This window comes from Leptospira wolffii serovar Khorat str. Khorat-H2, assembly GCF_000306115.2.
GTDB classification, from domain to species: domain Bacteria; phylum Spirochaetota; class Leptospiria; order Leptospirales; family Leptospiraceae; genus Leptospira_B; species Leptospira_B wolffii.
The window spans coordinates 288,358-345,629 of sequence record NZ_AKWX02000023.1 but is presented as its reverse complement, the minus strand read 5'-3'; the positions used below and the strand labels follow the sequence as shown (position 1 = coordinate 345,629).

The following is a 57,272-nucleotide window of genomic DNA, read 5'->3' as shown; positions in this document are numbered from 1 at the left end:
AATCTTTCCTGTATCACCTCGTGTTTCATGAGATTCACGACCATATTATTGATCTGGCGCGCTCCCTGGGAGCCTCCCATAACCAAAACGTTAAATTGTTTTTTCTTTTTGGGATCCCATTTATCGCTGAATTTCAACGCAAGCTTAGGAACCGTTTTACTTCTAAGCGGATTTCCCAATATCTCCCATTGGGCGGAAACTTTCGGGTCCTTGGGAGGAAAGCTGAAAGCCACCTTATCGGCGAACTTAAAAAAGATCCGATTCACCTTTCCCGGAATGCAATTCTGCTCGCAAAGATATAGTTTCTTCCGGAAGAATACGGCGTAGAGGATCGCGGGCACGCTGGAGTATCCTCCCATTCCGATCACCGCATCCACGTTCAATCTCGAAAATGACATCCAGGAGCGTATCAGCTGAAATACATAACGAAAAGGTAATAAAATAAGGTTCCCGGATAAAGGCGGGATATTATGCCAAACCACTTCGCAGGGAGCCTGCTTTAAATCCGGATTATCCTTATTTCGGATCAGCGAATGCAGGACTACCTTATCTACGCCCAAAGAGTCCAATCTTCCTACAAGATTCTCCGCGAGGGCCACTCCCGGGGAGATATGCCCTCCGGTCCCTCCCGCTGCGATTAAAACGGATTTCATACGCCTATATTTTCTTTTCTCGTTATATTGACAAGAATTCCAAATGAGGCCAAGACCACGAGTAAGGAGGACCCTCCGTAACTCATGAAAGGTAGACTGATCCCGGTAATCGGAAACAAACCGGTCACTACATAGCTATTGATTACGAACTGAGTCCCGGTGATAAAGAGAAGCCCCGCCCCCAAATAGAAACCGAAAGGATCCTGGACCTTCTTGAGTAAGAAATAGGCTCTAGATAATAAAAGTAGGACCAAAACGAAGAAGAATAGAAACCCCACGAATCCGAAATCCTCCACGAACGTAGCAAGAACGAAGTCCGTGTGGCTATAGGTGAGATATCTGTGAGCGTAACCGCTAGCTAATTTATTTCCGAACCATCCGCCGTCCAGAAAGGCTCGAAAAGAGGTGACCAATTGGTGTCCCTCATCGTAACGAAACCGATAAGGATCCAACCAAACCTCCATCCTTTTCCTTCTATAGCCGACCTGGCTGACCAATAGATAAGCGAGAGGCAAGGATACCAATCCTACGAGGAGAAGATTGCGAATCGGAAAGCCGAATAGAAAGACGAAACCAAGGACTACGAAAAGAATCTCCATAGTGGTTCCGAAAGCGGGCTCCGCCAGAATCAAAACGAGAACGGAGAGTAAGATCACTCCGGGAACGATGAATTTCTTCGGCTCCCGATTTTCCTTGGATTTAAGCTTAGTGACTAACGCGGAAAGATAAATTACGACCGCCAATTTGGCGATCTCGGATGGTTGTAATTGATAAGGGCCGATACCGATCCAACGATGAAAGTTCCTACCGTAATACGTCCCCACTGACTTTCCGATTCCGGGAATAAAGACCAAAATCAGAAGTAGAATACTGATGATGATTCCGGCTAACGCGAATCTTTCCAATTTTCCGTAAGGAAAGTTGGCAAAAATAAGAAATACTACAAGGCCTATGGAGGCCCAAATCAATTGCTTCTTTAGGAAGTATTCAGAGTCCTCGAAGTCCCTCCATGCGGTAATGGAGGAACTGGAATACATCACGCAAATCCCGAATAACAGTAGAAAGAAAATCGCGGATATGAGGGGTAAATCGAACGGATAGTTCTTAGATTCCCAAAAATCCCTTATCCTTCTACCGAGGGCCTTCATTGAATTTTCAAACTAGAAAGCGAAACGATCGCGAGAATGATTGCGGCGATCCAAAAACGGATTACCACCTTTGTCTCGGGAACTCCGCCCAATTCGAAATGGTGATGTAACGGCGCCATACGGAAAATTCTTTTCTGGGTCAGCTTAAAGGATCCCACTTGCAAAATCACGGAAAGGGACTCCGCGACGAAAATTCCCCCCAAAATCACTAGGAGGATCTCTTTCTTCAACATTACGCAAGTCAGACCGATCGTAGCCCCTAAAAATAAGGATCCTGTGTCGCCCATGAAAATCTGAGCGGGATGGCTATTGAACCAGAGGAACCCGATCAGAGCTCCGGTAAGAGCCGAAAGAAAAACGCTGTATTCGTGCGCGTGAGGAAGATAAGGGATATTCAGATAATTAGCGGCAACCGGAGTTCCGGAAACGTATGCGATCAGACTCAAGGTCCCAACCACTATCCCGGCCGTGCCTCCGGCCAATCCGTCGAGACCGTCGGTTAAGTTGACTCCATGAGAAGAGCCTAATATTACAATAATAGAAAACGGAATGGCGAACAAACCCAGAGCGAGAACCGGGCCTTTGACGAAAGGCAGGAAGAGATCCGTCAGATGAAATAGGATCTTGCCGGAGGACTCCGCGGGTGCCTCTCCCGTATAGAATAGGAATATGCAGCAGAATAAGGCGGCCAATACTACGGAAGCCACGAATTTCGTTCTAGCCCGCATACCGCCCTTGATCTTCTTTACGGATTTCATATAATCGTCTATGAAACCCAGAACGGAAAAAGAAACGGCGCATGCCAAAAGAAGGAGAATATTCAGGTTCTTTAAATTTCCCCAAAGGGCCACCGAAATAATCAGTGATCCGACGATCATTAATCCGCCCATGGTCGGAGTTCCCGACTTAGCGCTATGAGATTTAGGCCCGTCGTCTCTTACGCTTTCCCGAAATTTCAGCCCGTGTAGGAAGGAGATTACCCTCTCTCCCAACCAAAACGTCAGAAACATGGAGGTCAAACCCGCCATCAAGGCGCGGACGGTTACATAGCTGAAGATTCGTAGAGAATCCAATTCTTGGAAAAAATGCTCGTAGATGAAATAGAACATATCGAAAAGTCTGAAGTCAAATTGGCCCGGTTCCGGTTTCCGTAAACGGAAAAAAACCGAATCCCAACCGGACGTCCATAACATCTATCGGTGAAAGAAAGGAGTTCCCACATCCTTTTTCGGGCGAGGATTCAACCCGAGTAAAAGAGCCTAAAAGCCTTTTCTATTTCCTCTCCATCGTCGAAATGGCGTTTTTCTTTTCCGATGATCTGGTAATCCTCGTGTCCCTTTCCCGCCACGAGTAGACAGCCACCCGCAGGTAAATTCGAAATTCCGTAACGAATCGCCTCTGCCCGATCCGCGTCCCTATACATAGGATTGTAATCGTTCGTGAAGCCTCTTTGGATATCGTCCAAAATGGATTCCGGCTCTTCCGTTCTAGGATTATCGGAAGTAAGAATGACTTTATCCGCAAGATCCTGGGCGATCCTTCCCATTTTAGGACGCTTGGTCTTATCCCTATCCCCTCCACATCCGAAAAGAGCGATGAGCTCCTTTGGTCGGGATTCTCGGATACTCTTAAGAATATTCTCCAACGCGTCGGGAGTATGAGCATAATCTACGACAGCCATCCGGGAACGATCCGGGCTATAATGAATCTGGAATCTCCCGGGAATCTGAGGCACATGCTGCAAGGCGGCGAGTAGATTTTCCTTCTTCCATCCCAATCCCAAACCGGTCACAAAAGCAAGAGCCGTGTTTCTAACATTAAAGCCTCCCAAAAGGTTGGTTCGAACTTTAACGACTCCTCCCCAATTTTCTGGAAGATGAATATCATACTCTGTACTTTCCAAAGTGAAAACGGGATTCTCTATGCGGATCCGATCCGGCCCCAATTCGAAGACGGGGAGATTTTTTCCGAAAGAATGGACTAGTTCCGACATCTCTTTTCCCCCGGGCGCTTCGGAATCCAAGACTCCGAAATTTCCGGAACTCCCTTGCAATGCTTTAAACAAAAGACCCTTGCTTCGAAGGTAATCCTGCATATCGGGATGAAAATCAAGATGGTCTTGGGTAAGATTGGAAAATATGCCTGCCCGGAAACGGATTCCGTTGGTTCTTCCCAATTTCAATCCGTGGGAACTCGCTTCCATAAAGACGTATTCAATCCCGGAATCCGCCATTTCCTTCAGAATTTCCTGGAGGCTGCTCGGATCCGGAGTGGTATATCCGGTGTCGACTAACTTACTTCCGAACTTCACGCCTATTGTGCCGATGAGACCGCAGGATTTTCCCTGCTTCTCTCCTAGAAAAGAAAGAATATGAGTCAGGGAAGTCTTGCCGTTCGTACCGGTCACACCTATCACTTTCAATCTTTCCGAAGGATCTCCCAGTAAGAAGGAAGCGATGGGTCCGGCGAGAGTTTCCGGATCCGAATCGGATTTAAGAATGATTTTGTTTCGGATACTTCCCGGATTATGAACGGAAGCGAATAGAAGGAATCCCGCTTCGGAACTCTCCGCGTATGCGAGGCTTTTTTCCCCTAACGAATTAGGAATGCAGAATATATCCCTGAGACCCGTCTTACGGGAATCGGTCCTAACGAACTCCACTTCCTGATCTAGGGCTTCTTTTCCGGACTCTAATCGAATCTCCGGAAAGCGCTCAAGGAGCTTGGACAGTTTCAAATTCTGCCTCGTTTCTTTCCGGAGGAAGTGTGACGGTAATGATTCTGTCTCCGACGGTTATAGGAAGATAATGATACGTTTTTCTATACAAGGCTTCGATGCGACGTGCGGAAGTATAAGTGGCCATTCCGATTTTCAAGTCGTCGTTCTTCTTTAGAAGCTTTTCCTTCTCCTGGGAAGTTATGGAGATTTCACGATTCAGTCTAGCGATTTGAACATTCTGCCAAACGAAAAGAAGGGCCAAACAGAAAGGAAGAAGTATCCAGCCGAATGTATTCAATTGGAATCTCAGATCGGACCAAACGCGAAGCTCTAAAAAAGCAGAGAACTTGCTCATTCTTCTTCCTCCTCCTCTTCTTCATTATTAGTATCGGAGGGACTTCCCTTTAATATAACTCTCAATTTTGCGGACCGAGAGGCGGGATTTTCTTTCGTTTCCTCTTCTCCGGGAAGTACCGGCTTTTTAGTAAGAAGTTTCGCCTGACCGCTACGTGCATAGTCTCGGAAGAGATTCTTTACAATCCGATCTTCTAAAGAATGAAAGGAAATCACTTGGAATAAACCGCCGGGTGCCAGTGACTCCAAAAGTTTTTTCACTCCTACTTCGATATGTAGGAGCTCCTGGTTCACTTCGATTCTAAGCGCCTGGAAAACTCGGGTAGCCGGATGACGGCCCGGCGGCCAAAACTTTCTGGGAATCACCCGTGAAACCAATTGCGCCAGATCGCCTGAGTATCCGATACGAGAATGCCTTCTTCGTTCCAAGATCGCTTCCACGATTTTCTTGGTCCAACGCTCCTCTCCGTATTCGTAAAAGATTTTGCTTAAAGCCTTTTCCGGATAAGTGTTCACCACGTCTTCCGCGGAAATTCCTCCGGACGAAGAGAGCCTCATATCTAAGGGCTCGTTTTCTCGAAAGCTGAATCCTCTCCCGGCATGCAAGAGATGAAAAGTAGAGATGCCTAAATCGAGTAGAATACCGTTCGGAGGCGAATCTATCCCGTGCTCGCGTAGGAACTCAGGATCCACATCCGAAAAATTAGCTTCTATGGGAATAACTCTGGAAGAATATTTCGAGATTCTCGCCTTGGCCCGAGAAAGCATGACCGAGTCCCTATCCAGAAGAATCAGGTTCGAATTCGGAAACTGTTCCAAAAGAAGAAGGCTATGTCCTCCTTCTCCTGCCGTGCCGTCCAGAAAAAGCCACTCTTGATCTTTATCCAAAGCGGAGAGGAAGAAGGATAAGATCTCTCTATATAATACGGAATAATGGACAGGTTCCAACTCGTCTTCCAAGATCTAGCTTAGCGCCCAGAAGGCAAACAGGAAACGAAGACGTATAGGAAACCGACACCGTTTCGCCTCATATTTTATAAGTCGGGAAAAAGATTCGAATCGAATCTTAATCTCTCCGAATCCGAACGAACGCCCCGTCGCAACCTATACCGAAAGTCGTATCCTATTTTGTCGGAGTTCCCACATAATGCGTTGTACTGCCTTGGCGGGGAAAGATCTTGACTCAAGGGAGAATTCGGCTAAAATGACCGCCTCGATACGAAGATGGCCGTTTCCATATTCTTCGTTCAAAATAAATTTCCGTTAGTGAGCAGAATCATTTTCGACCGATTTCGATTTCGACGAGAATGTGGTTTGCTTAGTTTGTTCAAAAATACTCGTCGAAAAGGACGTAAGGCACTCGGTTTCGAGCCTTAATTGGAACGTTATGCAAAAAAGCAGCCTTAAGTTCATACTCTTAGCATCCGGAGTCGCTATACTCGCCACTCTGACTCTGTTGATCTCGGGAACGGCATATTATTTCGGCCAACAGCGAATAACCGAGAATTATCTATCCCAAATGAGGAATGTTTCGGCGGTGGTGGCCCAGGAGGTCGACTCTTTCCTGGAATCGCACGCTAACGTGGCAAAGACGATCGCCGAGGATGAGCGCGTCTTACAAACCGTACGCACACGAAGACCGATAGCGAACGATTACCTAAAAGAGATGTTTATCCGTTACGGAATCTATGAGAACGTTTTCATTCTGCCGCTGGAAGGCGAAATGCAGATTCTAGCGGATAGTCTGGACGGAAAATCCTTGGGTTACAAAGTGGAAGACGATCGTCTCAAGGAAAATATCGACGCCGTCCGGGAAGGAAAGATCTTACTCGGCACTCCCCAAAAATCCCCGATCACGGGCTTGCCTGTGGCTGTATTATCCGTTCCGATCAAGGACGGGAATCGAATCGTCGGAGCATTGAATATAGCCCTCTCTTTCGATATAGTCTCGGAGAAAATCACCAATAAGATAAAAGTAGGAGAGCAAGGCTATATTTCCTTAATGAGTCAAAACGGAGTAGTCATCGCACATCCTAAAAAGGAAATGATTTTGAACCTGGACGTAGCGAAGGAACCCTATGGCCAAAAAATGATGCAGCTCCAAACCGGAGAGATCTTCGAGTTCACCTTTCATGGAGCCGACCGTTTTTCGACCGTCGCCCGCTTGGATAATTGGAAAATGACGGTCATAGTCATACAACCAAGGTCCGAAATCCGCAGCACATTATTCGAGCTACTCCTATTCATCGGACTTACCGGTTTGATAACCGTAGCGCTTTCCGTCTTCGCACTTTACATTCTTCTCAAGAAGAGATTAGGCCCTTTGGAAAACGCAAGTCGCCTGTTCCAATCGATGGCGGAAGGAGATCTGAGATCCGATATCCAGGTCGTTTACCGGGACGAAATCGGATCCATGAGCGCGGACTTGAATCTATTCATAGGAAGCTTAAGAACCTCCCTGAAGGACATCCAGAGGATCGCGTTCGAATTGGCCTCGGCGGCGGAGGAGCTCACCTCCTCCTCCCAAGGATTCGCCACAGGAGCCCAGTCCACAGCGGCTTCCTCGGAAGAGATGTCCGCGACGGTGGAAGAAATGTCGGCCGGAATGGAAAGCATTTCCGCTACGACGGATAACCAATATTCGAATATTACGGAATTCCATACAAGAATCAAGGAACTCTCCGCGGGCGTAAGAAAGATCGGTGCGGAAATACAGAATACCCTAGGCATCGCGAAATCCATATCTTTCGAGGCAAAAAAGGGAGAAGAATCCTTGAACGGAATGAGCGGGATGATAGAAAATATCCTAACCTCATCCGGAGAGATGAAGTCCATCATCGGAATCATCAACGATATCTCGGATCAGACCCAACTACTCGCCCTGAACGCCGCGATAGAAGCCGCTCGCGCCGGAGAGGCGGGAAAAGGATTTGCAGTGGTCGCCGAAGAGATATCCAAACTCTCAGTAAAGACCGCGTCCTCCATTAAATCGATCGGAGAGATGATCAACAAGAACAACTCGGAATTGGATGTGGGAGCGAAAGGAATACGTTCCTCCGTAGAGATCCTACACAATATCATCAAGAACGTGGATTCGGTGGGCGAGGCGATGAATCATCTTTACGAAATCACTTCGGCTCAGGAATCCGTAAACCGGGATGTGGACGAACAATCGGACCGAGTCGGCAAAGAGGCAGAGTCCGTGAAACTCGCAACCGACGAGCAGAAAAGGGCAGTCAGAGAAATCGCGCAAGTCATCACTCAGATCAACGAGCATACGCTGAATACCGCTTCCGGATCCGAAGAAATGTCTTCCTCCGCCCAAAACCTCGCTTCGACCGCGGAAGTTCTCAGAAGTATAACGGAAAAATTTAAAATATAGATCGCCATCCATCATAAGCGGCGAATCTCGTTTTAAAAAGGAATATATGCAAAGAAACAGTTTGAAACTCGTCTTATTAGCGGTCATCAGCGCGACCATAGCAATTCTGACCATAGGAATCACCACATTCGCGTATTTCACCGCCAAGAGATACGTGGAAGACGCATATATAGACGAAATGAAGAAGATCTCGCGGATCGGAGGAAAATACGTTAAGTATTTCTTCGATAACCAATTCGCGATCGCCACGCATACCGCGGAAAATCCCCAGGTTGTGCAGGCTTCGATCACAAGAAATAAGGAAATACTCAATCCTCTTCTGGCTGGTTTGGTAAAATCGATCGGAGTCTACGAAAACGTGTTTCTTTCCACTCCCGAATCGAACCCTTTGATCTTCGCGGACGCCACCGGAAAAGCGAATAACTTCCGCTGGGGAGGGACAGGTTTCGATGACAATATCAAAGCGGCTCTAGAAGGAAAGAATTTCAAGAGTAAAGTCGGGGCCTCCCCCGTAACCGGAGAGCCGGTGACTCTACTTACAATTCCTATTAAACAAGGAACCGCCGTCATCGCTATCCTGGGAGTATCCATTTCGTTGAACTCGCTAACGGAACAGATCGTTTCCGGAATAACGATAGGACACGACGGTTATATCGCCGTAGTGGACTCCAACGGAGTAGTGGTGGGTCACCCTGATAAATCCCTGATCTTAAAATTGGATCTTACCAAATTCGAATGGGGAAAGGAGCTCATGAACCTCAAGACCGAGGAACACATGGAGTATTTCTTCAAAAAGGACAAGATCGCCACCATCTACAATATCGACGAGTATGATCTGAAAGTCTCCGCGATCGCCTCAAAGGACGAATTGGCCGAGATAGTGCATCAAATGCTTTATAGAATCTTAATAATAGGTCTCGTCTTCCTTCTAATTTCAGTATTCGCAATCTATAAATTGATCGATGTAAGACTCCATCCGCTACAAGAAGCAAGGGAGATCTTCCGCTCCATGTCTTCCGGGGATCTGAGAGCGGACCTGAAGATTTACCATGAAGACGAGATAGGCGATCTGAGTAAGGACACAAATTCCTTTTTGGAAAGTCTTAGAGCTTCCGTTAGCGAAATCCAAAGGATCGCCTACGAATTGGCGTCCTCTTCCGAAGAATTGTCCGGCAGTTCCGAGAATTTCTCAAACGGCGCGCAATCCACGGCGGCATCCACCGAGCAGATGTCCGCCACCATAGAAGAGATGGCCGCCGGAATGGATAATATATCCGGATCCACGGACAACCAGTATAGAAATATCTCCGAATTCCAAGGAAGAATATCCGAATTATCCTTAAGCGTAAAGCAGATCGGAGAAGAGATACAGAACACCCTGAATATGGCCAAATCCATTTCCCAGCAGGCCAAAAAAGGGGAAGAATCTCTTTCCGGAATGAACGCGATGATTTCCAATATTCTGAAATCCTCGGGAGAGATGACTGCGATCATCGGTATCATCAACGACATCTCTGATCAAACGCAATTACTCGCCTTAAATGCGGCGATAGAAGCGGCACGCGCGGGAGAAGCGGGGAAAGGATTCGCGGTTGTAGCCGAAGAGATTTCCAAACTATCGGAAAAAACCGCATCCTCCATCAAGTCCATCTCTGCAATGATCTCCAAGAATACGGGAGAATTGGATAGCGGTGCCAAGGGAATCCAATCCTCTACGGAGATCATTCACGCGATCATCCGAAACGTGGATAACGTATCCGAGGCAATGGATAGGCTATACGCTATCACGGGTTCCCAAACCGATATCAACCGGATCGTAACGGAAAACGCCACTAGAGTGGGCTCGGAAGCCGAATCCGTGAAATTGGCCACGGACGAGCAGAAGAAGGCGGTGAGCGAAATCTCCCAGGTCATCACTCAGATCAACGAGCACACGATTAATACCGCCTCCGGAGCGGAAGAAATGTCCGCGTCCGCAAGGAACCTGTCCAACACGGCCGAGATATTGAGAAGTATCGCGGAAAAATTCAAACTATAAAGAAATCGTCAGGGGCAGGTTCGGACAAACCGCCCTCGGCACATTATATTAAATAAATTTAATTCTTGGAAGCCGAATCGAAAAGATTCCGGATTCCGCCGGCGTCTTTTACACCGGTAAATCCCTCTTTCTCAAGAATCGATGCAGCACGGGCGCTCCTTCCTCCGGACCGACAATACAGAACTATTTTTCTATCTTTGCCGCCGAACTCGTCCAAACGGGAAGAAACGCTATCGATAGGAATATTCACCGCACCCGGAAAATGTTCTTGGGCATATTCCTCCGGAGAACGAACGTCCACGACGAGAGCCCCGTCTTTCACCCAATCCGCTATTTCCTGTTGAGCCTTAGGCTTTCCGCAAAATAGGAACAAAGGCGATACGACAAGAAGAATCGCGAGTAAAATACGATAAGATTTCATCAAAAACTCCTAGTCAACCCGACGAGTATCGTTCGAGTCAGATTTTCGGCTTCTTTTGATAAACCGTATGCCCCAGAAACTTATAAGCCTCGGAAATTCCGAAAAGAGTCTCGGAGTGGCCGATCACCAAGAGTCCTCTGTCCTTCAGGACCTCTTCGAAATTCTCGAAAATCTTTTTCTGGGTCTGTTTATCGAAATAAATGATCACGTTTCTACAGAAGATACAATCCATCTTCTCGCGGATCGGATACGGGGTTTCGAGAAGATTTGCCTTTTTGAATTCGATCATGGACCTGATTTCGGGACGAACCTGATACAAATCCTCCGCCTTTCCGCTTTGGCCATTCACTTTTAGGAAATATTTTTTCTTTAAGGAATCGTCCACAGGCTCCAAACGATCCGCCTTATAGATTCCCTCCTGCGCCGTCTTAACTACGTTCGTGTCGATATCGGACGCGTATATCTTAATGTCCCAACCAGGCTTGAGGGCGAAATATTCGGCACAGGTAATGGCGATAGTATAAGGCTCCTCGCCCGTAGAACAGGCGCTCGACCAGATTCGCAGACTTTTCTTACCCGATTTCGCCGCCCTTTCCTCGACGGAAGGAAAGAAGGTGGACTTCATAAACTCGAAATGATGATTCTCCCGAAAGAAATCGGTTTTATTCGTGGTAATTCTATTGATAAGTTCGGTCAGTTCGCTTTCGAAAAATTTACGATCCGCCTGGAGAGCTTTTATGTATTCGGATACGTTCGTCATTTTGAACATTCTCGCCCGAGAATTCAAACGGGATTGGACCATGATCTTTTTATGATCCGCAAGAAATATTCCGGTCTCCTTATACATTAAATCCTTAATGAACTTAAACTCCTCATCGGAGATCTGGGAAAGTTGGGAAAAGATTTCTTCCATCGATTAGCGGATTCCTAAGGCCTGGTCCAGCGCAACCAGTTTGATGATTTCCAAGAGCTTGTCGCCGACGTTGATCGTTTCCAGAGAAATACCTTGGCCCTTAAGTCTGTTTGCAAAGGCGACCAAAGAACCCAAGGCCACCGAAGTGAGAACTTGGATGTCGCTTAGATCCAGAATCACAGACGAGGGATTTCCCTCCAAATGAGAATTCAGAAAGGCGCGCAAATCCTCATGATCTCCGTTAAGGATATCATAGTTTACCTGGATCAGAATCGGTTCCGGCTGACTCATTCTCAATATTGGACGAATTCGTCCCCGCTTCGGAATACAGTCGGGAAACTCCCGGGAAAAAGAAAGGAAAAAGTAATTTTTCTGGCTTAGCGAGAAGGGATCGGGTTTTTGGTAATTGGAAGGGAAAATCGGCTTTTTTTTGGAAAAACCCTCAGTGAGAATAGGAATCGTTAAACATCTGAACGCTCGACCGCTATCCTGGGGATTCGAGGAAGACTCCCGATTTAAAGTCGTCCCCGAGAACCCTTCTCTTCTTAAGGACTATCTTTTACGAGGTTTGGTCGACGTAGGATTGATCTCCTCCATAGAATGCCTTAGAAACGCGGACGTATTAAACGTATCCATGAAAGTGGGCGTATGCGCCTCCCGCCAAGTTCGGTCCATAAAATTCTTCAAAAACAAAAAAGAACCCTATCCCCCCTATCGTATCCTAACGGATAATGGATCTAGAACCAGTATGGCATTGGTCCGGGTATTGGTGCATAACGATTCCGGACACCTTCCGGAAGTTGCACCTACCGATCCTAAGATCATCAAGGAAGAAATTTCCATCGGCCGGGGTTCTCATATGCTATTTGGCGACAACGCGTTATTTGCGGAATGGGACCCGGAAATCTACGAAGTGAAAGATCTGGCGGAATGGTGGTATGAAACGACGGGAACATCCTTCATATTCGCGTTATGGGCCTCCAAGAAACCCCTGGAATTGCCGGATAGTTTTTTCGAAGAATCCCTTGCTTACGGAAAAGCGCATATAGAAGAGATCATCCAAAGGGAGACTCGACTTCCTTCCGATTTGGTGAGAAAATATCTCACGGAAGAATTACATTATGAAATTTCAGACTCCGATCGTCGCGGATTCGAGCTATTCGGAAAATACTGCGAAGAGTTGGGAATACTGTAATCTGCCTATCCCAAACAAGGCAGGCCCCAAATTCCCTGCGATAAGCTTATGGGAAAGATCGAACTTATGATAGCTAGCTACCTGCAATAAACGTTCGATCCAATTCTCTGCGACGGCATTTATCCGAGAAAAGAAATAATAAAAACTTCGGGAGTATGAGCGAATAGAAACGCCATTTGGTAACTCCCTTTCTGAATTTCGCTCTTTTCCTTACTTGCCGCCGAACACGAAAACTGAGAAGAAGACTAACTGAATGGGAAATGAAAGTATATCGCCTACGAGAGTGAGAGGCAGGAGTAAAACCTTTTCGGGCTTCATTCTACCTTTGTATTCCTCGATGCTTGCTTCCAATTTTGCCGATAGAAATCGATTCTCGAATGGAAGATCCTTTCTCTTGAATAGAAAGGCGGAGCGAAATATACTCTTACTCTTAGTATCCTGAAACGTATCTTCCTCGGAATAGATAGAAAGAATCCCCTCGTCCACGCCTAAAAATGAGGATTCGGTGGCGTTTGTTTGGGAATAATAATAAGCGCTAGCACGATACGGAATTTTATCGAACAGATTGCAATTTACATAATCGCAAAACCGGGAACTGAGATAACTTTCCAAATCTGCTTTAGATACGGATCCGACGGATTTATGGTAAAGATCCCTGGAAATCCCGAATGCGGATCCATCCTCGAAAACGATCAGAAAATGATCGCCTACCTGAGTGATTTCAGGAGCGCTCGTATACAATATATAACGAATCTTTTTCTCTTTAGGAAAATCTTTACAAACACAATGATATGAAATCTTCAAGCCGGGAATATCGAATACGTGAGAATCGCCTATGCTTAAAACTGCCTGTGTGTCATCCAATTCTTGAAATCGATTACTCGCCTTAAGTGCATCGCAATCCCGGCCGAAAAGAATGGGAATCTTAATCGGAGCATCAGTGGAACGGTCTAAAACTTTCGCGCAGCCTTTTTCTACATATTCCGAATGCAAAAAACTATCCGATTCCGTCTTCCGATAATCGAATTGGATGAAGAACTTCCCGTCCTTTTCCGCCAAGCTTATCGGTCTTTTCACGATCCGTTTTCTTTTTTCTCTACCAGAAGGAATTTCGGATAAAGTCACCAGTGTCAAAGCACAATCCATTAGGAGACCGTAGATAAAAATCGAAACTATTAGCGCGAAAAAACGACCTTGAGATTTCATATAGTTTCCGCCTTCGACCGAAAGAATCGGCGAGAAAAAGGATCATTTTAAGAGCTCAAAACGGGTCCAACTTAGACTAAAGCAAACCGGACACACCCTATAACAAAACTATGGCGCAAAAATTCCTAACCTACCGAAGACAATGTCAACGGGTTACATCCGATCCAAAGCCAATCACTAAAATATCATCGTGATACGATAGTCCCAGGACTTGTTCCCGGACTTTTCGATCGTATCCGCCAATGGCAGCCTATACGTCAATTTTCCCAGGCTTTGCTCTCCCCGGTTCGTATAGCAAACGGAAGTAATCGGAAAGTTCACCTTAAAGAGCATAGCGCTTCCTCTTAAGAGTCGTAGGGTCTCGCTTAATAATTTCTTTTCTCCGTCCATCAGCAAGGATTCCGGAGATTTGGTAATGGAAGGAAATTCGCGTTTGATATAGATCGTATTTGCCTTCTCTTTTTTGATCTGCACGTTCCCGACGAGAATGCTCTCCAGTTGGGAAATATCCGTGAATTCCAATTTGTAGCTAACCTTGGCCTTTTCCCGAAATGCGCCGGGTTCCGCTTCGGAACTTTCCAACTTCTGAAAAGTGTAATCTTTTAATGTTAGACTTTTGTAAAAGAATCCCTTATTCAAACGGTTCAAGATCTCCTCCTTACGTGTAGGAAGAAATTTGATCAGAGACTCATCCGATTTCCTTTTTGTGGGAACCACATAGGTAACCTCTAAGGTCCCGCTCAGGTTCGGATTTATACTTAGGGTCTCCTCGTATTCGAAACAACCTATAAAAGTGAAGAATATGGAGAGTAGTAGGAATCTGGGAATAAGACGAAAGAAACCCGGAAGCATCTCTCTATTCGAGGGGAAGCCGGGTTTCCGTCAACGGTAAAAGAAAACCCCCGTAGGGCAAATACGGAGGTTTTCCAGGACTTTATTTGGAGATTGGATATGCTTCGTTTCCGTGCTCCAGAATATCCAAACCTTGGATTTCTTCGTCTTCGGAAACTCTAAGACCGATGGTATATTTCAGAGCCAGGAAGATGATCAAACTTGCGCCGAAAGCCCAAGCGAAACCAATTCCGACTCCGGTCAATTGGACCCAAAGTTGGCTAATACCGCCTCCGAAAAAGAGACCGTTCACACCGCCGAAAGCTTCCTCGGCAAAAAGTCCCGCAGCAATGGTTCCCCAAGCTCCGCAGACTCCGTGAACGGAAACCGCACCGACCGGATCGTCCACCTTGATCTTATCGAAGAACAGTACGCTGAATACTACCAAAACCCCACCGATTGCACCGATGATGATCGCGGAAGAGATGCTAACGTTGGCACAAGGTGCTGTAATCGCAACCAGACCCGCAAGAGCACCGTTCAGAGTAAGACCGATATCCGGTTTCTTGAATAGAATCCAAGTCGCAATCATCGCAGCCGCGGCACCTGCTGCCGCTGCAAAGTTAGTGGTCACAGCGATAATAGCGAAGGTTCCTCCGCCTACGGAAGTAGTGGATCCGGGGTTGAATCCGAACCATCCCAACCAAAGAATGAATACACCGAGCGCGGCAATAGTCATGTTATGGCCGAGAATCGGAACCACCTTACCGTCTTGGTATTTTCCTAGACGGGGCCCGAGAACAACCGCTCCGGCAAGACCGGCCCATCCTCCTACGGAGTGAACCACGGTTGAACCTGCGAAATCGATAAACCCTAATTCTTCCAGATATCCTTTATTGATGCCGAAAAGATTCGCCCAAGCTAAGGACCCGAAAACGGGATACACAAACGCGGTGATTAAGATGGAGAAGACGATATAAGAGACGAACTTCGTTCTTTCCGCCATGGCTCCGGATACGATCGTTGCTGCGGTTCCCGCGAACACCAATTGAAAGATGAAGAAGGTGAACTTACCCGCATCCGGTTTTCCGTCCACTAACAGAAAGCTATCCGCTAGAGAAGGGCCTCCGAAACCGAAACCGGAAATCAATTGCGGTCCGAAAAGAATGGAGAAACCGATCAGCCAATACGCCAAGGACCCGAGAGCGAAGTCCATGAAGTTCTTCATCAAAATGTTTACGGTATTCTTAGCACGGGTAAATCCGGCTTCCACAAGGGAGAAGCCCGCCTGCATGAAAAAGACCAAGAACCCTGCGATGCAGGTCCATAACCAATTCGTTTCATCTCTAAGAACGCCGACGGCGCTCAGGGCGGCTTCCGCGGTCACCGGCGCGGCCGCTTCGTCCCCCCAAATCGTGCTCGAAGCAAACGCGAGCATGAGTAGTGCTAGTATGCGCATATTTATTCTAAGTCTCCTTTCTATTTGATTCACAATTCCTGACTTCGCTTAGTAGGTACTAAACCGCCTCTTTCCTCTGTTCCGAGCCCAGCTCGGAAGATTTTCTCTTAACGAGTTCCTCCAATTTCTTGAGGGAGATTTTTAGGTACTCGTTAGTAGGTGCGCTCTTGATCCCCTGCTGCAGAACTTTGATCGCTTTCGGGGTCTCGTTATCTTTGAGATAGCATCTCGCCAATCTCAAACTGGATTTTGCGTAAGTGTGATCGATTGCCAAAGAACGCTTCAAAGCTCGTTTGGCCTCGGGAACGTTTCCTAACTCGTAATAGGCTCTTCCGAGAAGATAATGGATATGTTCCGATTCTTCACCGCTGGTCTTGATGTATTTTTCCAGAAACTGTACGCTCTTTTCGAAGTTCCTATCTCGATAATACATCTTACCCAAAAGAACCAGACTGTCCTTGAGGGATTCGTCCATGGAGAATACTTCCAACGCCTTATCGTAGGCGAGTTGGTCCTTCTTAGCCTTGGCCGCGGATTTGGCGACGGATAGCATGGACTTCGCCTTTCCAAGTTCCGGATTGCATTGAAGAGCGAGAAGAGAAACGTCGTCTCCGTTACGCACATCTCCTTTGAATCTTTTGAACCTACCGATCAAAGAACCCACAAGATCCGAAACGTAGATTTTATCCCTTTGTTCCTCGATGGTCGCTTTTTCCTGGCGGATCCATTCTATGAATCTTTGGTTTCCTAATTCTTGGCGTAGGTCGTTCTTTTGTTCCGTAATTCCGTCCGTAGGCAGGAATAATATATCCCCCGGAAGAATGCGACCGTGCTTCTCTTCAAAATTGCTTCTCTCGACTTCGAAGATACCGAGAGGAACACCCTGCGTATCCAATTCTTCTATGCGGCCGTGTCCATTATGATAATGTAACATCTTTTGGTGAGCGGCGTTCACATAAGAATAGGTGTAATCGCTATAAACTTTCAGAATGAAAGCGGTGAAATAGGTTCCATCCGGAAGTTGCGGGCGAACGGATTCTCCCAATTCCGCCATAGTCTCGGAGAGTCCCATACCCAAGGAAGTACAACGCTGGAATTGGTAGTGTATGGACATGGTAACCAGAGCCGCCGGGATACCGTGACCGGAAACGTCCACAATAATGGCGGTGATGGAATTGCCTTGGCGAACCACGTTGAAGTAATCTCCGGAGACTTCCGTCATAGGCTCGTAATAGGTCCCGAAATGGAGTCCGTTCCAAGGAGCGATGTTCGTTTCGACGATCTGACTCTGAACGTTACGCCCCATTCTCATATCCCATTCCAATTGCTTCAGGATCTGGGCTTCTCTCTCGTTCGCATGGACCAAGCCTTGGATCAAACGAACGCTTGTGATCGCGAGTGCGAGCTGAGATCCGAGCGCCTCGAGGATCTCCAGGTCGTCTTCTCTATAGAAAAATTCGGTATCGCATTCCACTGCGATGGTCCCGAGGCAATCTTCCTTATACATGATGGGAACGCACATGACCGCACGGGTTGTCTCTCCCTCGTCGATGTATTCGGAATGGTGACTTAAATCCTGGATGAGGAGAGGCATTCTGGTCTTATAAGTAAAACCGGAATATCCTTCGTCCTGATTCAGATTCCTTCTGGGAGGAATCGTCTCCTTGAGAAACTTGACCGGGACCAGAGTCCCTTCCTTCCACATTCTCAAGGTGGTGTTATCGCATTCGAAAATATCCTTACAAAGACTGAGTACGATATCGTACAGTTCCTCTTCCCTATCAGCGTTTGCGAATTCCTTGCTGATATACAAAAGGATATCGATCTTATTCTTCTCGGTTAATCCTCCGACGACCTTTCTCGCCCCGCGGAAGTTAACTACCTTTCTCTGTCCAAACTTGAGCTCTATCATGACCAAGCACCTCTACGAATCTTTTTTTCTTGGGACCCGTTTCGCTCTGCAGAACTATATGCAAATAGCGTACCAGTCTTACAGAGACGAGATTTATGCCTATTTTGTAAGTTTGGATAAATAATATGCTTATTTTATAGGCATATTATAAGAGGACATAGCTCTACAATTGGTGATATATAGGGAAGATTGCTACTCTTTTGAGGAAGAAAGATCTATTAAGATCGGAGGGAGGAGACTTTTTTTCGTATTTTTCTCTCCAATTTTCCGAACCAACTCAATTTCTTAGCGGTTCCGAATTCTCGGAGGAACGATTCTACTTTCGGAAATACATCGTCTTCTGCTCTTTCTCCTAGGATCAGGCATCCATGACCATAGTCTTCCGAGGCTCCCGATTCCTTGGAAATGACCAGAAACTTTTTCTGCTTCGCGCCTGCGCGATCGAAAACGAATTTTACCGTCTCCGGAGTGGCGATCGCATCCTTGGCGCCCGCGATGAAAAGACTAGGGACCGTGATCTCCTTTTGCAGCTCTATATAATCGTGGAATCCGTTTAAGGAACTCATCTTCTTGGTTTCGATCCAAGCCATGAATTGCTCTATAAGACCCTCGCTAATATTCTCGATAGCGTTCTTCATGACCTTCTTAACCGTTCTAGGTCGGGTCACTTTCGGATTATAAAGAATCTCATCGATAGGAGTATAAATTTCTCCTGCAATGGGAGCTAGCATGGAAGCTCCGAATTTCAGATCCAAAACCTTTCTCGCCCTGGGAAAACGAGAAAGGAGCCCGATCAGACTCAAGCCCAGATGGTTCAAATTACCGGGACCGCCCAAGGATGCAAAAGCGGCCACCTTCTCTTTATCTTCTTTGGAGGAGATTCCTAAGTAAGAATATAAAATCATGGCGCCCATGGAATGTCCGATCCAACTCGCCCTCTTCTTACCCGTTAAAGAAAGGACTTTATGCAGAATGGCCTCCACATCGTATTTTACCAGATCGTCGAAAGTGAAATCCTGATAGCCTCTGTTTTCATGATAAGAAACCCCCGCGCCTCTTAAGGAAACCGCGAAGACCTCGAAACCTCTTAGCTTCAGATAATAAGGAAGCGAATGTCTTTTGTCCAAATCGATTACGAACTTATTGGTGGCGATCCCATGTACGACAATGACCGGCGCCAATTCCGGATTCGGGATGGGGGGAATATGACGATGCAGAGCGAGATTCCAACCGTCCCTGGTTCTAGCGAAATGAACCTCGTCCGCGATATCCTCCTGACCGTAGAGTCTGGAAATCCAATCCAGCAAAATCGGATAAGAGAGTAAAATAGCGATTAAAAATAGGGAGAATAGAATGGCGAGAGAGGAAGCGAAAACGGCGAAGAAGACTATGGCCAAAAAAGTGGTAATTAGATAGAAGGGCCCTCTTCTGTTTTTCAGAATCGCGATCACTGACCGAGAAGAATGCGCCTTATTGCGGAGATGTCAAGTCTTCCCAAACATGCTTGCCGGTATTTTTCGGTGGAGTAAGATGACGGAACGGGTCTAGAAATTCCATGGATCGCAAAATCGATTATAAAATCTACAAATCGCCTTCCGGCTGGTACACGATGGTCGTGCCGGGCCATTGGCAACATATGGTCATAGAAGGTATCCCCGCATTCTTCGAAGAAAACGGAGCCGGAGCGATGCAGGTGTACGCCTTCGAAAACAAGGACGGGACCTTCGACGCGGAAAAAGAATTGGAAAGATATTTAGGGACCCACGGAATTCCCTACGAGTCGGACAAGGCGGCATTCTTCGATAATAACCTGGGAGCGAGAATCATCGCCTGCGAATTCCTGAAAGAGGACGGAAGGCACTGGATGGTTTATCTGATCTCCGCAAAGAAAAGGATGGTACTCGTCACATACAACGGAGACGAGAGTCCTACGGACGAACTCGCCGAGCAGCTGACCACGATGGTCAGCTCCATTCGGATTTCGGAATAAGCTTAGCCGATACTCAAGGTGGCCTGCACTGCTTTATGCCAGCGGTCCAACTTTTCCTTTCTGGCTTTCTCGTCTATTTTAGGCTTAAATACCTTATAGCCTCTCTCCAATTTGGATAGGGTTTCCATATTCTTCCAATAACCGGAACCTAAACCGGCGAGATAAGCGGCGCCGGTAGCGGTCATATCCGGTTCTGCGGAACGTTTCACCTCCACTTGGCAATAATCCGCCAAACATTGGAGTAGAATATCCGACTGGGATACTCCTCCGTCCACCATGATCGAAGTCACCGGAACGTTCGTATCCTTCTTGATCCCTTCTAATATATCATATAAAGATAATGCGATTCCTTCCAACACCGCCCTCGCGACATGTCTCCTATGAGTCGCAAGGGAAAGCCCGAAAACGGAAGCCTTGGCGTTCGGATTGAAATAAGGGAATCTCATTCCGGAAGCGGTCGGAACAAAAATCACTCCCTCCGTATCCTTGGTCTGGGAAGCCAATTCGTTCAGAACCTTGGGAGTATCGGAAAGACCTATCCCTTTTCCCAACCAGTCTATAAGAGTTCCTACGGTTCCGGTAAAGCCTTCCAGCATGTAGGTAGGCTTACCTTCCAATCTCCAGGCCACCAAAGGAAATAAACCTCTTTTGGATATCTTGGGTTTTTCGCCCATATTCATATCCACGAACGCACCCGAGCCTTGGGAGATTTTCACACCTCCCTTCTCGAAACAACCGTGACCGAATAGGGCGGCCATCTGGTCTCCCACTACCGCGCGGATCGGAATAGCCGCTCCTCCAAAAAGCGAAGGATCCGCGGAACCGAAATCGGATGCGGTATCTTTCACGCTCGGAAAGACTTTCAAAGGAATTCCGAAGATTCCGCAAAGAGGAGCGTTCCATTGCAGTTGGAAAGGATTGAACATACCCGTAACAGTTGCGTTGGAAGGATCCGTTACGTGTTCTTTTCCTTTGGTGAGTTTATAGACGAACCAAGTATCCAAGGTCCCGAATAGTATCTCCCCTTTCTTCGCTCTTTTTCTAAGTTCCGGATTTTTATCCAAAACCCATTTCAAACGTACCGAAGCGTGATCCGTAGTGAACTTCAATAAATAGGTCGCGATAAGCATAGGATGGCCGGTAAGCGTTCCTAAAATCCGTGAGAAGAATTGGATGAGCTTCCAAACTTTATGGGAGTTCATCTCCTCGGAAGTCTTGCCCGCTCTCACGTCGGCCCAACTGATCAGTCGGGTCAGTGGTTTTCCAGTAGCCTTGTCCCAAAGCAAAAAGGAACCTCTTTGGTTGCAGATTCCTAACGCCTCGATATTCGAAGGATGAAACTTTTTGTTGCGAACCGTCTTCTTGACCACGGAAACCAAGGCTTGCCAGAGTTTTTCCGGATCGTGTTCCAAGGCGCCCGGCTCGCTTATAATAGGAGGAGTTTTTTCGTATTGGCGGGAAACGATTTGTCCCTTTTTGTCGAATGCAATGGCCCGGATTCCGCTCCCTCCGCTATCGATAGAGAGAATATATTTTTCCTTTGCAGCCATTCCGGATCCCCTTTTTTTCCAGGGTAGAATCAAGGATTCTTCTTTAGCGTCAAGTGAATATAAACCGGATTTCTGAGCAAAACCGCGTTCGTTATACTCGAATAAAAATCGGACCTACTCTTCCTATATTAGTCAAGGAGGAGAAGATCCGATCGGAATAGTAACTTTTCTGAATATACTTCGGGAAATTACGAAAGCTTAGGCCATCAAAACGCTTTTAAGATGTGCCATCAGGTCGGATTCCTTTTCGTTTACTATATCCTTAGGCATCTTATGGTAAATCCTCTCCCGGGATTTATCGTCCAGTTTTCCAAGAATCATTCCCATGAATCCGGGCTCGGAAACTAGGATAAAATTGGAGAATGAATCCTTCTTTCTCTCCATATTTACGAAATCGCTGAGTCTGCCTGCAAATGCGGCAGCCACTTTCTTTTTAGGCTCGTGAAAAAAATCGAAATCGGATCGGGAAGCCTGGCCTCCCCCCGTAACTAGATCGGAATTTCTTAATCTTCCGTCCGGATTCTCCATAGACTGTAATAATTTTAAACCGTGATTCGGCCCTTGGTATTCGAAAATCTTAGCTTCGCTTCGGTTCGCAACCACCACCCACTTCTTCTTCATTTTCAACCTCCTACTACGAACTCTTTTCCCTCCTTTCGGAGAGAAAATCGGCGGCCTATTTTTATCCCAAGAATAGGAGAGGATCAATTACTTTTCCCGTTCTAATCTCATTCCTCAAACTGATAAATATCCGGATTCATAATAAACCACCGTTTGTGATATTTCGGCAGGGAAGAGAGAAGAATCTTACCGGCTCTAAAGTTAGACGCCCTTTTGGCAGTTAGCTTTTCCGGGACTCGATTCTCTCCCTCCGAACAGAATATTCTACTCGAACTCTTCTCTTTTCCATGAACCGACCGGGTGACAATTTGTCCGGTTTTTTTGAAGCCAAATTCTAAATTATGAGAATCACTCTCATTTTGGTTTGACTAAATGCAGCTATTTCTGATTTTGAGTCCTAGACTCATTTTTAAATAAAGATAAAAACCCGGCTAATGAGAAATGGGTATCATCAGGAGAAATGTAAAAACAATGAAACGGTTTATCACTCGAATTAGCCTCCCCTTACTTCTTACCCTCGGCCTCGCAGGTTGCGATGGTAAAAGTGATCCAGATCTAACTGCCCTCGCCCTTTCTGGAGTAGGTGCAACTTCAGACCCTACGAGCTGCGCTACCAACATAACGGCTGCGAACAATACCTACCAATTGGCTTGCACACCTAGCGCCGGTGCGGTTCGACACATTCGCGTAGAAGGAGTTCTCACCCAAGCCGCGAGCGGACACGGCGCGGTATATATTTCCTCCGGATACACTGATGGAATCGCAGGAACCACGACTTCTCCCAGCTTAGCAGCGAATGACGGAAGATTCATTCTCACTCTATACCAAGGCGGACCGGTAGCGTATGCTAGATACGGAACCGAAACCGCTTATGCAACAGATAACGGAAACCCACCTTCTGCATTGGGCGGAGATGGAACGAGTACCTTTTCGGCTTTTGCAACTAGTGCATCGACCGTTTGCTACGACATTTCAGGAGATTCAGTTCCCAAAGTCACAGTATGGGCCACCGGTGTGAATAGCGCCGACTGCACCGATTGGAATACTTTAAATTCGGGTAATGCGATTATTTCCAAAGCTAACTGGACGAGCAACGTAGGAATCGGTTCCACAAGTAGTACTAGTCATTACTTCAAAGCTAGCTCGGCTTCGGGAGTTTCGGCGACGAAAGTCGTACTATTCTCCACCTCGGTTCTATAATTTGATTATCCGTCGATCGGGGCCTCATTGAGATCCCCGATCGATTGCCGCACTAAAGTTAGGAGAAGATTGAGATGAAAAGAATCTTAAATATTACAGCGTTACTATTGCTTCCGATATTCGTACGATGCGGAGGACCCGATAGCGGTGGGGATGACGCGTTAGCGCTTCTTGCAGCTTCCACGGAATCGGTAGGCGGTTGCGAGGTATTCTCCGGAGAAGTCACGACCACCGGAAGCGGTACGAAAACGACGGAAGTCAACGCCTCTTCTTCCTCTTGCTGGACCTATGTGGATCTCAAGGCGGGCGGAGTAAAAACCACCGTCGACGGAACTTGGGATATGAGATTCAAACGATTCGTAATCGGGACCAATAGCGGCACGAGCGGATCCGGCTCCGGCGGGTCCTGCGATTCCGGAAGAAATGCGGCAGGTCTGTCCTCCGTAGTAGTCACCGATTGCACGGGTACGATCGTGGTCGATTCTCCCCAAAGCCAAACAGGCGGCGGCGGTTTCGGGGGAGCTACGGAAAGCGCAAGCCCAGCTCTTTTCGAATGGTATATTTACGGAGCCAGCGGCGACCAGAACGATCATTCTTTGACTCCGAAAGATAAGTCTTATTTAATCAAAGGTTCCGACGGAACTTCTTACTTTGCCCTCACTATGACGGGCTATTACGCAAGCGTAGGCGGGACCAGCGGCTATCCTAGATTCCAATGGAGAACCGTTCCGTGATAGGGAAGAACCCGGATTCTTCTCTTTTTAAAATCCAGAATCTTCTCTTATTTCTCTCCTTATGCGCGACGGGTCTTCCAGTATTCGCGCAAGGGGATCTGACCCCGGAAACGAATAAGGAAGAAAAACAGGACCAGGATAAAAGTAAAACTTCTTCCGATCCTAATAAAGACCAATCAAACGGTGCAAACGATAAAGGATCGATCATTACCGTTACAGGAACCAGAAGGAAAGGTTTCCTCAAAGATTCCACGATCACCACGGAAGTCATCACGCGCAAAGACATCGACGCTATGGGCGCTAGGGACATTTCCCAAACCCTGGGTAACGTTCCCGGTATAGAAGTGCGTCCCGCCCAAGCGGGAGAAAGAGGATCCACCGTTCGTCTCCAAGGTCTTTCCGGACAAAACGTACTGATTCTAGTTGATGGACAAAGAACCACAGGACGATTCAGCGGATCGATAGACCTGACCCGTTTCAAAGCCGAAGACATAGAAAGAATCGAGATCGTCAAAGGCGCCTCTTCCGCTCTATACGGTTCCGACGCGATCGCCGGTGTCATCAATATCATTACCAAGGAACAGAAGGACCCTTATTCTGCGAACTTCAGAACTTTTGCAGGAGGAGGAAATCCTCTTTATTACGGAACAGGCTTGGAATTCCGTAACTATGCCTCGGTGGGAGTTCGCAAAGGAATCGTATCAACGAATTTCACGGCAGGTTGGCATAGAGGAGACGGCTACGACCTGACTCCTGACGCCACCTTGGGACCGAAGAACGGAAGAATAGAAAGTCTTTCTCCGAACTATTCCCCTTTTCCTACGAATATGCCTTTAGCGGCCCGAGTATATATCACTCGAAGAAATCTTCCTTACACCCCTCCTTTGGAATCCACTTCGGGTAGCGCATTCGAGGATTTAAACGTATCCAATAAGACCACCTTCGACATCTCCGAAACCTTCAAATTAGGATTCCAATTCTATTATAGATATCTAAATCAAAACGCGGTGGATGCATCTCCTCCCAATACTGTGTATGATAGAAGCAATAAGACCCACGACTTCATGGGCGCTATCAACGCGGACTGGGAACTTACCAAGAATTTAAACTTAAACCTGAACGCCAACTACGCCAGATTCTACGACACTTACACTTTGGATCAAAGAAAGTCGGACGCTTTGGACAAAAGAGAAAAGTTGGACAATGCGGTCACTGAATTCCGCTCCAGATTGGATCATAAAATCTCCGAAGGACATGTGATCTCCTACGGTGCGGAGACTCTCATCGATCAATTTTCCTCGGCCAGGATCGCTCCGGATTGTAGAAGAAACTTCCCGAATATCTGCGTCGAAGACCTATTGGGCTTCACCGACACCTACCAGGTGAAAAACGGATACGCGGAAAGGCAAAGAAACGCGTTCTATGTTCAAGACGAGTGGAGAATTTCCAACGCTCCCAGAATCCAGATCGTTCCGGGAATCCGCTCCGACCACGACTCCATCTACGGTGGTCAGACGCTTCCAAAATTGGCCGTGCGATACGACATTACCGACAAGTTCAGGATTCGGGCAGCAAACGGCCTAGGATACAGAGCCCCCAGCTTCCAGGATTTATATTATAATTTCCTAAACCCAGGAGTCGGTTATCGTGTAGCCGGAAATCCGAATCTAAAACCGGAACTTTCCAGGAGCTATAATCTAGGAGGAGAATGGGAGCCGAACAAATATTTCTGGTTCAGTTTCAACTTCTTCTATAATAATGTGGATAACCTGATCGGTTTCAGAACGAATCCGAATAGGGACGCCTCCGGGCTTCTGGTATATAATACCTCCAACTACCAGAAAGCATTAACCAAAGGTTTCGAGTCCTCCGTTACGGTCCGGGTCCATCAAAACGTTTCCTTGGGAGGAGGATACACCTACACGGACACCCGGGACGAGCTGACGAATCTTCCCTTAGAAGGAAGAGGATATCATAGATGGAACGCAAATATTCGCGTAGACCATAAGAGTGGGTTTAGTCTCTCCGTTTTCGCCGTGATCTTCGGAAAACAACCCTACTACTGCATTAAGAATCCTTTATGGTGTGACCCGCAGCTGCCTACGGAATATTCGGCGATCTCGGGAATGTTGCAGGCAAATGCAACAAATACCATACAGCAATTATTCTCTTCGATTCCTCAAGGAATACAGGACTATTGCACGGAAAGAAACCTATCCTATTGCACTACAGCGACAACTTACGGAATCCGTATGGTAAATCCGCACACGAATTTAAACGTAAGAATCTCTCAGAAGATTTTGGGCACTTTCGAATTCTTCGCGGGAGTGGACAACATTCTGGATGCATTCGATCTCACTTATAATCCGCAAAAACCTAGGTTCTATTACGTAGGAATCGACGGTAAATTCAGCGCGGGGGAATCGCCTTCTGAACGATAGCGGAAATCTTTTAAAATTCGGAGAAAAAATATTATGAGATTCTTATTTAGTTTCTTTATCGCTTCGGCTCTTTTCTTTTCTTCTTTGTCTGCGGAAGAGAAAAGCCTAAGAATCGTAACCCTGAACGGTACGGTGACGGAAATCGTCTTTGCGCTCGGCAAAGGGAAATCGGTCGTAGGGAACGACACGTCTTCCTTATATCCGCCAGAAGCGTTCGCTCTTCCTAAAGTGGGCTACCAAAGAGCCCTATCCGCCGAAGGAATCCTTTCCTTAAAGCCGAATCTGATTTTAGGATTAGAATATGCCGGTCCCCCAGAAGTGATTGAACAGCTAAAAGCCGCCGGACAAAAGATCATCATTTATCCCGGACTCCCCGGATTGGAGCCTGCATTGAATAATATTCTTGCGATAGGTAAGGAAATCGGCGCGGAGCCGGAAGCGAAAAAAATCGTGCAGGAGATGCGCAAGAAAGCGAATAAGATCACGGAGAAAGTCTCCAAACTTAAATCCAAACCAAAAGTATTATTTATTTATCATAGAGGCACGAGTCTAGCCCAGGTCTCCGGCACGGATACCCCTGCGGACGAAATGATCAAGCTTTCGGGAGGAGTGAATGCGGTCTCGGGATTCAAAGGATTCAAACCCATAACTCCGGAAGGAGTGATTTCCGCACAACCCGATGTGATCCTGATTCCTTCCAGAGGATTGGAAGGAATGGGAGGAAAAGAAGGAGTTCTGGCACTACCTGGAGTGAAGGAAACCCCCGCGGGTAAGAATTTGAGAATCGCCTCCGTGGACGATTTGGTTCTCCTAGGGTTCGGCCCTAGACTTGCCCAAGGAATGGAGGAACTATTTTCCCAATTACATCCTACGACAGCCGGAGCCAAGAAACCTTGATCACTTCCTTCGAACCTAGTTCGATTCTTTCGAAGGAATCCAAATCGGGAAAACGACCCGAAGACTCCTCGAAAAGAAAGAGAGGGAGAAAGATACCACCTTCTCTAGTATTTCTATTCTTATCGATCGGCCTAATCGGAATCGGATTCCTATCCTTGAAATTCGGATCCGTTTCCATTTCTTTTGAAGAAATCGCAAGGCTTCTATTCCTAGACAAGAGCTCTCTTTCCGAGTCGGAACTTCCTCATTCTCTCTTGGTATGGGATTTGCGTTTGCCTAGATTCTTACTCTCTTTGGCAGTAGGAGCTTGTCTCGCGTCCGCAGGTGTATGTATCCAAGGTTTATTTCGCAATCCTTTAGTTGAACCGGGATTTATAGGAGTGGGACCGGGCGCGGCACTCGCCGCTTCCGCATGGATCGTCTACTCCGAGTCGTTATTCTCCTTTTTACCTAAGGAAATGACTGGTCAGGGAAGTTTCTTCCTACAAATATTCGCTTTCGGCGGAGCCTTAATAGTTTCTTTCCTTTTACATCTCATTTCCCGAAAAGAAGGAGGAGGATTCTCTCTAGTACTCGTGCTTACCGGGATCGCGGTAAATGCGACCGTGATTTCCCTCTTGGGCTTTCTTTCCTATGCGGCCGACGATAACCAACTTCGCAATCTAACGTTTTGGAGTCTGGGTAGCATGGCAGGTGCCACCTGGCATAAGGTGACTCTTCTCGCCTTAGTTCTGGGATTCGTAAGTCTGTTCTTCCCCGTTTTGAGCAGAGGACTCGACGCATTAGCCTTGGGAGAAGCGGACGCTTTTCATACCGGCTTTAAGGTGAAGAAGATACGAAATCTTACGATACTTCTCTCCAGTCTTTTGGTGGGAATTAGCATATCATTAACCGGTAATATAGGCTTCGTAGGTTTGATCGTTCCTCATATTCTCCGCATGCTTTTGGGGCCGGGTCATAGAGTCCTACTACCGGCGTCGCTACTCGGAGGAGGATTGCTAGTGGCGATCGCGGATCTGACGGCAAGAACCATCGTGTTTCCCTCCGAACTTCCGATAGGAATCATCGCCTGCGGCCTAGGCGGGACATTCTTCCTGGTATTGATCCTAAGATCGAAGCGTAAGGAAGGACAATTCAGATGAGTATCGTACTCTCTCATGTTTTCGTAAGGAGAGGAAGCAGAAATCTTCTTACCGATGTGAATCTATCCTTGGATCCGGGAGAAGTACTGGTGCTACTCGGTCCCAACGGAGCCGGGAAATCCACTTTACTGAAAATTCTCTCCGGAGAAATACGGCCCGATGTGGGTACGGTTCTCTTAGACGGTATCCCGATCTCCGAATACGATACGGAAGATTTGGCGCTGAAACGCTCGGTGCTATCCCAGGAGTCCGAGATCCATTTTCCGTTTCTGGCCGATGAAATCGTTCGTATGGGAAGGTCCTCTTCCAAATTGAGACTCGAAAGGAATCACGAAGATGAAATCGTAGATCGTGCATTCAAAAAAGTGAATTTAGGAGAGAGGGAGCGATACCAGATCTTTTCCAATCTTTCGGGCGGAGAAAAGCAGCGATGCCAGATGGCAAGAGTTCTAGTCCAGGACGAGGCCCCGCCGGTCCGGGAAAGCTATGTGTTACTGGACGAGCCGGGCGCCTCCCTGGATCCGAACCGGATTCATAAACTTTTGGATCTAGCTAGAGAGTTGAGCCGGCAGGGACGAGGAGTACTTTGTATTCTCCACGATCTAAACCTGGCGATGAGATACGCGGATCGGATCGTAGTCCTGAAAGGAGGAGAGGTGATTGCGGAAGGCAATCCTCAATCCGTCTTAGAAGAGGACTTCGTCTTTCAACATTTCGAACTCCGGACCAAAAAAGTATCTTTCCCCGAAGGGGGATTCTACCTCATTCCGCTGGGGTCCGCGGAAGAAGCATTAAAAAAGATTGAATTATAAACAAATGAAATAGGAGCAAAATCATGTCCATTGCAGAATCTTTAGAAGTAGAAAGCGTCCTAAAAGACTGGAAGCATTTAAGGGAAACCCAGCCTAGATTAAGAATCCGCGATATCGCGACGAAATTGCAATTATCGGAGGCGGGACTACTCGCTGCAGCCTACGTGGTAAAGGCGGGAGGATTTCCCCAAGTAAGAGCCCTAAAAGAAACCTGGGGAGAATTATTCTCCAAACTGGGAGAATTAGGACACGTGATGGTACTGACCCGCAACGAGGCCTGCGTACACGAGAGAAAAGGTAAATTCGAAGAAGTCAGTTCCGGCCCGGGACATATCCTAGTAGTCGGTCCGGATATCGATCTGAGACTCTTTCCAGGCGGTTGGAAGTTTGGATTCTCGGTGGAGGAAAACAAAGGGGATTCCGTCCAACGCTCCTTTCAATTTTTCGACGGAAACGGAGACGCGGTCCATAAGATATTTCTAACGGACAAATCCGATGTTTCCGCATGGGAAAATCTGAGAACCGAATTCGAAAAGGAAGGGCCAGATTATTCCCCCCTATTCCAGATTAAGGAGAAAAAAGAAAAACCTGCGACCTCCGCATCCGGCAGGATTTCCGACAAATCCAAACAGGAATTTCTGACAGAATGGGGGAATCTGGAGGATACTCACGATTTTTTCGGATTATTAAAGAAGCATAATGTTTCCAGAATTCAATCCATGGGACTTGCGGAGGGAAAATTCACCCGCAAACTGGAAAATCGTTTGGTGCTCAGAATGTTAGAAAGAGCCTCCCTGGATAGAATCCCTATCATGGTCTTCGTAGGAAACCCGGGAGCCATCCAGATCCATACGGGAGAAGTCACTAATATCAAGGTATTGGAAACTTGGTGGAATGTGCTCGATCCGGAATTCAATCTGCACTTAAAATCCGACCTGATCGCCGAGACTTGGATCGTGGACAAACCCTCCAAAGACGGAGTCATCCACTCCATCGAAGTCTACGACGAAGCGGGAGAAATGATCGTCCAATTTTTCGGGAAAAGAAAACCGGGACAGCCGGAAAGAACCGATTGGGCAGGTCTTTTGAACGCGATTACAAACGACTAAACGAAACCTCCTCCCTTTCCGATATCCTTCGGAAAGGGAGATCCTAATCCTAATCCTTCCTCATTTTCCGCGATCGCCTATCGACGGATCGCATTCTTCTCTTAAACGCTACGATGAGTGTCTATATAGAAATCGGCCGAGATTCTTCCCGAACCGTATAAAGAAAAATGCAATAAGAGAAGTAGAATCATCGAAGCGTAAGGCAAATTAGATCCCGGCGCCACGAAACCTTCTTTGGAATGGATGAAAATCACCGCTCCTATGAGGACAGGCAATTGCAACATAGCCGAGAACCTAGTCAATAGTCCGACCATGAGAAGAATTCCTCCGCATATATGCGCGACCACGATGTAATGAGCGAGCAACGTGGAAGCGTAAGGCGCATTATTCCATTCCATCAATCGGATCAGGGCGTCCGTATCCGCAAGAAACTGCAATCCTTTGTATAGCAGCACTCCTCCCAAATACACACGCACCATATCGATCCACCAATCTTTATGCGTTTGCAACCAATCATGCCATCTTTCCATAAGGACCTCCGTCCGACAGTTGGTATTCTATCCATGTTTAATAGAAATGCAAGATCGGAGCGTAAAAAGATCAGCACTTAATCGAACAAACGTTTATTAATAAGGAAGAAAGTGGCGTAGAACGATTCTATTAGGAGAATAGAATCCATGGAAAGATAAACGAATGATCGGCAAATAACGAAGATATGATGAGAATCGTCCTCCCTCGCGAATCACTTACATAGAATCTTACGATTCTCCAATCTGCATTTATGGGACCTACCGGCTTTTACGTACGTGCCGTTTCCGTTCCCTTCTCCCGTGAACGTCCCATTGAAACTGGATCCATCCCGAAAGACATAACGGCCCGCTCCGGATTTTCTATCTTGGGCCCAATTGCCTTCATAACGATCTCCGTCCGAATATGCGAGAGTACCCCAACCTTCTCTCAGTTCCCCTACGAATCTTCCCGAATACACGTCCCTTGTGTCGTATACGTAAACGCCTTCTCCCGTTTTGCAATTTCCCTTCTTGCAACCCGGACCGGAACTAGCGTAAGATCTTAGATTGGGAGAAGAAGAAGGAGGATCCGGCTTTCTCTCTATCGGTTTTCCATCCGCATCTTCGTCGAAATACTCCCTTTTGGAAATATCCGGATCCTGGTCCCGATCGTCCGCTTTCTTCTTAGGTTTAAGTCTTTCGATTTCCGGATTGGACTTGGGCTTAGGTTTCGAACAATCCAAAACGAATGCGGAAAAAGATATTATAAAAATGAGAAGAATGAGTCGGGAAAGTAAAGAGTGCGCTCTGTGTGAGCTCGATAGTATGATCTTGGAAAAGAAGCTACGAAACCGGTCTTTCATCCTGACTCCTTGTATTTCTAAAGAGAAGGAACAAGATAGGATGTCAATTCCAATTAACTCGGGACAATGGGCTGCGACTTAACCCTTATCCCGAATTTTTGAAGGAGTCGCTCCTTAAGCCTTTTCCAAGACCAGAAGAGTGATTTCGGAAGGAGCTCCAATCCGTAAAGGCGGTCCCCAATATCCTGTCCCCCGACTCACATACAACTGGGTCCCTTCCCATTCGCTTAAGCCCGCTACGAATTTCTGGAACAAATAGATGAATACGTTCCCCGGGAAATATTGGCCTCCATGAGTGTGGCCGGAAAGCTGTAAATGAAACCCCGCCTTGGCCGCCTCGAAAACGGAATTGGGCTGGTGAGCGAGTAACATCTTGTAATGCGCCTCCTCCGTCCCGATCGCCGCTTGATGAGGATCCGTCCTATGCCCTGGAATCACCGTATGCGCCTTATAATCCGTGACCCCCGCTACGGCGAGAACCGCACCGTTGTGACGGATGAGAGAATTCTGATTTAAAAGAACGTTCAGCCCCAAAGCCTCCAATTCTCGGATCCAGGCCAAGGCTCCGGAATAATATTCGTGATTTCCCGTTACGAAGAATGTTCCGTACTGAGAATTCAATTTTCCTAATGGACTCACGTGATCTCGGAGCATATTCACGGTTCCGTCCACTAAGTCTCCCGTAATCGCCACTAGATGGGGCTCGAGAGCATTGGTCCGGCCCACCACTTCTTCCAGGAAGCCCCCCTTTATGGTGGGTCCTATATGGATATCGGAAAGTTGGGCGATCTTAAAGCCGTGTAACCCTTCTGGCAGATCCTTGACCTTGATCCTCACATGTTTAACGGAAGGAGTCTTTTTTGCCTGGTAAACTCCGAATGCCGTCAGACCTCCTGCAATTCCGAGTAACGCAAAAGAGGAGAATCTGGAAAAGAAATCCTTACGGGAAAATTCCTCCCTTACCGGTCCGACGCTTGCCAGATCCCCGGATGGAGCCTGTTGAAACCTATCCGAAACATACAGGCTTCCTTTCCAAACCAAATGCCCGATATCCCGGACCAAAACGAAGGAAACTAAAATGGTAGCGAATCCTAGAGTGATAAAGGCGGCGTAGGACCAAAATTTTTGCCAAGGAGTCTCTCGTAGAAAAAGACTCAATAAATAAGCTCCGGGGGTGAGAAGAACCAGGACGGAGACTCCGATTCCGAGTAAAATCCATTCTCCCTGGCTGAGCTGAAAGGGAGCAGTCAGGCGACTCGCCGCATACCAATATCCGGAAAAAAGAACCAGAGTGAAAACACCCAGAAAAATATAAAACCTTTGCAAATCGAATTCCATCCTCGATTGTTCTAATTATCCGACCGAAAAAATAGCGAGTAGTTCCGGGAAAAAGGGAACTTCTTTTCTGGATTCGGAGTTTTTGTACCGAGAAGAAACGACAATCCGTTGACTTCGATCCCATTCCGTGAGAGTCTTGCCCCATCTATGTCCAACGCAGAAGCGGAAGCTAGCAAATACAGAAGCTTATTGAACACCAGTACGATCCTAAACGCAAATTTGGATCTCTACCAACTTCTGCCCTTGATTATGCTGTATTCGAAAGATCTACTGGAGGCGGAGGCAAGTTCCCTTTTCTTACTGGAAGAAAAGGACGGATTCCTCTACTGCGAGGTGGCTCTGGGAGAAAAGGGCGAAATCATCCAGAAATACGCAAGGCTGGAACCCGGACAGGGAATCGCAGGCTGGGTAGCCCGCGAGAAAAAATCCATCGTATTAGAGGACGCTTACACGGACCCTCGTTTCAATCCCGCACTGGATCAAAAAACCGGATTCAGAACACGTTCCCTCGCCTGCGTTCCTTTATTCATCCAGGACAAAGTGATCGGAACTCTGGAAATTCTGAACAAATCCCAGAATCGTAGCTTTGATCATTCGGATGTGGAAGTGCTTTCTTCCCTTTCTGAGATTGCTGCTATCGCGATCAAGAACGCCCAAACCCACGAAGCCCTAAAAAAAAGGGTGTTGGAACTCCGACTACTGTACGAATTCGAGAAACTCACCGTAGCGGAAAAGAGTATCCATGAATTGGGCAACTGGCTTTTGGATAAGGTGTTGGAGTTCTTAGAAGCTAAGGCAGGCACGATCTATCTCTCGGATCCCACCATGGAAGTTCTCAGGGTACTAGCGGCCCGAGGAATTCCGGAAGAGGCCATTCATAATATACAGGTTCCGTTCGGAGAAGGCGTTTCCGGCTGGGTTGCCAAAGAAAAACAAAGTCTTCTCATCCAAAATCTGGACGACGATCCCAGATATGATAAAAGCGCTAAATACAAATTCGAGGCCAACTCTCTCATTTCCGCCCCTCTCCTTTACCGAGGCGAGCTATTGGGAGTGATCAGCGTAAACAATAAATATTCCGGCTTCGCATTCACTCATGCAGATCTAGAAATGCTAGGGGCCATCGCAAATCGCCTGAGCGTCACTATCAAGAATGCGAATCTATTCCACAAGGTCATGGATAACGATCGGGAACTGAAGCGAGCAAGAGAAGTGATGCACAAGATTCTTCCTTCCAGCCTTCCTTATATTCCGGGTCTGGAATTCGGAGTGCAACATCTCCCTTTCGACAATGTGGGAGGTGACTTTTATAATGTCATCAAATTGGACGAAAATCGGACCGCGGTTCTAATTGCCGACGTATCCGGACACGGTCTATCCGCTTCCGTGGTGGCCGCCGTGATTCATACGGTCATGGAGACCTTCGAACACGACACTCTCACGAGCCCTTCCAAATTCTTTACGGCTCTCAATTACGCACTCTATAACAAACTCGCCGGAAATTTTCTAACGGCGTTCTACGGAGTGATCCACACCGGAACCAATACATTATCTTATTCTAATGCAGGGCATAACCCTCCTATTCTTTATCGAAAATCGGAAGGGACCTCTCTGCATTTGGAAACGAAAGGAAAATTAGTGGGCGTTATCCCGGATCTATTCTTCGAAGAATACGTGACGGCGTTCCAACCGCAGGATAGACTCGTGCTTTATACGGACGGACTCACGGAGCATTCTAACGAGGATAGAACGAGAAGATACAGCGAGGACTTACTGACTCTCGCCGTCCGCTCCCAATCCCAATCACCCGTTTCGGAAGCTGCTGCGGGGCTAATCAAAGAATGTAGGACCTATTGCCATAGATCCGAATTCGAAGACGATGTGACGCTTCTACTCGTGGACAGAACCTAGTTCTCAGAGGCGAGAGGTGACCCAAATTCGGCGCAAGCCGGCGAATCAGATTTTGGAAAACCGAGTGATCGCTTCCGGAAGAATTCCGAATACCTGATCCATGGCTGCGAGTCTCCAATCTTCCCGGCTGGGATAGAACATTTCCTTGAACTCTTCGCGAACTCGAGCGGAAGAAGATTCGGATTTGGCTCCTTGGAAGCGGATACGATTTTCGCTGATCATGAGAAAGCTCCCTTTTAAGCCTCCCCTTAGATTCAAATTTCCGAATGTCCCCAACTCCACCGTTATGGGAAAGAACTCCTTGCCTTCTTCGAATAACTTTCCGAAAAAATCAGTGAAGTCCCCGGAGGTGCGATAAAAATCCTCCTCTCCTTCGTTCAAGAGTAGGCCGAAATCTCCGAATACCTTTCTGAGATTCTTATCCTCTTTAGAGCCGGGAGCCGCATTCTGCATTAGGCTCAAACCGTTTCGAGCGCCGTATCCGGTATGGAAATCCAATATCAGGATTTGGTCGTAGGATTTCAGGGTCTTACGGAAGAATTTTCTAAGCCTTCGTACTACGGGTTCGGGCTTTCTGCCTCCGTAATAGATTCCCTTAGGAAATTCGTATTGTCCGTTTACCGCCGCGTCCAGAACGTATTTCGCTCCGAAACGGGCGACGACACCGATGAACCGGATCACGAAAAATACGTATTCCCAGAAATAATTCGTAAAAGGGACTCCGGGATTCAAAAAGGATTCTATTTTACGATAGCGCTTATTCTTGAATTTCTTATGAAGCTTCTCCCTTTTAAGAGCGAAGTTCCGGTTCAGGTCCACATTTCTTTCGTTCACCCGTAGTAGATTCTTAAAACCGTATGCGTTGATTCCGTGCAAAAGGATGAAATCCACATTCTGAGGAGCCTTATACGGCCCCTTATCGTCCAGTAGGAACTCTTCCAACCATCTTCTTTGGAATGCGGAACCCGCAAATCCTTCTATGCCGTGGATTCCGGAACTCATCACGACAGCTTTCCTAGCCGGCTTCTTCTTATGTCCGAACAGAAAAGCGTCGATCTCTCCTCCGCCCTTAGGAACTTCTATGACCTCGTGTCGGAAACGGCGGAATTTTCCCTTGATTTGTCTTTTATAAGAAACGAAGGCCTTGCGGCAGGCCTCGTAGGTTTCCAGATAATATAGTAGAACGTCCACAATTAAGACCTATTTCCGATCCGATTCTGTAGTCCAAAGAATTTTCTTTCATCCTGATTACGATTTCGTGAATGTTAGAAGAAGACCTCTTTAATCCGGCCTTACGATCCGCCAAAAACGCCGGAATCGGCCTGTAATCCGAGAGAATATCGATCCCCAAAATCGGATCTCTCCCATCGAAAGCAAAAACAAAGGGATCAGCGACAAGAATATCCGATTAAAACCTGGAACGTCGGCAGAATCGCATCCGAAATCACGAGCGCGTCTATCCGAATCGGATAGTAAATTAACATTTCATAATATAATTAAGCCTTTTCTTTCAGACTTATCCCTTCCGGGATAAACCGATGGAGCCCGTTCTTATAATCCTAAGTATATATACCGCTTATTCCTTTATAAATCGCTCGTTATATTACATGCATTTTTTTTAAAATAATTTTTATCCGAATCTGAAAGATGTGATACCTCTCATCGGTCTAACCTAGTACCTTAAGGAGGTATGAACATGGATACAGTGACCATCTTCGCATTAGCGCTTTTGGCTGTTCCTGTGTTTGCCCGGTTTGCCCGAGTATCAAAGGATGCGATGAACCGCTATCACCTGATCGGATTGGGAGGTCTTTTCCTAATTCTTGGTGAAGCCACGAAGATCACGGCCGTCAAGGTAACCCCTATCGCCGCCGTTCTTCCTATGATAGACATCGCAACCGCGATCCTAGCTTACGCGGGGGTACTTTTCGGGGTAGTATGGCTATCGCTCTACTACGTCAAACACCCGAACGAAATCTAAAAGGATCCTCCTAAACGAAAAAAGGAATGGAAGGCGGGACATTGTCCCGCCTTTTTTAGTTTCAAAACAATCCCACCCGTTTTATCCATGTAATCGTGGATTTGGAAATCAAAAGACCCGAAGGAAAACACTCCATCGTATACGTTGCGGATCCGATTTGCGCCTGGTGCTACGGCTTCGCCCCTATCTTCTCTAAGATTCGAGAAAAATACTCGGATCGGATCGAATTCACTCTAGTATTAGGGGGGCTTCGATTCGGACCGGAAGCGGAACCGTTTACGGAAGAATTTGCGGAAAAGCAAAAATACCATTGGAAGGACGTGGAAAGAGTCTCCGGAAGAAGTTTCGATTATGAGATTCTAAAAAATAAAAATCTAGTCTACGATTCCGAGCCCGGAGCAAGAGCGATTATCACGGCCCAAAGATTGGATCCGAATCTTTCCTTCGAATATATGGACCGACTTTCCGAAATGTTCCACGCCCAAGGAAAAGACCCCAACGAACCCGAAATCCATTTGGAAATCGCGGAGCAATTGTCCCTTAACCCGAAAGATTTCCGAGAGCTCTACGAAAGAGAAGAGACCAGATTGGAAGTTAGAAACGATTTCAACTACGGCTATATCCTAGGCGTTACCGCTTTCCCTTGCTTAGTCTTCTCCGATGGAATCGATCGGGGAATCCTGACCAGAGGCTATCTTCCTTTTGCGGAAGTCGACGAGATACTCTCCGACTATTTTAGATCCATAGGAAGAATGTGATCTCCGCTTAAGATCCCCTACTTCGGAGGCTGAGATGTGAATCTGTCTACGACCAACTGGACGTCCTTTTCGACTCCGATCTGCAATATCGCAAGAATATAATATTTCGCGCTCGCCTTATTCGCTTGGCCGGAAACCAAAAGCTTTAGCAAGGCCTGACTCGCCATAGCCGATCTCATAATCGCGAAATATTTGCATAGAATCTCATCGATTTGAGAGTCCTTGTTTAGCAGTAAAATACTCTCGGATACGTTCTCGTCGTTGTACTGACGTTTAAACCGATAGTTAAATTCACGAACAAAGTTCCTTCTTTTCTCCGCATTCTTGGAATTCAAACTCAATAGTTCCAGGATGGGTTTCGATTTCCCCACGGCAATGACCGTACCGGTATATAACTCTTCCGAATGTGAGGCAACCTTACGAGAAAGAAGAATGGAGACCAGGGCATTCGCTCCTGCCTCCGAGCGAATCGATTCGAAATATCTGCAAATCGCGGAATCTATATCCTCATTTCGACCCAAGAATCGGATCAGATACGAATCATATCGAGGATCGATCTTCTTAGACTTCTTACCGGTTTCTGCGAGTCGAATCACGGCAAGACCGACAATCTCCTGATCTTCCGAAAACCTTTCGATAACCTTCACGGTTAGTTCAGGGGGCCAATTATGAACCGGTAATTTTAGTAACGCGATGATTGTTTCTTTATCGCCCGATTCCAGCGCTTCTTCGACCGTTTTCTTGGGTATGGAATTTTGCTCGATTCTCGTCCGATCCACGTTACCATTCACATCGAAAGAACTTCGAATGAGAAGGTCTCCGGTAAAGAAGAAAGGAGTAAGTGCGGTGACTATCGGAAGGAAGGCCATTCTGGTAACGTAGCCGTTTTCCGGATGGGGAGTCCAAAGAACCTGAATCGTATCCCTATACGCATCCGGAATCCGAATGATCGGGTGAACGATAAAAAGATCCAATATGCCGGCGACTAATCCAAGAGGAATGTAAATCGGAGCCGCAAGGATCCTAGGTCCGGTGTCTTCCGGAATTAGATGTTCCTCCACCTTTACTACGAGCGGAGTATTCTTGCGATTGAATATAGCGCAATTGGAAAATAGGATAAAAACGAGAACTAAGCAAAATACGAGTCGGATCCGATCTTTCATGATATTTCTCAAAAGTCGATCCCGCTTCTGCCCAGGAAATCTACGAGAAAGAAAATAGGCGTTATCGCTAACTTAGGAAAGAATACCACGGTTTGAAACACTACCCCACCCGAAGGATCCTTCCAAATTACCTTGTAAGTATCTTCGACGGCGTCGGGAATCACGGAAATCGGATGGACCACCAATGCGTCCAAAACTAGGGAAACAAGTCCGACGGGAATAAACAAAGGAGCGAGAGCAATTTGAGCGGGAGCTGACTTAGGATCCACCTTTTCGTCCAAGTAATTGGTGATCGTTCGATTTTTCTTTTGCAAGATTGCGCAGTCGGCCAAGATAAAAAAAGACAAGCAAAGAGCGACGAATATTCTAACCTTCATATATACCTGAGAAGGCAAGATACTAAGCCGGCTTCATTGCTTGTCGAGCAATTTCCGCTACATATACTTCGCTTCCACTCTATCGCACTACGATTAGTTTCGTTTCCTCCTCCAAAAACGCATCTGCCGCTTCCGACCAGGAAGCCTTTTTTGTGGTGACTTTAGAAGGATCGAAACCCTCCTCTTCCACTAGTTTCAGAATTTCAGGAATCCATTCTCTCGATCGAACTCTTCCTAATTGGATCTTCGCACCGTTATTATAGAGTTCCAAATAAGGAATGGGAACGTTATTGGTCCAAAAAATGGAGGCGGAACTAAAATCGCCTTCTATCCCTAGGGAACGTAATCCACAATCCCAACCTTCCGGAGTTCCGCTAGCGTCCGCAACTATATCATATTTTCCGAAAGCCTTAGGATAAGAGGAAACCTCTTCCGTTTTTACTCCGTAGGATTCGGCAATCTCCAAACGCTTTCTATCCGTATCCAGATAAGTCACCTCAGCGGCGCCCATATGCCGTGCCAAAGCCGCAGTATACAATCCTATGCTGGAGGCAAAACCGCCGATTACCAAAACGCTCCGATTCCGATTCTCCCGTAAATGGATCCCCGCTAATTTCCAAGCCTCTACGATATTATCGCTGATACTTGCGATCGCCGCCGGATCCGTGCTGTTGGAAAAAGGGATGAGCATCTCGGACGCGTAAGGCACTAAGATAGAATCGGATAAGGCTCCTCCGAATTCCTTCGCTCCTCTTCCCATCCCATACGCGCTCGTATGAGGAACGGTCGAGCAACTCTTAGTCAGCCCCGCTTCGCAATGAGGACAATGTCCGCAGGAAATCTGGAAAGGAACCGCGACTCTCTGTCCTTTTCGGAACTTGGAAGACAATTCTTCGCTCGTTTCCAGGATCTCTCCTACGAATTCATGGCCCACAGGAAAAGGGGGACGAAACAAAGTCTGACCCCTGAGTATAGGCAGATCCAAATCGCACCGAGCCACCGCCAAGGGTCTGACGAGCGCCTGATTCTTATCGGTGATTTTCGGTTCGGGAACTTCTACCCATTCCAAGCGATTTCTCTTCAAAAACTGCAATTGTTGCATAATAGAATCGAATAGACCGCATGGTCTATCGCCTCGAAACCAGACTGATTTAGAATAGACCGGATAGTCTATTCTTTTATTTTTGGCCTATGAAAAAAAAATCCGCAGAATTACCGAAAGACGGACCTTATAAAAGATTATCCGATACTGCGGTGCGCTTGATTTACGAGCAGGGCTATTCGGGAACTTCCGTAAATCAAGTGATAGAAGAATCGGAGTCCCATAAGGCCAGCTTTTACAGATATTTTCAAACCAAGGACGATCTGGGAAAAGAATATCTAGAAAGACAGGGCAAGGACTTTCAAAACGGTTGGGAAAGACTGATGGAGAAATCGGAATCTCCACAAGAGTTTATCCACCGATGGATGGCGCTTCTGAAAAAGCAGGTCAAGACGGGAAGATATTTCGGATGCCCCTTGGCTAGATTCATGGGCAGTCTGGACCAACCGGACGAGGACTGGGCGGATCGGAGTGCGAACGTATTAGAATCCTGGATCTTCTGTTTAGAGACTTATTTCGATCGAAACAAATCGGAACATATCTTGCCGGAAGATTTTCCAAGCAGGAAAAAAGCGGAATTGATCATGAAATTATTCCAAGGCAATTCGCAATTGTATATGATGACCCATAATCCTAAATACTTCGACGATATGCAGGAAGAAATGTTGTCTACGATAGGGAATATTTGAATCCTATCGTAGCTCGGTTCGTTTCAGAGTTTTTCGCACCTTTTTACCGTTTAGTCTGACGATTTTTCCGGGGGCGCCCACAACAGTGCAATTGTTCGGGATATCGTGATCGATGACCACGGCCTCTGCACCTATCTTCACATTGTTTCCTACATAAACGGGACCGAGAATCGTGGCTCTTGCGCCGATCAGTACGTTATTTCCGATCGTAGGATGTCTCTTGCCTTGTACGTTTCCGGTTCCACCCAAAGTGACTCCGTGAAATAGCACACAATCGTCGCCTATCTCGGCAGTGCCCCCGATTACGATTCCCATACCGTGATCTATAAAGAGCCCTTTGCCTATCTTGGCTCCCGGATGGATTTCGATGCCCGTAATGAACCGGGAAAATTGGGAAACAAATCTCGCCAAAAACTTTAGATTTATATTATATAAAGGATGTGCGACGACTTTGTGCAAAAATATGGCATGGAGCCCCGGGTAAAGAATGAACTCCAATCCCCGTGCAGCGGGGTCGTTCTTTCGTATCGCTTTAATTTCTTCTAGCATTCTTCGCGAATCGGATTTATACTTTCTTGTTCTTTTTTTCTTCGGAATCGGATTTGGAAACGTAGTTGGCTAAAGCCAGAATCGCACCACCCCAAAAGGCGGGCCAAAATCCGGGAACGTAGATCTTACCAGGAAAGATATCTCCGATCCATAAAAGAACCCAAGCGTTTACCACCAATCCGGCTAATCCCAAGGTTATGATATAGAATAGATATCCGATGCCTAAGGTAGCGATCACCAAGAACACGCGAAGTATGAAATTCAGAATCCCGAAGAATATGACAATGACGAATGCGTCCCAAAGACTCGCGCTCACCCTGAACTCGGAATCGATCAGAGGAAATACGAAAATCACTACGAGGGATTGGAGTAGAACGGAAATTAAAAACCTAAGCATAAGCAATCCTTAAACTGTTGCGTCTAAGAATTGCCCTAAATAAGGAGGAAGACCGCCGGGAGGGACCACCACAGTTTGCGGTTGTACCACGGCATTATCGGCTACCGCCGCGATCTCTCTCGGTTGCTCTCCCGTCATAGCGGGAGCGCTGGAATCGGAATATAGGATCTGTCTAGATCCGACAGCCATGTAGGGCATAGACTACAACCTTAGTGATAGGTTCTGTAGATTGGACGATTCCGCAAAGCAAAATACGGATTAAAAAGAACTAAGGGGACTATTCTTCCAAAGTCGAAACCAGATCGTCCACGGCCCTCACGCAATCCTCCAGACTCCTACGGGAAGTATCCAAGACCAAAGAAGGATGATCGGGAGGCTCGTAATTAGAATGGATTTCCGTAATATCCTTCAGTTCCCCCAAACGAAGCTTACGATAAAGACCGTTGGGATCCCGAGACTCGCAAACCTCCAAAGGAGTGTTCAGATATACTTCCACAAAATGACTTTCCCGTATCGTCAATCGGGCCAAGTCCCTTTCCAAACCGAAAGGAGAAATCAATGCGGCTATTACGATTACGCCTGCGTCGTTCATCATTCTTGCGACCTCGGCCACTCTTCGTGTATTTTCCGCACGATCCGCATCCGAAAAACCGAGATCGGAACAAAGGCCTTTTCTTACAGAATCTCCGTCCAGGACGTAGCTAGCTCTTCCCGTTCTCAGGAAATTTTCCTTCAAAGCGTTCGCTAGAGTGGTCTTACCTGAACCGCTCAGTCCTGTCAGCCAGACGGTCAAGGACATAGATATCTTCCGAACGGATTCGATGAGAGGAGGGCTTGATTCGCATATTGCATTTTTGAAATATTCTATCCTTCCAGGACCAACCCGCATTCCATCTTTTCCACATAGAATCCGGTTGCGATCAAGGGGTATAAGAAATAGGTAACGAGTCCCAAGGCCCAGGAAACTCCGGTTCTAGGAACGTCCTTATCTCCCGTTCCTCGAAAAAGAATCTTAACGGATCGAAAAGCCTTTTGTCCGCTTTTGGAAGAAGAGAATGAATCCAGAACCCCCAATCCGCAATTATGTGAAAGAGTGCTTCCGTTGATATGGATATAGACTTCTTTGACCTCGGATCTCATCGCAGATTCCCGTTTAGTCACTGTGCCTTCCAGTTCGAGTTCCTTGGATCTCGCTCCCGTTCCGACTAATATCGGAAATTTTGCATATTCTCGGTCTACCCTTTGTTCTTTCCCTTCCTGTCCAGTAAAGAAAGTCGCCATCAGACTCCTTGCGTTATATTCCTGCTCCTCTTCGAATTGGATCAAAATAGGAAGGTCCGCTCGTTTTTCGCCCAAGAAGGGAATTTGCACCTCCTTCTTTTCGATGCTGGAGCAATTCGAAGAAAGGAAGGTAAGAGTAATTAAGAAGAATACGATACGTATCTGCATGGGAATCATTTGTAATATCGCCTTTCCTAGAATTATCCGAAATCCGGCTTCTGTCCAGCAAAAAGCAGCCCGAGCGCTCAGGCCCTTTTCTTCCTTACATAAGTAGAAGAAGCTTCCGATCGCGAAACATGGAATGGGAAACCGAATCGGTAAAAAGATAGTCGAATTCCTAAACGGAAGGGAAATGGAAAAATGGATCCTCGCTTGCATACAGCCTTAGATAGATTGAAGAAGAATGATCCCGAAGGAGCTAAGTCTATCCTGGCTTCCTGGACGGAATCCGAGCCGGCAAACCCTAACGCATACTTCCATTACGGAATGTGCCTCTCTCAGCTAGGCGAACTCGGCCCTGCGGAGGCTCAATTGCAGGAATGTATCCGCCTGGAACCCTCCCATGTGCAGGCCTGGGTGGGACTAGGAGTTCTCTTCGCGAGAAAAAAAGACAAACCCAAGGCTGAGTTCCACTTATCCAAAGCGCTGGAGTTGGACGATACGGATACCTATGCCAGAAAAAATTTGGCCGCGGTCTATACGGGAGCCTCCAAATTCGATCAGGCACTTGCCTTACTGAAGGACATACCGGAATCCGAATTAAACGACGCCCCCACTCTCTATGCATTAGCGATTTGTTATGTTAGAACGAATCGTTTTCCGCAAGCACGGGAAATATTCTCCAAATTGGAAATCGTAGGAGTTCCGGAATCCGTTAAAAAGGAATACGTGCAGCTCAAACAACTTCTGGAAGAAAAGCAGTTCGAGCAAGGAGGGATCTGGACCTTCTTGGAAAGAAAGGAGGAATAATTCTCGGTATTCTTCCCCGATTCTCGGAATATCAGCGATCGACCCTATTGTAAACCGCCTCCCCATTATCCGGCCATACGTTAAAAAGTAGCCTGCCTACGGCATGAGTATATTCTATTTTCTGAATAGAAATCGGATTTCTCTCGTTTCGTCCGTAGAAGTATAACTTCTGCGTATGAAGAATTCCATTCCTCCCATATCGAATGTATACCGTGCCGTCGGGAAAAATTTTGGAAACTCTCCCGACTTCCGTCCATCTTCCCTTCGAGACGAGATACGATCTCTCTTCCCAAGTCCCGGAATCGAATGCCGATCTAACGGAGTCGGCAATCACGTAATCTCTCCAAAAAGGTCCCGAAATCTCGCCTATATTAAGGAGGAGTAGCCAATCGAATGTAACTTTAGAATAGCTTTTGGAAAAAATTTTAGAAGCATATTCCCGGCCTATGAATCGAATCTTCACTTGAGAAGTATAGGTCTCTATTATCGGTAATATACCTAAGCTTATTACCGATCCGATTTGATAGAGAGCCGATCCAAAACCGAAGGGATTCGGATCTTTAGTATCTATGTAAAAGAGAATAAGGTCCGTATTCGGGTCCAAACTACGATTCGACTTTTCTAAAATCCGCATTACGCGGGCATGATATCTTTCGGTAAATTCTCCGAGTAGAATTTCCGCATCCGATACATTTTCCAAAACGATATAGTCCAGAAAATCGTATCCTCCTTGAGATCGGAGATTTTCAAGGAGATCCGCTTGAAGAATTTTTTCCCTCGTCCAATTGGACCTGGAAAATAGAAAATGATTCTCTCCCGCACATAGAAGAATAACCGCGTTCTTTTTCCCGGTATGGCTTTCCTTCGGTATGGAAAGTTGGCTCTTTGTTAAAACGGAGCAGGAAAGCAGAATCGGAATTGCACAAAGAATCCAAAATGACCTATCGTTCAGAACTCGCATCTTAGCTTATCATCCTCGTACGGACAGTTTGACCCTTCTTAGTTTCCTTTCCGATTTTTTCTTTTCTACTTGACTACTTTCCCGAAGTTACCGAGTCTAAAAGTATAACTATGGCGCAAATGTCCTTCCAAGCAAATCTGCTCGGACTCCTCCTCCTTCTTAGGAGCTGAGAGGAGTAACTCGGATATTGCGTTAGCAAAAACCCGCTCCTCTCGAGCGGGTTTTTTTGTGACCGGGCCCTCGTCCGAGCAAAAATCCTCGCTCTCGGACGGAAACAAAGAGAGTGCCCATGGAACAGAATACGATCACAAACCCATCTTCCAATTATCCTAGTATCCAGGATATGATCCTACCGGGGCAAGGCCTGAGGACTCCTGCGTCTTCTCCTTTCTTTATGGACGTAACCTTGAGGGACGGAAACCAGGCCTTACGTAAACCCTGGAATCTGGAGGAAAAAGAAATCATCTTCCGCCAACTGCTGAAACTCGGTGTCCAAGGGATCGAGGTAGGATTCGCTTCGGCGAGTAAACAGGACTTCGATGCTTGCGCGCATTTGGCCTCTTTAGCTCCGGAGAATGTGGCAATCTCCAGTCTCTCCCGGGCCGTGGAAAAAGAGATCGATCTTTCTTGGGAAGCGATACGTAGGGCCCCGCGTCCTCGCATTCACATCGTTTATCCTGTGAGCGATTTTACCATCCGTAACGTTTTGGGAATCTCGGAAGCTCAAGTAAAAGAGAATATAGTACGAGCAGTATCCTATGCGAGAAAGCTTGCGGGCAATTTCGGCGAAGTGCAATTCTCCGGAGAACATTTCGGAGACGCATTGGAGAATATGGAGTTTGCGATCGAAGCCTTTCGGGCAGCTCTGGATGCAGGGGCCGACGTGGTAAATCTTCCCAATACGGTGGAGCGATATAGACCGTATCTGTTCGTAGCAATGGTAAGAAAAGTCGCCGAAACCCTTCCCCAAGGCACGAATCTTTCGGTTCACACACATAACGATTTGGGAATGGCTACGGCGACTACCGTGGAAAGTTTCTTTGCGGGTGCCACCCAATTGGAAACGGCATTGAACGGCCTGGGAGAAAGGGCCGGCAATACGAATACCTACGAAGTGGCGATCGCATTGCATAATTGCGGAGTCAAAGTGAATTTGAACCTACAGGCGATTTACGAGACTTCGCGGATCGTCTCCCGGATGTCCGGAGTTCCTATACACGAAAAAGCTCCTTTAATTGGAGAAGATGTGGTCGCACATAGGAGCGGAATCCATCAGGACGGAGTCTCCAAGACCAAGGAATTGAAAAAAGGCGCATACCGCGCATTCGATGCGAATCTGATAGGAAGACCGGAGGGGGATAGGATCGCCTTCACCAGCCAGTCCGGAAAATCTGCGGTTTATGAAATCCTAATACAATCGGGAATAGAAGTTACGAAGGAAGAAGCGGCCTTATTGCAGCCTGCGCTCAAAAACAGATCGGAGGAAATCGGAGGCGGAGAACTCTCGATAGAAGAGATTCGGGAAGAATTGGGAAAACTTAGAAGCGTAGAGGCACGGAAAGAACAAGGATTGGTCGGATAAGGTTTAATGAATATAGTTTCCTATTAAGCTTTATCGGAATCGGCTTTTCGATCGGCAGGTACCACGATCGATCCGTCTTTAGAAAAACATTTCATCTTGGGATTGAAGAGAAAATGCTTCTGGCTGGAAAAGACTAGTTTTGGGTCCGTGTAAATCGGTTCCGATTTTAGATTCTCTCCTGTAGAAACGATCGTATTTCTGATTTCGTTATACAAACCGCTTAGGCTCTCGGGTAGTCCCTTCGCACGCAATCGCAAAGACTGATCTTCGGTTACTAATTCGAAATAGTAATCCGAATCCAATTCCTCTTCGAACCAGAATTGCTCTTCAATTTCTCGAAACGCATATTCTGAAGCTCGCGAAAGTAGATTATGAATCGTATCGGGTTCCGCTTTCCAATGCAAGGTTCTCAATTTGGAATCCAGTCGTTGATCCGAATGCAAATCGAGAAAGAACGGTAATTTTAACCTTGCCCAATACAGAACACTCAACCTTCCGTTGGCATTACATTGAAAGGTATCGTAACAGTAAGCAGCCTTCTGAAAAGAATGCTCCCTTTCCCAAAGCATGGGCCGTTCCGCGAATATGAACCCCGAGACTTTCCTCTCCATAAAATCCAGGAAACGGGTTTATACGAACGCGACCGACCCGTAAATCAAATTGTATGCGAAATCAATTGCCGCTACAGTATTTTTTACCGAAAGAGCCGGAGACGCATTTTCCGGATCCGATACAATCGCCGTCGTTATTGCACTGTTTTCCGGATTTTCCGCTACCTCCGAAATCGAATTCGGACTTTTTAGTGCAGACTCCGCCTGTGCATTGCAATCCGAAACCGCATTGGATATCGCTGTTACAGGACTCACCCTTCTCTTTGTCTCCGGCCAAAACCGGAAAAGAGAAGAGGATCACTAATAGGATTGAAAGAAAAAACTTCATTTGAACCTTCTTTTAGATAAATTTCGAATTTTCATATTCGTTGAAAATAATATACCGCCGGGAGTAAGATTCGGACTCGTATTTCCTATTTCTTAAGAATATTCTTCACGGAAATTCTTTCCACTTTTACTTCCGATTTCCCTTCTACAAAAGCCCTGAATTCCAAATCGTCGATGATAGAATCCTTTACTTCGAAATATAAAGTCATAGAATCCGACTCCGTTCCCTTTTGCCTTTCCGCCAGAAGAAGATTACCTTTTCCGTAAGCCACATCAAACTCGGCGTTCTGAAGATTTCTTCCTAAAATCCGTAACTCATATTTTCCCCGAGGCAATGTCAGCCAAGGTCCATAGACAAGGGGACCTCGGTGTCGAGTCGCCGTAATCGTCCCGTCTTTTTCGATTTCTCCCGTCCGAGAAATAAATCCGCCTTCGGCAGGCACCCATTCCATCTCGATCGGCTTCGGAGGATAAGAGCCGAAAGCTGCTTCGACCCGATACAATTGCAAATTCAGATTTTTATGATAAAGGAATTCCGGATATTTCTGGATGGATTCTGCCGGAAAATGGCCTCTCAAATTCAAATCGGAAATTTTTTCGAATTTCAAACCCGGATCCGATCCTGCGAACTCACCGTTTTGAATGAGATAAACTTTCCTTCCCGATTTCAGCAATTGCGGAACTTTTTCCAAAAACTTTACGGAATCGTTTAGTAGAAAAATTTTTTTCCCGTAGATATATCTAAGAGGAAGGGCTATCTCATGCTTCGTAGTGAAATAGTAACCTTCGTCCGTGGGCGTGACTCGTGCAAAATCCTCGTAACCCTTCCGATAGAACTCCATCATTGGCTGGAACAGAAGAATTTTCGATCTCCAGAGCGTATACCCCAATCCGCACACAAATCCGATTAGCAATAGAGCAGATCGAACCTTGCGAGAGATAAAAGGAATTTCCCGAATTCCTATAAACGAACCCAAGATTGCGAACGGAACCGAAAATATCATCCATCTCCGTGTAGCCCAAAAATGATCCGAGGCTATATTAGGTTTTAAAAGATAGAGCAGCAGAATAAAAGAACCTATGAAGAAAAGAAATGCCGATCGAAAATGTCTCCCTCGGAACAGGAAAGAATCGAAAGCGAAAACTAAAAAGAAAGTCAACCAAACGGGCACATACCAGGAAAACACCGTAAAAGCGTTATTCTCTATATATTCATGATTTGAAGGATCATTTACGATACCGAATGCGGGGCGAACGAAGTATCCGAATATTGCCAAAGCGACGAGGCAGGATAAAAACAGAATACGGACGTAGAACTTATATTTTTTTAATCCATCTCGGATTCTTACCAATAGTCGGCTTTCGCGACTCCAAAGTATTGCTTCGAAAAGAATCCCCCCGGAAGAAAGAATGAAGCCGATTAAAAGAAGTTTCACGAACTTCCAATGCTCCATGATATAATACCTATAATGGAAATAGCCGATCACCATCGAAAGAAGATTCACTAGGACAAAGGAGGAAAAGAAGAATAAGAATTTTCTAAAATATCTCGGCTTAACTAAAAGTATGTAAGCGGAAAACAAGGCCAGCGCCGGGAAATAGGCATAACCGTCCACGCGGACAAAGGAACTCAGACCGAAAACTGCGCCTATGCAAAGCATAGGAAGATCGCTTTTCTTTCTGAAACACGAATAAACCAAGTATCCGGATAATAGAATTAGAAACTGAGAAATCGGTTCCGATAAGGTCGAGCGAACGTTCCATAGCTGCGACGAATTGAATACGTATAATACGGACACCATACCCGCGCCCACTCGACCGATCATCTTTCTAGATATCAGATAAAAAAGGAAAAACGAAAGAAATCCGAAAAAGGCCGGGACGCGTAGCAATCCCTCCATATTAAATAAGTCATAGCCGATCGCCAAGTAAGCGGGTAATAAATAAAAAAAAGCCGGGAAGCGACGATCGCCTTCGCCTAGTCCGACCGATCTAAATTCCATAGAAACGGAATCTCCGAAGATATCCCGAATCAATTTGGAATCGGGCATGTCCAAATTCAAGGCGCCCGTCTTCGCGATCACGTATCCGAAAACGGCGTATTGCCCTTGGTCCCTTCCACCATCTATATTCTGGGTAGGGAAACCGGCATACAGATAGAGAGTAAAGATCGAAAAGAAAACTACGAATAGCAGTTCGAATTTGCCCAATTCGAAAGCGGGAAATTTACTCCTATCTTGTCTTCTGCGTTTGACAAAGATTCCGAGTCCAATCGCCGCGAATAAGAGCAAAACATAATTAACCGTTTCCAGGCGGTAGATACCTAGTAGGGTTAAACTGAGAGCGATAATCCCGATAAGTAATAGAGACAGAGAGACGCTTACGATCGTAAGGCCGAGTCTTCCCATTTCCTTAGTTCTACTTAGAAGTATAAAGATCGTTATTGCGGAGAATAGGAAACCTAAGAGGAATAGGAAAGCCATTAGGATTTCTTACCTACGTACATGGGATTCGGCGACTACATTCCGAGCCGGAATGAAAATAGGCGAATCTTTTTAAGAGCCGGAGCTAATTTTCCTGTTAAGAGTCGGTAGCTTAAGCGATTTTTCGGACGCTAGGAATCCGAAAATTAGCGAGGATCGTTTTCGTCCCGTTTCACGATTCCGTAAAATATGATTGTGTCCAATTCCTTGACCAAATCCCGGATAGAATAAGGAGTCTGAGCCAGAAAATTCGGTTCAAACAAGGCTTCGGAAGAAGCGGAATGGATTAAAAGAACGATATCCGGATTCACGTCCGATCGGATATCTCCGTTTTTGATCCCGGTCTCGATCATATTCCGCATAGTCCGGTTGATCTTGGCCTCTTTCATGGCTCGGAAATCCTTCCAAAGATCGGGAGCCTGATCCCGGATCTCTCTCATGAATTCGTTCATGCCCTGAGGAATCTCGCTAGAGATACAGGTTTGCATTGCCTGGATTTTTTCTCGGATGCTTTTCTCCGGATCCTGTTGGATGACTTCGATTTTATTATGAATCCGATGATGCCTATCCATCATCAATTCTTTAAGAAGCTCGTGCTTATTAGCGAAATGTTTGTAAAGGGTCTTGCGACTGATACGAAGAGTTCTTGCGATCTCTTCCATTCTTGTTTTGGCGAAGCCGTACCGAAGAAATAACTCGAACGATTTTTCAAAGATCCTTTGACGTACTTCGTCCTTTTCTTGGGTAAGCTCTTGTTCCACGGCGGTTTGCACTTTATTCTCCCCCTCCCTCTTAGGAAACGATTTTTCGGTATAAATCGACCAAATCCTAACCAGTCCCCTGATCAATTATGCCATATAGAAAAATATTGTCCAGTTCTGACGCCATTTCCAAGCGTTTCTTTACCGAATTTAAATCAAGATTCGAGCGAAAGGCGGCTTCCGAACAGGCTGTCAGGGTCTGGATGAGCAAATCCGACTTAAGGTCGGTTCTGAACCGTCCTTCCGCCTTTCCGCTTTCCAGAATATTATCGATCTCCTTGTTCACCGTTCTCTCCCGATTCTCCTCGATAAATTTACGTATATCGGGGGTCCTTTCCTTTAGTTCGGCGAGAATCCGAAAATAATTCGGATGGGTCGCACCGAACAGATTCCGAAAGAATTTGCAGACCTTTTCGGAAGTATTCGAACCTTCCTTCTCGATGAGTCTGCGAATTTTCCGGGCGAGTCTGTCCTGCTTGTATAACACCAAGGACTTTAAGATTTCCTCCTTATTCGCAAAAAGCGCGTAAAGATTCTTCTTACTCACCCGGATCTCGTTCACTAGGTCCTCCATTTTCGTGTCGGAGTATCCCTGTTTCAGGAAAAGATCTCCGGCGATTCGTAGTATTCGAAGCCGGAGTTTCTCCCTTGCCAAGACTCCCATCTCAAGCGTCCGGATTCGGTGAATTTCTCCTCACAAGATTGTTCAGTTTCTCGATATAGGAGAATGCCGCAGGCACTACCACGAGAGTCAGGACGGTGGAAGAAATCAATCCTCCGATGATCGCAACCCCCATACTGGTTCTTTGCTTGGATGCCTCGTTGAGTCCGATCGCGATCGGAGCCATTCCCGCGATCAACGCGAAGGAAGTCATGAGAATAGGACGTAGCCTTTCTCTTCCCGCTTCGATGATGGCTTCTTTCATCTCCACGCCCCTTTGTATGAGCTGGTTCGTAAAGTCCACAAGCAGGATCGAGTTCTTGGTGGCCACACCGATAAGCATGATGAGACCGATCATGGAGAAGATATCCAAAGATTTCTGGGTTAGGAAGAGAGCGATAAACGCCCCGCAAAGAGCCAGAGGAAGAACCAACATAATTGCGATCGGAGTGATGAAACTTTCATACAAGGATGCAAGCACCATGTATATGAATAGAATTCCCAATCCCATCGCGATACCTAAGGAAGTTCCCATCTCTTTGAAGTTCTCCGCTTGACCCGTATAACCGATTCTCACTCCCGGTGGTAGCGGAAGTTCCGTCTGGGTGAGTTTGGCCACTTCTTCCATGGCTCCTCCCATCCCGGGCCCGTCCGGATTCACGTCCGCATAGATTTCCACGGATTGGTTCCGGTTCATACGGTTGATGGTGGCAAGGCCGGTGGTCTCCTCCGCCTTAGCGACGTTTTGGATAGGAATCATCATGTTATTGAAGTTAGGCACGAAGGAATTATAGAAATTCTCCTTTAGATCCCTCTGATTCTCCTTCAAACGAACGCGAATATCGTATTCCACACCGTTCTCACGGTATACGGCAGGAGTAGTTCCTTCCACCAGAGTACGTAATTCGGTTCCTATTACCGTACCCGGAATTCCCAAAAGCACCTCTCGGTTCCGATCCGGAACGACCCGGAACTCGGGAGCCCCTGCGCGATAGCTGGTATCCACATCCAAGAGCGCTTTAGATTCTCTTAATTTAGAGAATAATTTATGAGCGTAGTCCTGGACCACTTTTCCATTCTGACCGCTTACTACCAAAGTGAAAGGACGTTGTCCTCCACCCACGTTGTCTATATCCTTCACGATAGGATTCGCAAAGGAGAAGGATTCCAATTCCTTACGCATCTGGTCCTTGAATTGCGAGGTATTAACCTTACGATCGTGGGAAGGAACCATCTCCACGAACATGGTAGTGGTTCTGTTTGTATTGAACATCGCCACCAATTTGATTTCCTTATGGGAAGCGATCTGCTTATAAGCGTCCATCGCGACCTCGGCCATCTTGTTCACGGAAGTGCCGGGAGGCATATCCAGAGTGACCTGGAATTTACCCTGATCCTGAGCGGGAAGGAACGTTTTCGGAATGAATTTGGTCAGGACCAAACTTCCCGCAAAGATCAAGACGGCTCCGGAAAGAATAAAGATCGGTCTCTTCAAGGTGAATTTGAGAACATACGCGTATACGTCCTCCAACCAAGATTGGAATACATTAAAGATCGATAATACGGAATCCAGTCCTTTCTCTACGGGCGAAAGAATCTTGCCCAAAAGACGGAATACGAACTTTAATCCTTCGAAAAGAAATCCGAAGAATTTGCCTACGATTCCCGTAGGTTGCTCTTGGGCGCGGATCTTGGAATAAGCGATCGCCTCCAATGGAGTCGGTTGCTCCTTCTTCTTTTTCTTACCGGTTTGAGGCTCGCTTGCGAATTCCGGCACAGGAGCGGCATGGCCGGCTTTGCCACCGTGAGCCGCGGAAATCTTTCCTCCAAAGTATGCGGAAAGCATAGGCGCGATGGTAAGAGCGTCATAAAGAGAGATAAGAAGGGCGAAACAAACCGTCAGACCGAATTCCCGTAGGAACTGTCCCACCACCCCGCTCACGAATGCGATCGGTAAGAATACCGCAATCACCGTCATAGTGGTCGCGATCACCGCCAGGGTTACTTCTTTGGTTCCTTCGGTGGAAGCTTCTCTCGGTGTCTTACCCATCTCCCTATGGCGGAAGATGTTTTCCCGGACCACGATCGCGTCGTCGATAAGTAGCCCGACCGCTAAGCTCAATGCGAGAAGGGTCATTACGTTCACGGTAAAGCCCGCGACCGCCATCAGAATGAAGGCTCCCAAAAGTGAGTTAGGAAGTGCGAGTCCCGTAATGACGGTAGAACGCACGCTTCCTAAGAAGAGAAGGACCACTACGATCGTAAGTGCGATCCCTATGATGATGGTTTCCTTAACGTCGTAGATATTATCGTCGATCTGGATGGAATTATCGTTGGCGATGGAAAGGGTTGCCGCACCTTCTCTTCTTGCCAATTCCTTGTTCAGTTCTCCTACGCGCTTCTTCACCTCTTGGGCGACGGCGACCGTATTGGAACCGGATTGCTTGAAGACTAAAAGGAATACGGCCTTCTTACCGTTGAAATAAGCTCTGGAGGTTTCGTCCTCCACTGTGTCCTTGACTTCTCCCAATTGTCCGATCCGAACCGGGACCTCGTTCCCGAAAAGGGAAATCGGAGTGTCGCGGATCTCTTGAGGAGATTGGAATTCGTTGATCGTTCTATATACGAGTTCGGATTCGGATTTACTTACCTTACCCGCAGGGATATTGGTTCCGCCGGAAGCGAGCCTATTGGAGACCATATAGGCGGGGATCATGTGCTGCTTCAGCTTTTGACGATCCAATTCCACGTGGATTTCCCGCTTTCTTCCTCCGTAGATCGTGATATTACCCACGTCCTTGGCGGTGAGAAGATTCTGTTTGATCTCCTCGTTCGCGATATCGTAAATCTGAGCCTCGTTCAAGTCGGCATTCAGAGCGAGAATGATGATCGGCTGGTCGGCAGGATCTATCCTGCGGATGATCGGTTCTTTAGCGTCGTCGGGAAGCTTAGGTTTCACTGCGGAAACCTTATCTCTCACCTGTTGTTCCGCATATTTCACGTCGGTTTCCAGCGTGAATTCCACGACTACTGTTCCGGATCCTTCGCTACAAGTGGACTTGATTCTCTTAACGCCGGAAATCGTGGAGAGTTCGTCCTCCACGGGCTTGGCGATCAGAGTCTCTATCTCGTTGGGAGCCGCTCCCGGATAAGGAACGGTAACCGTCACCACCGGAATGGTCACGTTAGGAAAAAGGTCCACACCCAACTTGTTCAAGGAAAGCCATCCCGAAACAAGAATGATGAGAACCGTACAGGTGATGAAAATCGGTCGTTTGATCGATAATTCTGCGAAATTCATTTTTGGTCTCCGATGGATTGGTTCAGAACTTCCTCGGCATCCATTCCGTATTTGCGGAAGAGAGTGCCCTTGGAGAGTTCGTATTGAACGAGTGCCGAATTATAATTTACTTTTGCTTGCATGAGTCCGTATCTCGCCTGAGCGACCAGATCCAACGCGTTCTTTACGTTGAGGGAAGTCGCCCGTCCGTATCTATATCTTGGAAGGATTCCGTTGTAGAATCTCTCAGCCTGAACCAGATTTTTTTTGGACTCTTCCAGCACTTCGTGAGCGGTATGGATTCTTTGCAAGCCTTGTCTTACATCCGTTTTGACTTGGTCTTTGGTCTGTTCTAGAAGCAGGTCTAGTTTTCGATTCTGTGTTAGAGAATTCTTATACTCGGCCCGGGCGGTATCGTTGCCGAGAGGATAATCCATCTTGATTTCGGCGGAGTTCTGGGTAAACCGACCGGCGCCTATTCCGTCGAAACTCTGGGGAAAATTCCTGTCGTATTCCCTGCTATTATAAGTTCCGCTCACATAGAGAGAAGGTAAGAGACCGTTTTTGCTGACTTCCATCGCGGTATGTGCATTTTGTTTTTGTAATGTAACACTTCTATAATCGTAACGATGGATCAAAGCCTCGTCCACTTCGGTGGTTTCCGGTTGTAGAATCGGAAGCACTTCTTCCAGATGCAGTCCCAATTGCATGGGGGTCTCGGGGTCCTTTCCCAAGGAGACGAGAAGGTCCCTTCTCACCTTATCCTTATCCAATTTCGCGGTCCTGAGTTGGTTTTCGGCGGAAATCAAAAGGGAATTCCATTGGCCGGACTCGTAGTCTTCCGCAACTCCCATACGCACCTTGGAGGATGTGATTTCCTTCACATTCTTAACGCTCTTAACCAACATCTCCGCGGTCTTTACGTTCTCGTCCGCCAGGGCCAGATTCCAGAAAGCCAATAGGGATTGAACTACGGAACGAGATAGGGTGTTCATAGCGTCCAACCTTCTCACCGAAGTATTGCGTCTGCTGATATCCAGATTCCTTCTCTGTTGGTATCCGAAAATATTCTTCAAGAGTTCCTGCTTCAGGGTAAAACCCACGTTAGCGAAATGCAGGCTGGGCTGAGCGAATTGCTGTGCGATGGTTCCTCTTTGCTCCGGTCTTTTACCTGCGTCCGTCTCGTAACGATTATCCGAAACCGTCAGACTGGCCGTGGTTCCCGTAGAAAAATTCTTAGAGAGTCCTGCGGAGATCGTATTACTGGTAATCTCTCGTCCTTGCAGGGTGTATTGGGGAAGAGGTAAATTATTGGTCTTCTGGGTGTTGGCGGTCAAGGATCCGATGAAGTTGTATTTCCCATTCTCCTTCTCCCAATCGTATTCCGAATTCTCCAGATCCAATCGAGTGATCTTGGCCTGAACGGAATTCTCCAAGGAATAACGAATCAGAGAAGAGGTGGTCCAAATCTTGTCTTTCTCAAAGTCGGCAGCGCTTTGGGGAAATAAAGAGAATCCCCAAAAAAGAATCCCGAGGGAAATTCCCCCGGTCCAAAGGCGGTTTTTATATTTAGGTTTTTGGTTCATATAGCAAATCTGGAAACATTTCTAGTTTATTTTGTTTCCATACATTGGAAACAAAATCCCATTCTTTTGTTTCCGTCGTCAAGAGAAAAATCAGAGAATCTCCAAGAATTTTTAATTGATACTGAATCTCATTTTCATATAAAAGAGCGCATGAGTATTCGTGGAATTACACACCATCGCCCTTTTTGGGAGACTTACAGGAAATTGGAAGCCCTTAGGACCGGAACCGAAGCAGTAGAATTCAAAGAAACGGAATCGATAGACGGAGATCCGAAGTCCAAAAATTCGGAATACGGTGAAGAGACCATAGTCGAGCCGAGAGGTATCTCCCGGCCTTTCCCTTAAATCCTCTTAGGCTTTGATATTTTCTTCGGACGACTCGTCCTATCTTAACAATTAGCGTTGG

The 57,272-nt window shown here is 46.7% G+C and carries 52 protein-coding genes and 2 pseudogenes (1 of these 54 running past the window's edge); 17 read left to right on the top strand and 37 right to left on the bottom strand.

Features of this window, described 5'->3' with window-relative positions; genetic code table 11:
- The 6 genes from LEP1GSC061_RS19725 to rsmH all read right to left on the bottom strand — a co-directional run.
- Window positions 1-653: the 5' portion of a UDP-N-acetylglucosamine--N-acetylmuramyl-(pentapeptide) pyrophosphoryl-undecaprenol N-acetylglucosamine transferase gene (locus tag LEP1GSC061_RS19725; RefSeq protein WP_016547107.1), read on the bottom strand. Its footprint begins 424 nt before the window's first position; 653 of the gene's 1,077 nt are visible here — the first part of the coding sequence; the start codon lies at window positions 651-653; its stop codon lies beyond the left edge, outside the window.
- Window positions 650-1,801, bottom strand: coding sequence for an FtsW/RodA/SpoVE family cell cycle protein (locus LEP1GSC061_RS19720; RefSeq protein ID WP_016547301.1), 1,152 nt, complete (start codon window positions 1,799-1,801; stop codon window positions 650-652). The genes LEP1GSC061_RS19725 and LEP1GSC061_RS19720 overlap by 4 nt, the downstream gene beginning before the upstream one ends.
- Window positions 1,798-2,910, bottom strand: a complete 1,113-nt coding sequence (gene mraY / locus LEP1GSC061_RS19715; RefSeq protein ID WP_040510171.1) for a phospho-N-acetylmuramoyl-pentapeptide-transferase — start codon at window positions 2,908-2,910, stop codon at window positions 1,798-1,800. The genes LEP1GSC061_RS19720 and mraY overlap by 4 nt, the downstream gene beginning before the upstream one ends.
- A gap of 131 nt (window positions 2,911-3,041) precedes the next feature.
- The gene (locus tag LEP1GSC061_RS19710) at window positions 3,042-4,538 is read right to left on the bottom strand and encodes a UDP-N-acetylmuramoyl-L-alanyl-D-glutamate--2,6-diaminopimelate ligase (protein ID WP_016547382.1); all 1,497 of its coding nucleotides are present in this window, start codon (window positions 4,536-4,538) and stop codon (window positions 3,042-3,044) included.
- Entirely contained in the window at window positions 4,516-4,875 is a 360-nt protein-coding gene (locus LEP1GSC061_RS19705) for an FtsB/FtsL family cell division protein (RefSeq protein WP_016547353.1), read from the bottom strand. The genes LEP1GSC061_RS19710 and LEP1GSC061_RS19705 overlap by 23 nt, the downstream gene beginning before the upstream one ends.
- Window positions 4,872-5,822 (bottom strand): 16S rRNA (cytosine(1402)-N(4))-methyltransferase RsmH, encoded by a 951-nt coding sequence (rsmH, locus tag LEP1GSC061_RS19700; protein ID WP_040510058.1) that lies wholly within the window; start codon window positions 5,820-5,822, stop codon window positions 4,872-4,874. The genes LEP1GSC061_RS19705 and rsmH overlap by 4 nt, the downstream gene beginning before the upstream one ends.
- Window positions 5,823-6,261: 439 nt before the next feature.
- Between rsmH and LEP1GSC061_RS19695 the strand changes: the two genes are divergently transcribed.
- Both LEP1GSC061_RS19695 and LEP1GSC061_RS19690 read left to right on the top strand, forming a co-directional pair.
- Window positions 6,262-8,256 carry a methyl-accepting chemotaxis protein gene (locus tag LEP1GSC061_RS19695; RefSeq protein WP_016546927.1) on the top strand — a complete coding sequence of 665 codons (1,995 nt, stop codon included), beginning with the start codon at window positions 6,262-6,264 and terminating at the stop codon, window positions 8,254-8,256.
- A 46-nt stretch (window positions 8,257-8,302) separates the two neighbouring features.
- A complete protein-coding gene (locus LEP1GSC061_RS19690; RefSeq protein ID WP_016547128.1) occupies window positions 8,303-10,294 on the top strand; it encodes a methyl-accepting chemotaxis protein in 1,992 nt (663 codons plus the stop codon).
- A 58-nt stretch (window positions 10,295-10,352) separates the two neighbouring features.
- Here the strand turns inward: LEP1GSC061_RS19690 and LEP1GSC061_RS19685 are convergent, their stop codons facing one another.
- From LEP1GSC061_RS19685 to LEP1GSC061_RS19675, 3 genes are read right to left on the bottom strand one after another with little or no spacing between them, the layout of a single operon-like run.
- The gene (locus LEP1GSC061_RS19685; RefSeq protein ID WP_016547166.1) at window positions 10,353-10,715 is read right to left on the bottom strand and encodes a rhodanese-like domain-containing protein; all 363 of its coding nucleotides are present in this window, start codon (window positions 10,713-10,715) and stop codon (window positions 10,353-10,355) included.
- A gap of 37 nt (window positions 10,716-10,752) precedes the next feature.
- On the bottom strand, window positions 10,753-11,628 hold the full coding sequence (locus LEP1GSC061_RS19680; RefSeq protein ID WP_016547219.1) for a CheR family methyltransferase: 876 nt from the start codon (window positions 11,626-11,628) through the stop codon (window positions 10,753-10,755).
- Window positions 11,629-11,631: 3 nt separating this feature from the next.
- The gene (locus tag LEP1GSC061_RS19675) at window positions 11,632-11,919 is read right to left on the bottom strand and encodes an STAS domain-containing protein (RefSeq protein ID WP_232218523.1); all 288 of its coding nucleotides are present in this window, start codon (window positions 11,917-11,919) and stop codon (window positions 11,632-11,634) included.
- Between the two features lie 154 nt (window positions 11,920-12,073).
- Between LEP1GSC061_RS19675 and LEP1GSC061_RS19670 the strand changes: the two genes are divergently transcribed.
- Window positions 12,074-12,823, top strand: coding sequence for a menaquinone biosynthetic enzyme MqnA/MqnD family protein (locus LEP1GSC061_RS19670; protein WP_016547000.1), 750 nt, complete (start codon window positions 12,074-12,076; stop codon window positions 12,821-12,823).
- Window positions 12,824-13,033: 210 nt separating this feature from the next.
- Here LEP1GSC061_RS19670 and LEP1GSC061_RS19665 read toward each other — a convergent pair whose 3' ends face one another.
- The 5 genes from LEP1GSC061_RS19665 to LEP1GSC061_RS19645 form a co-directional block, all read right to left on the bottom strand.
- Entirely contained in the window at window positions 13,034-13,900 is an 867-nt protein-coding gene (locus LEP1GSC061_RS19665) for a hypothetical protein (RefSeq protein ID WP_156844605.1), read from the bottom strand.
- A 306-nt stretch (window positions 13,901-14,206) separates the two neighbouring features.
- Window positions 14,207-14,881 carry an LIC11874 family lipoprotein gene (locus tag LEP1GSC061_RS19660; protein WP_016547009.1) on the bottom strand — a complete coding sequence of 225 codons (675 nt, stop codon included), beginning with the start codon at window positions 14,879-14,881 and terminating at the stop codon, window positions 14,207-14,209.
- Window positions 14,882-14,963: 82 nt separating this feature from the next.
- Window positions 14,964-16,319, bottom strand: coding sequence for an ammonium transporter (locus tag LEP1GSC061_RS19655; RefSeq protein WP_016547163.1), 1,356 nt, complete (start codon window positions 16,317-16,319; stop codon window positions 14,964-14,966).
- A 58-nt stretch (window positions 16,320-16,377) separates the two neighbouring features.
- The gene (locus tag LEP1GSC061_RS19650; RefSeq protein ID WP_016546991.1) at window positions 16,378-18,231 is read right to left on the bottom strand and encodes a SpoIIE family protein phosphatase; all 1,854 of its coding nucleotides are present in this window, start codon (window positions 18,229-18,231) and stop codon (window positions 16,378-16,380) included.
- Between the two features lie 218 nt (window positions 18,232-18,449).
- The gene (locus LEP1GSC061_RS19645) at window positions 18,450-19,682 is read right to left on the bottom strand and encodes an alpha/beta fold hydrolase (RefSeq protein WP_016546936.1); all 1,233 of its coding nucleotides are present in this window, start codon (window positions 19,680-19,682) and stop codon (window positions 18,450-18,452) included.
- A 104-nt stretch (window positions 19,683-19,786) separates the two neighbouring features.
- Here LEP1GSC061_RS19645 and LEP1GSC061_RS19640 point away from each other — a divergent pair, with 104 nt between their 5' ends.
- A complete protein-coding gene (locus LEP1GSC061_RS19640) occupies window positions 19,787-20,221 on the top strand; it encodes a hypothetical protein (RefSeq protein WP_016547245.1) in 435 nt (144 codons plus the stop codon).
- 2 nt (window positions 20,222-20,223) lie between these two features.
- Here LEP1GSC061_RS19640 and LEP1GSC061_RS19635 read toward each other — a convergent pair whose 3' ends face one another.
- Entirely contained in the window at window positions 20,224-21,771 is a 1,548-nt protein-coding gene (locus tag LEP1GSC061_RS19635) for a glycerol kinase 5 (protein ID WP_040510166.1), read from the bottom strand.
- 198 nt (window positions 21,772-21,969) lie between these two features.
- Window positions 21,970-22,392, bottom strand: coding sequence for a host attachment protein (locus LEP1GSC061_RS19630; protein WP_040510164.1), 423 nt, complete (start codon window positions 22,390-22,392; stop codon window positions 21,970-21,972).
- 471 nt (window positions 22,393-22,863) lie between these two features.
- Here LEP1GSC061_RS19630 and LEP1GSC061_RS19625 point away from each other — a divergent pair, with 471 nt between their 5' ends.
- From LEP1GSC061_RS19625 to LEP1GSC061_RS19595, 7 genes are all read left to right on the top strand, one after another.
- Window positions 22,864-23,592 (top strand): hypothetical protein, encoded by a 729-nt coding sequence (locus LEP1GSC061_RS19625; RefSeq protein ID WP_084680546.1) that lies wholly within the window; start codon window positions 22,864-22,866, stop codon window positions 23,590-23,592.
- Window positions 23,593-23,666: 74 nt separating this feature from the next.
- Window positions 23,667-24,326 carry an HmuY family protein gene (locus LEP1GSC061_RS19620; RefSeq protein ID WP_016546951.1) on the top strand — a complete coding sequence of 220 codons (660 nt, stop codon included), beginning with the start codon at window positions 23,667-23,669 and terminating at the stop codon, window positions 24,324-24,326.
- On the top strand, window positions 24,308-26,767 hold the full coding sequence (locus tag LEP1GSC061_RS19615; RefSeq protein WP_040510055.1) for a TonB-dependent receptor plug domain-containing protein: 2,460 nt from the start codon (window positions 24,308-24,310) through the stop codon (window positions 26,765-26,767). The genes LEP1GSC061_RS19620 and LEP1GSC061_RS19615 overlap by 19 nt, the downstream gene beginning before the upstream one ends.
- Window positions 26,768-26,800: 33 nt before the next feature.
- Entirely contained in the window at window positions 26,801-27,664 is an 864-nt protein-coding gene (locus tag LEP1GSC061_RS19610) for a heme/hemin ABC transporter substrate-binding protein (RefSeq protein ID WP_016547137.1), read from the top strand.
- Entirely contained in the window at window positions 27,661-28,806 is a 1,146-nt protein-coding gene (locus LEP1GSC061_RS19605) for a FecCD family ABC transporter permease (protein WP_016547089.1), read from the top strand. Before LEP1GSC061_RS19610 ends, LEP1GSC061_RS19605 begins: the two co-directional genes overlap by 4 nt.
- The gene (locus tag LEP1GSC061_RS19600; RefSeq protein ID WP_016547313.1) at window positions 28,803-29,618 is read left to right on the top strand and encodes a heme ABC transporter ATP-binding protein; all 816 of its coding nucleotides are present in this window, start codon (window positions 28,803-28,805) and stop codon (window positions 29,616-29,618) included. Before LEP1GSC061_RS19605 ends, LEP1GSC061_RS19600 begins: the two co-directional genes overlap by 4 nt.
- Window positions 29,619-29,641: 23 nt before the next feature.
- Window positions 29,642-30,727, top strand: coding sequence for a hemin-degrading factor (locus tag LEP1GSC061_RS19595; RefSeq protein ID WP_016547103.1), 1,086 nt, complete (start codon window positions 29,642-29,644; stop codon window positions 30,725-30,727).
- Between the two features lie 101 nt (window positions 30,728-30,828).
- On the opposite strand, the gene LEP1GSC061_RS19590 is transcribed toward LEP1GSC061_RS19595, so the two are convergent.
- The 3 genes from LEP1GSC061_RS19590 to LEP1GSC061_RS19580 form a co-directional block, all read right to left on the bottom strand.
- Window positions 30,829-31,257 (bottom strand): DoxX family protein, encoded by a 429-nt coding sequence (locus tag LEP1GSC061_RS19590; RefSeq protein ID WP_016547359.1) that lies wholly within the window; start codon window positions 31,255-31,257, stop codon window positions 30,829-30,831.
- A gap of 212 nt (window positions 31,258-31,469) precedes the next feature.
- Window positions 31,470-32,099, bottom strand: coding sequence for an MORN repeat-containing protein (locus LEP1GSC061_RS19585; protein WP_016547436.1), 630 nt, complete (start codon window positions 32,097-32,099; stop codon window positions 31,470-31,472).
- A 114-nt stretch (window positions 32,100-32,213) separates the two neighbouring features.
- Window positions 32,214-33,437, bottom strand: coding sequence for a metallophosphoesterase (locus LEP1GSC061_RS19580; protein ID WP_016547042.1), 1,224 nt, complete (start codon window positions 33,435-33,437; stop codon window positions 32,214-32,216).
- Between the two features lie 147 nt (window positions 33,438-33,584).
- Here LEP1GSC061_RS19580 and LEP1GSC061_RS19575 point away from each other — a divergent pair, with 147 nt between their 5' ends.
- Window positions 33,585-35,348, top strand: coding sequence for a GAF domain-containing SpoIIE family protein phosphatase (locus LEP1GSC061_RS19575; protein ID WP_016546945.1), 1,764 nt, complete (start codon window positions 33,585-33,587; stop codon window positions 35,346-35,348).
- Window positions 35,349-35,393: 45 nt separating this feature from the next.
- Here LEP1GSC061_RS19575 and LEP1GSC061_RS19570 read toward each other — a convergent pair whose 3' ends face one another.
- Window positions 35,394-36,539: a M14 family metallopeptidase gene (locus LEP1GSC061_RS19570; protein ID WP_016547143.1), complete on the bottom strand. Its 1,146-nt coding sequence runs from the start codon at window positions 36,537-36,539 to the stop codon at window positions 35,394-35,396.
- A 505-nt stretch (window positions 36,540-37,044) separates the two neighbouring features.
- Between LEP1GSC061_RS19570 and LEP1GSC061_RS19565 the strand changes: the two genes are divergently transcribed.
- Together LEP1GSC061_RS19565 and LEP1GSC061_RS19560 are read left to right on the top strand one after the other, a co-directional pair.
- A complete protein-coding gene (locus LEP1GSC061_RS19565) occupies window positions 37,045-37,329 on the top strand; it encodes an LIC10816 family protein (protein WP_010513568.1) in 285 nt (94 codons plus the stop codon).
- A 95-nt stretch (window positions 37,330-37,424) separates the two neighbouring features.
- Window positions 37,425-38,087: a DsbA family protein gene (locus tag LEP1GSC061_RS19560; RefSeq protein ID WP_156844604.1), complete on the top strand. Its 663-nt coding sequence runs from the start codon at window positions 37,425-37,427 to the stop codon at window positions 38,085-38,087.
- 17 nt (window positions 38,088-38,104) lie between these two features.
- Here the strand turns inward: LEP1GSC061_RS19560 and LEP1GSC061_RS20920 are convergent, their stop codons facing one another.
- From LEP1GSC061_RS20920 to LEP1GSC061_RS19545, 3 genes are all read right to left on the bottom strand, one after another.
- The gene (locus LEP1GSC061_RS20920; protein WP_156844603.1) at window positions 38,105-39,250 is read right to left on the bottom strand and encodes a hypothetical protein; all 1,146 of its coding nucleotides are present in this window, start codon (window positions 39,248-39,250) and stop codon (window positions 38,105-38,107) included.
- Window positions 39,251-39,258: 8 nt separating this feature from the next.
- Complete coding sequence (locus tag LEP1GSC061_RS19550) at window positions 39,259-39,627, bottom strand: hypothetical protein (RefSeq protein WP_016547445.1); 369 nt, start codon at window positions 39,625-39,627, stop codon at window positions 39,259-39,261.
- A gap of 79 nt (window positions 39,628-39,706) precedes the next feature.
- On the bottom strand, window positions 39,707-40,729 hold the full coding sequence (locus tag LEP1GSC061_RS19545; RefSeq protein WP_016547412.1) for a zinc-dependent alcohol dehydrogenase: 1,023 nt from the start codon (window positions 40,727-40,729) through the stop codon (window positions 39,707-39,709).
- Window positions 40,730-40,818: 89 nt separating this feature from the next.
- Here LEP1GSC061_RS19545 and LEP1GSC061_RS19540 point away from each other — a divergent pair, with 89 nt between their 5' ends.
- Complete coding sequence (locus tag LEP1GSC061_RS19540) at window positions 40,819-41,418, top strand: TetR/AcrR family transcriptional regulator (protein WP_016547410.1); 600 nt, start codon at window positions 40,819-40,821, stop codon at window positions 41,416-41,418.
- Between the two features lie 3 nt (window positions 41,419-41,421).
- Here the strand turns inward: LEP1GSC061_RS19540 and epsC are convergent, their stop codons facing one another.
- The 5 genes from epsC to LEP1GSC061_RS19515 all read right to left on the bottom strand — a co-directional run bounded on the left by epsC (window position 41,422) and on the right by LEP1GSC061_RS19515 (window position 43,822).
- Window positions 41,422-41,967 (bottom strand): serine O-acetyltransferase EpsC, encoded by a 546-nt coding sequence (gene epsC, locus LEP1GSC061_RS19535; RefSeq protein WP_016546938.1) that lies wholly within the window; start codon window positions 41,965-41,967, stop codon window positions 41,422-41,424.
- Window positions 41,968-41,983: 16 nt separating this feature from the next.
- Window positions 41,984-42,364: a phage holin family protein gene (locus tag LEP1GSC061_RS19530; protein WP_016546999.1), complete on the bottom strand. Its 381-nt coding sequence runs from the start codon at window positions 42,362-42,364 to the stop codon at window positions 41,984-41,986.
- A gap of 9 nt (window positions 42,365-42,373) precedes the next feature.
- Entirely contained in the window at window positions 42,374-42,562 is a 189-nt protein-coding gene (locus LEP1GSC061_RS19525) for a hypothetical protein (RefSeq protein ID WP_040510052.1), read from the bottom strand.
- A 79-nt stretch (window positions 42,563-42,641) separates the two neighbouring features.
- On the bottom strand, window positions 42,642-43,163 hold the full coding sequence (gene cysC, locus LEP1GSC061_RS19520) for an adenylyl-sulfate kinase (protein ID WP_016547268.1): 522 nt from the start codon (window positions 43,161-43,163) through the stop codon (window positions 42,642-42,644).
- Window positions 43,164-43,228: 65 nt separating this feature from the next.
- On the bottom strand, window positions 43,229-43,822 hold the full coding sequence (locus tag LEP1GSC061_RS19515; protein WP_156844602.1) for a hypothetical protein: 594 nt from the start codon (window positions 43,820-43,822) through the stop codon (window positions 43,229-43,231).
- Between the two features lie 183 nt (window positions 43,823-44,005).
- On the opposite strand from LEP1GSC061_RS19515, the gene LEP1GSC061_RS19510 reads away from it, so the two are divergent.
- Window positions 44,006-44,614 (top strand): tetratricopeptide repeat protein, encoded by a 609-nt coding sequence (locus LEP1GSC061_RS19510; protein WP_016547273.1) that lies wholly within the window; start codon window positions 44,006-44,008, stop codon window positions 44,612-44,614.
- A gap of 31 nt (window positions 44,615-44,645) precedes the next feature.
- Here LEP1GSC061_RS19510 and LEP1GSC061_RS19505 read toward each other — a convergent pair whose 3' ends face one another.
- Entirely contained in the window at window positions 44,646-45,575 is a 930-nt protein-coding gene (locus LEP1GSC061_RS19505) for a hypothetical protein (protein ID WP_016546994.1), read from the bottom strand.
- 343 nt (window positions 45,576-45,918) lie between these two features.
- Here LEP1GSC061_RS19505 and leuA2 point away from each other — a divergent pair, with 343 nt between their 5' ends.
- Window positions 45,919-47,157, top strand: coding sequence for a 2-isopropylmalate synthase LeuA2 (gene leuA2, locus LEP1GSC061_RS19495; RefSeq protein WP_232218549.1), 1,239 nt, complete (start codon window positions 45,919-45,921; stop codon window positions 47,155-47,157).
- A gap of 23 nt (window positions 47,158-47,180) precedes the next feature.
- Here leuA2 and LEP1GSC061_RS19490 read toward each other — a convergent pair whose 3' ends face one another.
- The 8 genes and pseudogenes from LEP1GSC061_RS19490 to LEP1GSC061_RS19460 all read right to left on the bottom strand — a co-directional run bounded on the left by LEP1GSC061_RS19490 (window position 47,181) and on the right by LEP1GSC061_RS19460 (window position 56,866).
- Window positions 47,181-47,726, bottom strand: coding sequence for a hypothetical protein (locus LEP1GSC061_RS19490; RefSeq protein ID WP_016547451.1), 546 nt, complete (start codon window positions 47,724-47,726; stop codon window positions 47,181-47,183).
- Window positions 47,727-47,829: 103 nt separating this feature from the next.
- Entirely contained in the window at window positions 47,830-48,096 is a 267-nt protein-coding gene (locus LEP1GSC061_RS19485; RefSeq protein WP_016547270.1) for a hypothetical protein, read from the bottom strand.
- Window positions 48,097-48,181: 85 nt separating this feature from the next.
- Window positions 48,182-50,578 (bottom strand): hypothetical protein, encoded by a 2,397-nt coding sequence (locus LEP1GSC061_RS19480; protein WP_016547400.1) that lies wholly within the window; start codon window positions 50,576-50,578, stop codon window positions 48,182-48,184.
- 146 nt (window positions 50,579-50,724) lie between these two features.
- Window positions 50,725-51,351: a TetR/AcrR family transcriptional regulator gene (locus LEP1GSC061_RS19475; protein ID WP_040510152.1), complete on the bottom strand. Its 627-nt coding sequence runs from the start codon at window positions 51,349-51,351 to the stop codon at window positions 50,725-50,727.
- A 55-nt stretch (window positions 51,352-51,406) separates the two neighbouring features.
- Entirely contained in the window at window positions 51,407-52,003 is a 597-nt protein-coding gene (locus tag LEP1GSC061_RS19470; RefSeq protein ID WP_016547129.1) for a TetR/AcrR family transcriptional regulator, read from the bottom strand.
- A 1-nt stretch (window position 52,004) separates the two neighbouring features.
- Window positions 52,005-53,585 (bottom strand): annotated as a pseudogene (locus LEP1GSC061_RS22180) (efflux RND transporter permease subunit); the annotation flags it as partial.
- Between the two features lie 227 nt (window positions 53,586-53,812).
- Window positions 53,813-55,301 (bottom strand): annotated as a pseudogene (locus LEP1GSC061_RS22175) (efflux RND transporter permease subunit); the annotation flags it as partial.
- Window positions 55,298-56,866, bottom strand: a complete 1,569-nt coding sequence (locus LEP1GSC061_RS19460; protein ID WP_016546980.1) for a TolC family protein — start codon at window positions 56,864-56,866, stop codon at window positions 55,298-55,300. The gene LEP1GSC061_RS19460 and the pseudogene LEP1GSC061_RS22175, both read right to left, overlap by 4 nt.
- Window positions 56,867-57,272 lie beyond the last annotated feature (406 nt).

Bases quoted from the DNA above. Each gene is read 5' to 3' on its own strand.
- LEP1GSC061_RS19680 (WP_016547219.1), bottom strand. From the start codon at position 11,628: ATGGAAGAAATCTTTTCCCAACTTTCCCAGATCTCCGATGAGGAGTTT.
- mraY (WP_040510171.1), bottom strand. From the start codon at position 2,910: ATGTTCTATTTCATCTACGAGCATTTTTTCCAAGAATTGGATTCTCTA.
- LEP1GSC061_RS19610 (WP_016547137.1), top strand. From the start codon at position 26,801: ATGAGATTCTTATTTAGTTTCTTTATCGCTTCGGCTCTTTTCTTTTCT.
- LEP1GSC061_RS19675 (WP_232218523.1), bottom strand. From the start codon at position 11,919: ATGAGTCAGCCGGAACCGATTCTGATCCAGGTAAACTATGATATCCTT.
- LEP1GSC061_RS19505 (WP_016546994.1), bottom strand. From the start codon at position 45,575: ATGCGAGTTCTGAACGATAGGTCATTTTGGATTCTTTGTGCAATTCCG.
- LEP1GSC061_RS19660 (WP_016547009.1), bottom strand. From the start codon at position 14,881: ATGCTTCCGGGTTTCTTTCGTCTTATTCCCAGATTCCTACTACTCTCC.
- LEP1GSC061_RS19510 (WP_016547273.1), top strand. From the start codon at position 44,006: ATGGATCCTCGCTTGCATACAGCCTTAGATAGATTGAAGAAGAATGAT.
- LEP1GSC061_RS19650 (WP_016546991.1), bottom strand. From the start codon at position 18,231: ATGATAGAGCTCAAGTTTGGACAGAGAAAGGTAGTTAACTTCCGCGGG.
- LEP1GSC061_RS19460 (WP_016546980.1), bottom strand. From the start codon at position 56,866: ATGAACCAAAAACCTAAATATAAAAACCGCCTTTGGACCGGGGGAATT.
- LEP1GSC061_RS19530 (WP_016546999.1), bottom strand. From the start codon at position 42,364: ATGCTTAGGTTTTTAATTTCCGTTCTACTCCAATCCCTCGTAGTGATT.
- LEP1GSC061_RS19620 (WP_016546951.1), top strand. From the start codon at position 23,667: ATGAAAAGAATCTTAAATATTACAGCGTTACTATTGCTTCCGATATTC.
- LEP1GSC061_RS19575 (WP_016546945.1), top strand. From the start codon at position 33,585: ATGTCCAACGCAGAAGCGGAAGCTAGCAAATACAGAAGCTTATTGAAC.
- LEP1GSC061_RS19540 (WP_016547410.1), top strand. From the start codon at position 40,819: ATGAAAAAAAAATCCGCAGAATTACCGAAAGACGGACCTTATAAAAGA.
- LEP1GSC061_RS20920 (WP_156844603.1), bottom strand. From the start codon at position 39,250: ATGAAAGATCGGATCCGACTCGTATTTTGCTTAGTTCTCGTTTTTATC.
- LEP1GSC061_RS19470 (WP_016547129.1), bottom strand. From the start codon at position 52,003: ATGGGAGTCTTGGCAAGGGAGAAACTCCGGCTTCGAATACTACGAATC.
- LEP1GSC061_RS19600 (WP_016547313.1), top strand. From the start codon at position 28,803: ATGAGTATCGTACTCTCTCATGTTTTCGTAAGGAGAGGAAGCAGAAAT.
- LEP1GSC061_RS19550 (WP_016547445.1), bottom strand. From the start codon at position 39,627: ATGAAGGTTAGAATATTCGTCGCTCTTTGCTTGTCTTTTTTTATCTTG.
- epsC (WP_016546938.1), bottom strand. From the start codon at position 41,967: ATGCTAGAAGAAATTAAAGCGATACGAAAGAACGACCCCGCTGCACGG.
- LEP1GSC061_RS19515 (WP_156844602.1), bottom strand. From the start codon at position 43,822: ATGATTCCCATGCAGATACGTATCGTATTCTTCTTAATTACTCTTACC.
- LEP1GSC061_RS19580 (WP_016547042.1), bottom strand. From the start codon at position 33,437: ATGGAATTCGATTTGCAAAGGTTTTATATTTTTCTGGGTGTTTTCACT.
- cysC (WP_016547268.1), bottom strand. From the start codon at position 43,163: ATGTCCTTGACCGTCTGGCTGACAGGACTGAGCGGTTCAGGTAAGACC.
- LEP1GSC061_RS19640 (WP_016547245.1), top strand. From the start codon at position 19,787: ATGGATCGCAAAATCGATTATAAAATCTACAAATCGCCTTCCGGCTGG.
- LEP1GSC061_RS19565 (WP_010513568.1), top strand. From the start codon at position 37,045: ATGGATACAGTGACCATCTTCGCATTAGCGCTTTTGGCTGTTCCTGTG.
- LEP1GSC061_RS19635 (WP_040510166.1), bottom strand. From the start codon at position 21,771: ATGGCTGCAAAGGAAAAATATATTCTCTCTATCGATAGCGGAGGGAGC.
- LEP1GSC061_RS19585 (WP_016547436.1), bottom strand. From the start codon at position 32,099: ATGAAAGACCGGTTTCGTAGCTTCTTTTCCAAGATCATACTATCGAGC.
- LEP1GSC061_RS19705 (WP_016547353.1), bottom strand. From the start codon at position 4,875: ATGAGCAAGTTCTCTGCTTTTTTAGAGCTTCGCGTTTGGTCCGATCTG.
- LEP1GSC061_RS19525 (WP_040510052.1), bottom strand. From the start codon at position 42,562: ATGCCCTACATGGCTGTCGGATCTAGACAGATCCTATATTCCGATTCC.
- LEP1GSC061_RS19595 (WP_016547103.1), top strand. From the start codon at position 29,642: ATGTCCATTGCAGAATCTTTAGAAGTAGAAAGCGTCCTAAAAGACTGG.
- LEP1GSC061_RS19590 (WP_016547359.1), bottom strand. From the start codon at position 31,257: ATGGAAAGATGGCATGATTGGTTGCAAACGCATAAAGATTGGTGGATC.
- LEP1GSC061_RS19615 (WP_040510055.1), top strand. From the start codon at position 24,308: ATGGAGAACCGTTCCGTGATAGGGAAGAACCCGGATTCTTCTCTTTTT.
- LEP1GSC061_RS19685 (WP_016547166.1), bottom strand. From the start codon at position 10,715: ATGAAATCTTATCGTATTTTACTCGCGATTCTTCTTGTCGTATCGCCT.
- LEP1GSC061_RS19630 (WP_040510164.1), bottom strand. From the start codon at position 22,392: ATGAAGAAGAAGTGGGTGGTGGTTGCGAACCGAAGCGAAGCTAAGATT.
- LEP1GSC061_RS19485 (WP_016547270.1), bottom strand. From the start codon at position 48,096: ATGAAGTTTTTTCTTTCAATCCTATTAGTGATCCTCTTCTCTTTTCCG.
- leuA2 (WP_232218549.1), top strand. From the start codon at position 45,919: ATGATCCTACCGGGGCAAGGCCTGAGGACTCCTGCGTCTTCTCCTTTC.
- LEP1GSC061_RS19695 (WP_016546927.1), top strand. From the start codon at position 6,262: ATGCAAAAAAGCAGCCTTAAGTTCATACTCTTAGCATCCGGAGTCGCT.
- LEP1GSC061_RS19480 (WP_016547400.1), bottom strand. From the start codon at position 50,578: ATGGCTTTCCTATTCCTCTTAGGTTTCCTATTCTCCGCAATAACGATC.
- LEP1GSC061_RS19720 (WP_016547301.1), bottom strand. From the start codon at position 1,801: ATGAAGGCCCTCGGTAGAAGGATAAGGGATTTTTGGGAATCTAAGAAC.
- LEP1GSC061_RS19625 (WP_084680546.1), top strand. From the start codon at position 22,864: ATGAAACGGTTTATCACTCGAATTAGCCTCCCCTTACTTCTTACCCTC.
- LEP1GSC061_RS19690 (WP_016547128.1), top strand. From the start codon at position 8,303: ATGCAAAGAAACAGTTTGAAACTCGTCTTATTAGCGGTCATCAGCGCG.
- LEP1GSC061_RS19545 (WP_016547412.1), bottom strand. From the start codon at position 40,729: ATGCAACAATTGCAGTTTTTGAAGAGAAATCGCTTGGAATGGGTAGAA.
- LEP1GSC061_RS19655 (WP_016547163.1), bottom strand. From the start codon at position 16,319: ATGCGCATACTAGCACTACTCATGCTCGCGTTTGCTTCGAGCACGATT.
- LEP1GSC061_RS19490 (WP_016547451.1), bottom strand. From the start codon at position 47,726: ATGCTTTGGGAAAGGGAGCATTCTTTTCAGAAGGCTGCTTACTGTTAC.